This is a genomic window from Fibrella musci (genome assembly GCF_041321105.1).
Classification (GTDB): domain Bacteria; phylum Bacteroidota; class Bacteroidia; order Cytophagales; family Spirosomataceae; genus Fibrella; species Fibrella musci.
In genome coordinates this window covers 576,716-634,386 of the sequence record NZ_JBGGWD010000003.1, presented here as the reverse complement: position 1 = coordinate 634,386, position 57,671 = coordinate 576,716, and the positions used below count along the sequence as shown (strand labels likewise).

General features: G+C 52.6%; 54 protein-coding genes (2 of these 54 running past the window's edge). 20 read left to right on the top strand and 34 right to left on the bottom strand.

What is annotated here, in order from left to right; genetic code table 11:
- The 4 genes from ACAW74_RS12535 to ACAW74_RS12520 form a co-directional block, all read left to right on the top strand.
- Window positions 1–523 carry the 3' portion of a rod shape-determining protein gene (locus tag ACAW74_RS12535; RefSeq protein ID WP_015334093.1) on the top strand. Its footprint begins 503 nt before the window's first position, so only the last 523 of its 1,026 coding nucleotides appear in the window; its start codon lies off the left edge, out of view; the stop codon is at window positions 521–523.
- A 99-nt stretch (window positions 524–622) separates the two neighbouring features.
- A complete protein-coding gene (gene mreC, locus ACAW74_RS12530; RefSeq protein WP_370698545.1) occupies window positions 623–1,459 on the top strand; it encodes a rod shape-determining protein MreC in 837 nt (278 codons plus the stop codon).
- A gap of 72 nt (window positions 1,460–1,531) precedes the next feature.
- Entirely contained in the window at window positions 1,532–2,038 is a 507-nt protein-coding gene (locus tag ACAW74_RS12525) for a hypothetical protein (RefSeq protein WP_370698544.1), read from the top strand.
- Window positions 2,039–2,273: 235 nt separating this feature from the next.
- On the top strand, window positions 2,274–2,897 hold the full coding sequence (locus tag ACAW74_RS12520; RefSeq protein ID WP_015334090.1) for a sigma-70 family RNA polymerase sigma factor: 624 nt from the start codon (window positions 2,274–2,276) through the stop codon (window positions 2,895–2,897).
- A 453-nt stretch (window positions 2,898–3,350) separates the two neighbouring features.
- Here the strand turns inward: ACAW74_RS12520 and ACAW74_RS12515 are convergent, their stop codons facing one another.
- A complete protein-coding gene (locus ACAW74_RS12515) occupies window positions 3,351–3,653 on the bottom strand; it encodes a hypothetical protein (RefSeq protein ID WP_370698543.1) in 303 nt (100 codons plus the stop codon).
- A 335-nt stretch (window positions 3,654–3,988) separates the two neighbouring features.
- On the opposite strand from ACAW74_RS12515, the gene gmk reads away from it, so the two are divergent.
- Window positions 3,989–4,588: a guanylate kinase gene (gmk, locus tag ACAW74_RS12510; RefSeq protein WP_370698542.1), complete on the top strand. Its 600-nt coding sequence runs from the start codon at window positions 3,989–3,991 to the stop codon at window positions 4,586–4,588.
- A gap of 6 nt (window positions 4,589–4,594) precedes the next feature.
- Window positions 4,595–5,182: a nicotinate (nicotinamide) nucleotide adenylyltransferase gene (gene nadD / locus ACAW74_RS12505; RefSeq protein ID WP_370698541.1), complete on the top strand. Its 588-nt coding sequence runs from the start codon at window positions 4,595–4,597 to the stop codon at window positions 5,180–5,182.
- A gap of 107 nt (window positions 5,183–5,289) precedes the next feature.
- On the opposite strand, the gene ACAW74_RS12500 is transcribed toward nadD, so the two are convergent.
- The 3 genes from ACAW74_RS12500 to cysS all read right to left on the bottom strand — a co-directional run bounded on the left by ACAW74_RS12500 (window position 5,290) and on the right by cysS (window position 8,304).
- Window positions 5,290–5,685, bottom strand: coding sequence for a hypothetical protein (locus ACAW74_RS12500; RefSeq protein WP_370698540.1), 396 nt, complete (start codon window positions 5,683–5,685; stop codon window positions 5,290–5,292).
- Complete coding sequence (locus ACAW74_RS12495) at window positions 5,675–6,700, bottom strand: M28 family peptidase (protein ID WP_370698539.1); 1,026 nt, start codon at window positions 6,698–6,700, stop codon at window positions 5,675–5,677. The genes ACAW74_RS12500 and ACAW74_RS12495 overlap by 11 nt, the downstream gene beginning before the upstream one ends.
- Before the next feature lie 98 nt (window positions 6,701–6,798).
- Entirely contained in the window at window positions 6,799–8,304 is a 1,506-nt protein-coding gene (gene cysS, locus ACAW74_RS12490) for a cysteine--tRNA ligase (protein ID WP_370698538.1), read from the bottom strand.
- Window positions 8,305–8,426: 122 nt separating this feature from the next.
- Between cysS and ACAW74_RS12485 the strand changes: the two genes are divergently transcribed.
- Entirely contained in the window at window positions 8,427–9,635 is a 1,209-nt protein-coding gene (locus ACAW74_RS12485) for a hypothetical protein (RefSeq protein WP_370698537.1), read from the top strand.
- Between the two features lie 40 nt (window positions 9,636–9,675).
- The gene (locus ACAW74_RS12480; RefSeq protein ID WP_370698536.1) at window positions 9,676–10,353 is read left to right on the top strand and encodes a GNAT family N-acetyltransferase; all 678 of its coding nucleotides are present in this window, start codon (window positions 9,676–9,678) and stop codon (window positions 10,351–10,353) included.
- A gap of 36 nt (window positions 10,354–10,389) precedes the next feature.
- Here the strand turns inward: ACAW74_RS12480 and ACAW74_RS12475 are convergent, their stop codons facing one another.
- Window positions 10,390–11,583 carry a glycosyltransferase family 87 protein gene (locus tag ACAW74_RS12475; protein ID WP_370698535.1) on the bottom strand — a complete coding sequence of 398 codons (1,194 nt, stop codon included), beginning with the start codon at window positions 11,581–11,583 and terminating at the stop codon, window positions 10,390–10,392.
- Between the two features lie 91 nt (window positions 11,584–11,674).
- Window positions 11,675–12,259, bottom strand: coding sequence for a thioredoxin family protein (locus ACAW74_RS12470; protein ID WP_370698534.1), 585 nt, complete (start codon window positions 12,257–12,259; stop codon window positions 11,675–11,677).
- A 198-nt stretch (window positions 12,260–12,457) separates the two neighbouring features.
- Between ACAW74_RS12470 and ACAW74_RS12465 the strand changes: the two genes are divergently transcribed.
- On the top strand, window positions 12,458–14,428 hold the full coding sequence (locus ACAW74_RS12465) for a sensor histidine kinase (protein ID WP_370698533.1): 1,971 nt from the start codon (window positions 12,458–12,460) through the stop codon (window positions 14,426–14,428).
- Between the two features lie 80 nt (window positions 14,429–14,508).
- Here ACAW74_RS12465 and ACAW74_RS12460 read toward each other — a convergent pair whose 3' ends face one another.
- Window positions 14,509–15,303, bottom strand: a complete 795-nt coding sequence (locus tag ACAW74_RS12460) for a DUF547 domain-containing protein (RefSeq protein ID WP_370698532.1) — start codon at window positions 15,301–15,303, stop codon at window positions 14,509–14,511.
- 124 nt (window positions 15,304–15,427) lie between these two features.
- Here ACAW74_RS12460 and ACAW74_RS12455 point away from each other — a divergent pair, with 124 nt between their 5' ends.
- Window positions 15,428–17,746 carry a S8 family serine peptidase gene (locus tag ACAW74_RS12455; protein ID WP_370698531.1) on the top strand — a complete coding sequence of 773 codons (2,319 nt, stop codon included), beginning with the start codon at window positions 15,428–15,430 and terminating at the stop codon, window positions 17,744–17,746.
- 84 nt (window positions 17,747–17,830) lie between these two features.
- On the opposite strand, the gene ACAW74_RS12450 is transcribed toward ACAW74_RS12455, so the two are convergent.
- From ACAW74_RS12450 to ACAW74_RS12415, 8 genes are all read right to left on the bottom strand, one after another.
- Entirely contained in the window at window positions 17,831–18,649 is an 819-nt protein-coding gene (locus tag ACAW74_RS12450) for a M57 family metalloprotease (protein WP_370698530.1), read from the bottom strand.
- Between the two features lie 186 nt (window positions 18,650–18,835).
- Entirely contained in the window at window positions 18,836–19,657 is an 822-nt protein-coding gene (locus ACAW74_RS12445) for a M57 family metalloprotease (RefSeq protein ID WP_370698529.1), read from the bottom strand.
- Between the two features lie 318 nt (window positions 19,658–19,975).
- Window positions 19,976–20,893, bottom strand: coding sequence for an alpha/beta hydrolase (locus ACAW74_RS12440; protein WP_370698528.1), 918 nt, complete (start codon window positions 20,891–20,893; stop codon window positions 19,976–19,978).
- A gap of 36 nt (window positions 20,894–20,929) precedes the next feature.
- Complete coding sequence (locus ACAW74_RS12435) at window positions 20,930–22,183, bottom strand: serine hydrolase domain-containing protein (RefSeq protein ID WP_370698527.1); 1,254 nt, start codon at window positions 22,181–22,183, stop codon at window positions 20,930–20,932.
- Window positions 22,184–22,371: 188 nt separating this feature from the next.
- Complete coding sequence (locus tag ACAW74_RS12430) at window positions 22,372–23,751, bottom strand: sugar transferase (RefSeq protein WP_370698526.1); 1,380 nt, start codon at window positions 23,749–23,751, stop codon at window positions 22,372–22,374.
- A gap of 153 nt (window positions 23,752–23,904) precedes the next feature.
- Window positions 23,905–25,431, bottom strand: coding sequence for a capsule assembly Wzi family protein (locus ACAW74_RS12425; RefSeq protein WP_370698660.1), 1,527 nt, complete (start codon window positions 25,429–25,431; stop codon window positions 23,905–23,907).
- A 131-nt stretch (window positions 25,432–25,562) separates the two neighbouring features.
- Window positions 25,563–27,341 (bottom strand): beta strand repeat-containing protein, encoded by a 1,779-nt coding sequence (locus tag ACAW74_RS12420; RefSeq protein ID WP_370698525.1) that lies wholly within the window; start codon window positions 27,339–27,341, stop codon window positions 25,563–25,565.
- 205 nt (window positions 27,342–27,546) lie between these two features.
- Window positions 27,547–28,578, bottom strand: coding sequence for a hypothetical protein (locus tag ACAW74_RS12415; RefSeq protein ID WP_370698524.1), 1,032 nt, complete (start codon window positions 28,576–28,578; stop codon window positions 27,547–27,549).
- A 232-nt stretch (window positions 28,579–28,810) separates the two neighbouring features.
- Here ACAW74_RS12415 and ACAW74_RS12410 point away from each other — a divergent pair, with 232 nt between their 5' ends.
- Window positions 28,811–30,436 carry a glycosyl hydrolase family 28-related protein gene (locus ACAW74_RS12410; RefSeq protein ID WP_370698523.1) on the top strand — a complete coding sequence of 542 codons (1,626 nt, stop codon included), beginning with the start codon at window positions 28,811–28,813 and terminating at the stop codon, window positions 30,434–30,436.
- 4 nt (window positions 30,437–30,440) lie between these two features.
- Here the strand turns inward: ACAW74_RS12410 and ACAW74_RS12405 are convergent, their stop codons facing one another.
- The 10 genes from ACAW74_RS12405 to ACAW74_RS12360 form a co-directional block, all read right to left on the bottom strand.
- Complete coding sequence (locus tag ACAW74_RS12405) at window positions 30,441–31,352, bottom strand: glycosyltransferase family 2 protein (RefSeq protein ID WP_370698522.1); 912 nt, start codon at window positions 31,350–31,352, stop codon at window positions 30,441–30,443.
- Between the two features lie 8 nt (window positions 31,353–31,360).
- A complete protein-coding gene (locus tag ACAW74_RS12400) occupies window positions 31,361–32,065 on the bottom strand; it encodes a glycosyltransferase family 2 protein (protein ID WP_370698521.1) in 705 nt (234 codons plus the stop codon).
- Entirely contained in the window at window positions 32,052–33,353 is a 1,302-nt protein-coding gene (locus tag ACAW74_RS12395) for an oligosaccharide repeat unit polymerase (protein ID WP_370698520.1), read from the bottom strand. Before ACAW74_RS12395 ends, ACAW74_RS12400 begins: the two co-directional genes overlap by 14 nt.
- Window positions 33,331–34,104 (bottom strand): glycosyltransferase family 2 protein, encoded by a 774-nt coding sequence (locus ACAW74_RS12390; RefSeq protein ID WP_370698519.1) that lies wholly within the window; start codon window positions 34,102–34,104, stop codon window positions 33,331–33,333. Before ACAW74_RS12390 ends, ACAW74_RS12395 begins: the two co-directional genes overlap by 23 nt.
- A 122-nt stretch (window positions 34,105–34,226) precedes the next feature.
- Window positions 34,227–35,339 carry a glycosyltransferase family 4 protein gene (locus ACAW74_RS12385; protein ID WP_370698518.1) on the bottom strand — a complete coding sequence of 371 codons (1,113 nt, stop codon included), beginning with the start codon at window positions 35,337–35,339 and terminating at the stop codon, window positions 34,227–34,229.
- A 5-nt stretch (window positions 35,340–35,344) separates the two neighbouring features.
- The gene (locus ACAW74_RS12380) at window positions 35,345–36,139 is read right to left on the bottom strand and encodes a class I SAM-dependent methyltransferase (RefSeq protein ID WP_370698517.1); all 795 of its coding nucleotides are present in this window, start codon (window positions 36,137–36,139) and stop codon (window positions 35,345–35,347) included.
- Window positions 36,140–36,145: 6 nt separating this feature from the next.
- Window positions 36,146–37,534 carry a lipopolysaccharide biosynthesis protein gene (locus tag ACAW74_RS12375; RefSeq protein WP_370698516.1) on the bottom strand — a complete coding sequence of 463 codons (1,389 nt, stop codon included), beginning with the start codon at window positions 37,532–37,534 and terminating at the stop codon, window positions 36,146–36,148.
- Window positions 37,509–38,573, bottom strand: coding sequence for a GNVR domain-containing protein (locus ACAW74_RS12370; RefSeq protein WP_370698515.1), 1,065 nt, complete (start codon window positions 38,571–38,573; stop codon window positions 37,509–37,511). The genes ACAW74_RS12375 and ACAW74_RS12370 overlap by 26 nt, the downstream gene beginning before the upstream one ends.
- A gap of 4 nt (window positions 38,574–38,577) precedes the next feature.
- Window positions 38,578–40,968, bottom strand: coding sequence for an SLBB domain-containing protein (locus ACAW74_RS12365; protein WP_370698514.1), 2,391 nt, complete (start codon window positions 40,966–40,968; stop codon window positions 38,578–38,580).
- A gap of 72 nt (window positions 40,969–41,040) precedes the next feature.
- On the bottom strand, window positions 41,041–42,015 hold the full coding sequence (locus ACAW74_RS12360) for a GDP-mannose 4,6-dehydratase (RefSeq protein ID WP_370698513.1): 975 nt from the start codon (window positions 42,013–42,015) through the stop codon (window positions 41,041–41,043).
- Window positions 42,016–42,298: 283 nt separating this feature from the next.
- Between ACAW74_RS12360 and hisH the strand changes: the two genes are divergently transcribed.
- From hisH to ACAW74_RS12330, 6 genes are all read left to right on the top strand, one after another.
- The gene (hisH, locus tag ACAW74_RS12355; RefSeq protein WP_370698512.1) at window positions 42,299–42,883 is read left to right on the top strand and encodes an imidazole glycerol phosphate synthase subunit HisH; all 585 of its coding nucleotides are present in this window, start codon (window positions 42,299–42,301) and stop codon (window positions 42,881–42,883) included.
- Window positions 42,884–42,991: 108 nt separating this feature from the next.
- Entirely contained in the window at window positions 42,992–43,723 is a 732-nt protein-coding gene (locus ACAW74_RS12350; RefSeq protein ID WP_370698511.1) for a 1-(5-phosphoribosyl)-5-[(5-phosphoribosylamino)methylideneamino]imidazole-4-carboxamide isomerase, read from the top strand.
- A gap of 2 nt (window positions 43,724–43,725) precedes the next feature.
- Window positions 43,726–44,145, top strand: a complete 420-nt coding sequence (locus ACAW74_RS12345; protein ID WP_370698510.1) for a GNAT family N-acetyltransferase — start codon at window positions 43,726–43,728, stop codon at window positions 44,143–44,145.
- A complete protein-coding gene (gene hisF, locus ACAW74_RS12340; protein ID WP_370698509.1) occupies window positions 44,145–44,906 on the top strand; it encodes an imidazole glycerol phosphate synthase subunit HisF in 762 nt (253 codons plus the stop codon). The genes ACAW74_RS12345 and hisF overlap by 1 nt, the downstream gene beginning before the upstream one ends.
- Window positions 44,907–44,971: 65 nt before the next feature.
- Window positions 44,972–45,571: a bifunctional phosphoribosyl-AMP cyclohydrolase/phosphoribosyl-ATP diphosphatase HisIE gene (gene hisIE / locus ACAW74_RS12335; RefSeq protein ID WP_370698508.1), complete on the top strand. Its 600-nt coding sequence runs from the start codon at window positions 44,972–44,974 to the stop codon at window positions 45,569–45,571.
- A gap of 83 nt (window positions 45,572–45,654) precedes the next feature.
- Window positions 45,655–45,990, top strand: a complete 336-nt coding sequence (locus ACAW74_RS12330; protein WP_370698507.1) for a phage holin family protein — start codon at window positions 45,655–45,657, stop codon at window positions 45,988–45,990.
- Window positions 45,991–46,049: 59 nt separating this feature from the next.
- On the opposite strand, the gene ACAW74_RS12325 is transcribed toward ACAW74_RS12330, so the two are convergent.
- The 4 genes from ACAW74_RS12325 to ACAW74_RS12310 form a co-directional block, all read right to left on the bottom strand.
- Window positions 46,050–47,399 carry a dihydroorotase gene (locus ACAW74_RS12325; RefSeq protein ID WP_370698506.1) on the bottom strand — a complete coding sequence of 450 codons (1,350 nt, stop codon included), beginning with the start codon at window positions 47,397–47,399 and terminating at the stop codon, window positions 46,050–46,052.
- A gap of 85 nt (window positions 47,400–47,484) precedes the next feature.
- Window positions 47,485–48,474, bottom strand: coding sequence for a porphobilinogen synthase (gene hemB, locus ACAW74_RS12320; RefSeq protein ID WP_370698505.1), 990 nt, complete (start codon window positions 48,472–48,474; stop codon window positions 47,485–47,487).
- 133 nt (window positions 48,475–48,607) lie between these two features.
- The gene (locus ACAW74_RS12315) at window positions 48,608–49,294 is read right to left on the bottom strand and encodes a response regulator transcription factor (protein WP_370698504.1); all 687 of its coding nucleotides are present in this window, start codon (window positions 49,292–49,294) and stop codon (window positions 48,608–48,610) included.
- Between the two features lie 127 nt (window positions 49,295–49,421).
- Window positions 49,422–51,389: a sensor histidine kinase gene (locus ACAW74_RS12310; protein WP_370698503.1), complete on the bottom strand. Its 1,968-nt coding sequence runs from the start codon at window positions 51,387–51,389 to the stop codon at window positions 49,422–49,424.
- Window positions 51,390–51,705: 316 nt separating this feature from the next.
- Between ACAW74_RS12310 and ACAW74_RS12305 the strand changes: the two genes are divergently transcribed.
- Window positions 51,706–52,692: a T9SS type A sorting domain-containing protein gene (locus ACAW74_RS12305; protein ID WP_370698502.1), complete on the top strand. Its 987-nt coding sequence runs from the start codon at window positions 51,706–51,708 to the stop codon at window positions 52,690–52,692.
- Window positions 52,693–52,751: 59 nt separating this feature from the next.
- Here ACAW74_RS12305 and ACAW74_RS12300 read toward each other — a convergent pair whose 3' ends face one another.
- Genes ACAW74_RS12300 through ACAW74_RS12285 form a run of 4 tightly spaced genes read right to left on the bottom strand, consistent with a single transcriptional unit; the run spans window position 52,752 to window position 55,354 of the window.
- A complete protein-coding gene (locus tag ACAW74_RS12300; protein ID WP_370698501.1) occupies window positions 52,752–53,432 on the bottom strand; it encodes a response regulator in 681 nt (226 codons plus the stop codon).
- 36 nt (window positions 53,433–53,468) lie between these two features.
- Window positions 53,469–54,260 (bottom strand): sensor histidine kinase, encoded by a 792-nt coding sequence (locus ACAW74_RS12295; RefSeq protein WP_370698500.1) that lies wholly within the window; start codon window positions 54,258–54,260, stop codon window positions 53,469–53,471.
- A complete protein-coding gene (locus tag ACAW74_RS12290) occupies window positions 54,221–54,889 on the bottom strand; it encodes a hypothetical protein (RefSeq protein WP_370698499.1) in 669 nt (222 codons plus the stop codon). Before ACAW74_RS12290 ends, ACAW74_RS12295 begins: the two co-directional genes overlap by 40 nt.
- A gap of 12 nt (window positions 54,890–54,901) precedes the next feature.
- Window positions 54,902–55,354 (bottom strand): hypothetical protein, encoded by a 453-nt coding sequence (locus ACAW74_RS12285; RefSeq protein ID WP_370698498.1) that lies wholly within the window; start codon window positions 55,352–55,354, stop codon window positions 54,902–54,904.
- A 264-nt stretch (window positions 55,355–55,618) separates the two neighbouring features.
- On the opposite strand from ACAW74_RS12285, the gene ACAW74_RS12280 reads away from it, so the two are divergent.
- Both ACAW74_RS12280 and ACAW74_RS12275 read left to right on the top strand, forming a co-directional pair.
- Window positions 55,619–56,491, top strand: a complete 873-nt coding sequence (locus tag ACAW74_RS12280) for an ETX/MTX2 family pore-forming toxin (RefSeq protein WP_370698497.1) — start codon at window positions 55,619–55,621, stop codon at window positions 56,489–56,491.
- Window positions 56,492–56,567: 76 nt separating this feature from the next.
- On the top strand, window positions 56,568–56,786 hold the full coding sequence (locus tag ACAW74_RS12275) for a hypothetical protein (protein WP_370698496.1): 219 nt from the start codon (window positions 56,568–56,570) through the stop codon (window positions 56,784–56,786).
- A gap of 3 nt (window positions 56,787–56,789) precedes the next feature.
- Here ACAW74_RS12275 and ACAW74_RS12270 read toward each other — a convergent pair whose 3' ends face one another.
- Window positions 56,790–57,671, bottom strand: partial view of a hypothetical protein gene (locus tag ACAW74_RS12270; RefSeq protein ID WP_370698495.1) — the end only. 1,599 nt of this gene lie beyond the right edge of the window; only the last 882 of its 2,481 coding nucleotides appear in the window; the start codon falls outside the window, past its right edge; it ends in the stop codon at window positions 56,790–56,792.

Genomic DNA, 57,671 nt, shown 5'->3' with positions numbered 1-57,671 from the left:
GGTTATCGCCCTGTCGGGTATCGTTTGTGAGCAGTCGATCCGGATTGCCGGTGACGTGTTTACCCGCGACATTGTCGATTACATGCGCCGCGAGCACAACCTGCTCATCGGTGAACGGTCGGCTGAGCAGATCAAGATGGAAGTTGGCTCGGCCCTGCCCGAACTCGACAACCCGCCCACCGATTACGAAATCCGGGGTCGTGACTTGATGACGGGTATTCCTAAAGAGATTAAAGTAACCTACAGCGAGATCGCTTACGCGCTCGACAAGTCGATTTCGAAGATTGAAGAGGCCGTAATGAAAGCCCTGGAGGTATCGCCGCCCGAGCTATCGGCCGATATCTACACCAACGGTATTCACCTGACGGGTGGCGGGGCACTGCTGCACGGTCTCGACAAGCGTCTGGCAACGAAAACTAAACTGCCGATCCACGTGGCCGATGATCCGCTTAAGGCCGTTGTGAAAGGCACGGGTGAGGTGATCAAAAACCTCGACATGTACAAGTCGGTGCTGATCTCATAAGTAGCCCACACACGTAGAGACCGGTCCCGTTCGGGCGCAGCGGCAATCCGTCGCGCCCGAACGGGACCGGTCTCTACAGGTATACCCACCTTCCGCCGCGTGGAACAACTCTTTGCCTTTATTGCCCAGAGCCGCAACTTCATTCTGTTTGTGTTGCTCGAAGTACTGTGCTTTTACTTCGTGGTAAACACGAATAATTACTGGAGCGCGAGCTTTTTCAATACATCCAACCGGTACGCGGCGCAAATGTTGGCGTGGTCAAACTCGGCTCGTGAATACACCAACCTGCGGCAGGTAAACGCGGATCTGGCAGCTGAAAACAAGCAACTGTTAACTCAACTGACACAACGTCAGCAAGGCAGCCCGGTGGCCCCGACAGCTTATAAAGCCGACTCATTGTTTGCCAACCGGTTTCAGTTTACGGTGGCCAAAGTGATCAATAACACCACCACGCTGGCTAACAATACGCTAACCATAGACAAAGGCACAGCCGACGGCATTCGGCCCGGTATGGGCGTTATTTCGCCAACGGGGATTGTGGGCCGGGTACGATTCTGCAACGAACATTACTCCGTTGTTACCTCAATTCTGCATTCCGAATTTAGAGTGTCGGCCAGACTGGTGAAGGCCGAAGAAATTGGCACTGCCCGTTGGCCTGGTATCGATCCAACCCGCATGACGCTGGTCGATATCTCGCGAAACAAGACTGTCAGTAAAGGTGATTCGGTGATGACATCGGAATACAACTCCGTGTTTCCGCCGGGTATCCTGATTGGTCGGATCAGCGAGGTACGTACCCAGGCCACGCAGCCTTTCCACGACCTCAGCGTGGCGCTGTCCACGAATTTCAGCAGCCTGCTCTATGTCTATGTCGTTGATAATAAACAGGCCGAGCAGCAGTCGCAGGTTGAAAAACAAATCGATAGCGAGAAGTAACGATAAAATAGCTATTGGCTGTCTGCGTTACCTTCGCGGATAACTGCCAGCTCCGCCTACTGCCATTCTCTCATGACGCTCCGCGAAATCATCACGATCAGCCTCTTATTTCTGCTTTACCTTACGCTTCAGATTCTGATTGTCCGGAACCTGGTTATCTTCGACTATGGCTTCTGTTTTCTGTATGTGGCCTGTATCTTATTGCTGCCCAATGAAATAAGTCAGACAGTACTATTGCTGCTGGCTTTCGCAATTGGCATCATCGTAGATACATTTTATAATACACTGGGCATGCACGCCGCCGCTACGGTGCTGATGGCCTACCTGCGGCCACTGATTGTGCGCGTACAAATGGGGCAACGAATGCTCGAATCGAGGGTCGTATTTACGTTGCAGGAACTGGGTTTTACCGACTTTTTCAAGTATGTCATTGTGCTGGTGCTGATTCACCACAGCGTGCTGTTCCTGATCGAGGCAGGCAGCATTTCGCTGCTGCTACCCAGCCTGTTACGCACGCTGGCGAGCGCGCTGTTCACCACGCTGAGCATCGTGTTGATTCAGTTCTTCACCCGGAATTAACGGCATGTCGGGCAAGCAGAAGCTATGCCAACACACGTACCTGACACCAAAGGCGGAAGTAAACACAACAGAAAATCGTTTAGTTCTGCCATTTTGACCGATAAAGCTTTTTCTTGAACAAAGGTTTGGTTTTTGCAGTACACTAGTACTGGCAACTGCCAGTGTAGCTCGCTCCCCAAGGTATAGTTAATTTACTGGCGGCAGTTGAGGCTAACCGACTTTAACGCCTACATTTATGTCGACAATGCCCGAAACTATGTCAGACTCGACACCTTCGCCTACTCGCGGATACACTGAAGAGCAGAAGTACCAAATTTTCAACAAGGAGTTCATGCCCCACATCGACTCCATGTACAATTTTGCCTTCCGCCTGACAACAGACGAGGACGATGCCAACGACCTCGTGCAGGACACGTATCTAAAGGCGTTCCGGTTCATCTCTTCATTTGAGCAGGGAACCAACGCCAAAGCATGGCTGTTCAGAATCCTGAAGAATAGCTTCATCAACGATTATCGGAAGAAAAGTAAGGAACCCGCCAAAGTCGACTACCACGACGTTGAGACGACCTACAATTCGGAAGACTCGGAAACCGAACACACAGTCGACCTGCGGGCCGAGACAGTGTCGGACCTGATTGGTGATGAAGTAGCTACAGCCCTAAACTCATTACCCGTCGATTTTCGGACGGTCATTATTCTCTGCGACATCGAAGGATTCACGTATGAGGAGATGGCCAAGATTTTAGACATTCCCATTGGTACGGTTCGGTCGCGCTTGCACCGGGCTCGTAACCTATTGAAAGAGAAACTGCGCGATTATGCGGCTTCAATGGGATATAACGAAAATCTTGACGACTGATAAGAACTTTTTCGATACATAGTTTGGTTAGACTAACAACGACAATATAACTAATCTTGGAATAAATAAAATTTTTCCAATGCAAACGTCTTTGCCCAAATCACCGTCGGAGGCCCCGAGGAGTATGAAGCATGAGTGCGAGCACCAGGCCGACTGTTTGAAATTCATTCAAATGGTACTTGATGGAGCGGGAAACGAACAGGACCTCGACCGTCTGCAGCGTAACTTAGAATCGTGCCAGCCTTGCATTCAGATGTATCATCTCGAACAAGAGGTAAAGGCACTCTTACAAAACCGGATGGAAAAGCGGTGCTGTCCAGAGAAGATTATCGAAAATATCCGCACCCGTATCGCTGCGTTCAGCTAAGTCGGGAGAAAGACATTACCAAAACGGGGTACGTTAAACGCATTTGTTTAACGTACCCCGTTTCTTTTTCGAACGTACCCAACTCGTTATTGGCAGTTTTTAGCCAGATCGGCCCGGGCTTGCTGAATAGCAGTAACGCTGGCCTGAGTTACGAATGAGCAGTTCTGGGCAACAGCCAAATAATTGTCATACGCAGCGACCACCGCTTTGCAGTTCGCGTTGGTTTGGGCGGTAACGTATGCCTGCACAGCCGCCGAATAAGCATTGGCCTTTTCGGTAACGTTGGCTTGTGTACAAGAGGTATTGGCGGCGGGATCACTCGATTTCTTGCAACCAAAAATCAGGCTCAACAAAAGAGCCGTCGATAAGAGAAGGGGTCGGGCATTCATGACATAACAGCGTTTAACGGTGAAGGATGGATTGACGCTCAACTGGTTGCGTGATCAACTTTATACGAATCGACCAGTTTGGCTTAGCAACAACATTACGACGATGCATAGGGCAAGCGAATGCCTTTCGCTCAAAAGTGGCCTCAATGGACCTGAGTTTTGATTTACCGTATTCGTCAGGCAACAAAAAGGTGCTTTTAACGAAACAGATAGTTAGGTTGTGTTACAACGTACCTGGCATCGAGGGAAGGCTAAGCCCGGCTGACCGGATTTTTGTACTTTTGTCTGACTGACCACCTTGAGTAAATCAGTGATCACGCAAAACAGCAATCCCTTTGGAAGGCAAACTCATCATTTTTTCGGCGCCATCCGGCTCCGGTAAGACGACTATCGTCCGGCATCTGCTCAATACCAATGATAATTTAGGATTCTCGATTTCGGCCTGTACGCGCGACCGCCGTGGTCGTGCCGAACAAAACGGGAAAGACTATTACTTCCTGACGCCCGACGAGTTTAAAGAGAAGATCGACAACAGTGAGTTTGTCGAATGGGAAGAGGTTTACGTTGGCGCGTTTTACGGTACGCTTAAATCGGAGATCGAACGTGTATGGGCTAGCGGTAAGCATGTTCTGTTCGATGTAGACGTGCAGGGGGGGCTCAAGCTGAAGAACTATTACGGCGACCGGGCGTTGGCTGTTTTCGTGAAAGTGCCCAACGAAGAAACACTTCGGCAGCGCCTCATCGGGCGTGGCACCGAAACCGAAGACAGCCTCTCGAAACGGCTCTTTAAAGTGCACTTCGAGATGTCGTTTCAGAATCAGTTCGATGTGGTGCTGGTCAATGACACCCTTGACGACTCGTTTGCCAAAGCGCAGAAACTGGTCGACGATTTTCTGCAAAATAACGTAGTGCCCGCTAAAGGGGCCGAAATCTGATTCCGTATGCAGATTGGTCTTTTCTTCGGCTCGTTTAACCCCATTCACGTTGGCCACATGATTATCGCCAACACAATGGCCCACACGACCGATCTGGAACAGGTATGGTTTGTGGTGTCGCCGCAAAACCCGTTTAAGAAGACGAAAAGCCTGCTACACGAGTTCGACCGGCTCGATATGGTAGAACGGGCCATCGCCGATAACAATAGGCTGAAGGCGACCGACATTGAGTTTTCAATGCCCAAACCCAGCTATACGATCGATACGCTGGATCGGCTGCGCGAGAAATTCCCGCAGCACACCTTTCGGCTGATTATGGGCGAAGACAACCTCGACCAATTTGCCAACTGGAAAGCCTACGAACGACTACTAGACGAGTTTGGGCTGTATGTGTACCCTCGCCCCCTGCGCAACGGAGTGGTGGCTACGGCTAGCCCCTTCCGGGAGCATCCTAACGTGCGCCTGGTGACGGCTCCGTTACTCGATATTTCGGCCACGTTTATCCGCGAGGCTGTGCGAGCCAACCGGCCTATCCGCTATATGGTGCCCGAGGTGGTAGAGGAGATGATCGTTCGGAAGAAGTTTTACCTCTAGCTCTGGATTACTGAAGCAAAAGCAAAAGAGCCCACAGCTTGGCGTGTTGTCCGCAAACGACACGTCAAACTGTGGGCTCTTTTAATTAGGAGCAAGCCTGCCTTTGCTCAGGGTATCCCGTTCTGGACGGTTACTTCCGAAACCAACCCAACCGCGTTGACGCGCAAGGCGACGCTTTTGGCGTTTGATTTGGCCCCAACGTTGCCGTCGCACTGCGGGCCTTTCTCGACGTAATAAATGTACAGTTTCTGGTTACGGTCGGTAATCTGGTTGATGTCGGGCCGGCCGAGCATTTTGCCCAAGTCGTTGGAGTGAATGCCCTTGATCTGATCGCGTACCGCCATAAAGTCGCTGAGCAGACCGGGACGTACCCCGTTGCAGGCGCCCCGGTCGTTGCGCCAAGCTTTCAGGTTGAGCTTGCCAAGGCTGTCGGGCCCTGCGCAACTCAGGCAAACCGCCAAAAGGGCGATGGCAGAGGCGATCCGGTTCATGTTAGGCAGCATTAGGCTGTTCGTTATAAGCAACCTGAATGAGCGTTTGCCCAACCGCTTTGAGCGTACCCCGGTCGATGTTGCGCATATCGTCTTCAGTAGTGTGCCAATCGGGGAAGAAACCTCCTACCTGACTGGTATGAATAATATCGATCATCGGAATTTTCGCGATCAAGTTCGGAGCCATGTGGTCATCGGTAATGGCGCCTCCATTGGCATCGACAAAATATTGGCCAAAACCTAGCTGACTGGCTGTATTCCAGACGGTTTGTACTACGCTAGGCGCATATTGCATGGAATAGCCTTCCTTCATAAAGGTAGCGCCTTTAGCCCCAACCATGTCGAGCAATACGCCATAATAGGCCGTGTAACCCGGTTTGTGCGGGTTTTTAGCCCAATGCCGCGATCCTAGGCAGAAACCGATGTAGTCGAAGTCGCCGCTCGCCGCTTCGCGGTCTCCGGTAACTTCATCGCCATCACCCCAGTCTTCGGCGTCGAAGAAAACCAGGTCGATGCCTACAGTTGGTTTGGTTTTCGCCTGTTGGATGGTGCGGGCCATTTCGAGCAGAACGGCTACGCCACTGGCGCCGTCGTTGGCGGCGGCCACGGGCTTCGTGTGGTTAGCGGCGAGGCTATCGTTATCGGCGCGGGGGCGGCTATCCCAATGCGACGAAAACAGAATGCGCTTTGCTGCGGCCGGGTTGATACTACCGATGATATTCCGACCCTTGATGATGGTACCATCCCAGGCTTTCGCCGTAAACGGCTGCTCGGTTACCTCGCAACCATACGCTTTCAGCTTTGCCGCGATGTAGTCGCCGCCGCGCACGTGGGCAGGGGTGTTGGGCACACGCGGCCCGAACGCCAGTTGTTGCTCAATGAAGGCATAGGCTGAGTCACCTGAAAAGGCAGGAGCGGCTACCATGGTTGATCCTGATTCGGTCGCTTCCGACGACTGGTTTTTCTTATCGTCGCAGGCGGCAACGAACAACGCACAGGCCATGATGGCCAGAAAGGCTTTTTTCATAAGAACAAAAGTAGCCAACCGGCTGCTGGCTGATTACTTAACGCTTACACCTACATCAACTGTGCAGGTTTGCTCAATATAAGGTGACACAAGTCAGGCTACTCTTCGTAGGCCCAGTCGATGCGGTGTTTCATGTCGCGGATCACCAGTCCCTGCGCTTTGAAGTAGGTACGTACCTGATCCACTTTGTCGTAAAGGCGTTGGGTTTTGTATTCGCGGTACAGATCGAGCATGCCCGTAATCATCGCGGCGGGTGTGGGCCGGTGCGGCGACCCAATGGGTTCTTCCTGCAAGCCCAACACGTCTTCGATAAACTGCACAAACGTGTCCTTGAGTTGATTGAAGGCCTCTTCACCCAACTGCCCCATCGTGAGCTGATGGGTGTCGAGCTGATTGATTTTCTTCAGCAGGCTGAACAGGTGCCCAATGGCGACAGCCGTGTTCAGGTCGTCGTTGAGTGCATCGTACAGCGACTGCCGGTAACCGGCAATTTCGTCGCCTTGTTTTGGGTCAATGGCCACGTCGGCTTCGGCCTCAAATGTCATGGCTTTCAGCAAGCGCAGGCCGTTGATCAGTCGCCGGTATCCTTTCTGCGCTGCTTTCAGGGCGTCGTTCGAGAAGTCGAGCGTACTGCGGTAATGCGATTGCAGCATGAAAAACCGGACTGTCATCGGGCTATAGCCTTGGTCGAGCAGCGGGTGATTGCCCGAAATCAACTCCGACGGCAAAAACGAGTTGCCCAGCGACTTACTCATCTTCTGCCCATTGACGGTCAGCATGTTGGAGTGCATCCAGTAACGTACCGGGTCGTGGTCGTTGAGGCCATGCCCCTGCGCAATTTCGCACTCGTGGTGCGGGAATTTAAGGTCCATGCCGCCCCCGTGAATGTCGAACTGCGTACCCAGGTACTTCGTGCTCATGCAGGTGCACTCCAGGTGCCAGCCGGGGAACCCCATGCCCCAGGGCGAGGGCCAGCGCATCAGGTGCTCCGGCGCGGCGTTTTTCCAGATAGCAAAGTCGAGCGGGTTGCGCTTTTCGCTTTGGCCGTCGAGTTCGCGGGTTTCGTTTAGCAGATCGTCCAGAATCCGGCCCGACAATTTCCCGTATTGGCCCCCATTCCGATTGTAAGCTTCAATGTCGAAATACACCGACCCGTTCGATTCGTAAGCCAGCCCTTTATCGATCAGGTCTTTAACGGCTTCGATCTGCTCGATCATGTGACCCGTCGCGGTCGGCTCGATGCTTGGCGGCAGCAGGTTGAACTGAAGCAGTACGTCGTGGAAATTGTTGGTATACCGCTGCACAATTTCCATCGGCTCCACTTTTTCCAGCTTAGCCATGCGCCCGATTTTATCTTCGCCTTCGTCGCCGTCGCCCACCAAGTGCCCCACGTCGGTGATGTTCCGAACGTACCTGACCTTGTAGCCGATGAACGTCAGGTAGCGGAAAAGCGTGTCGAACGTCAGAAACGTCCGAAGGTTACCGAGGTGCACGTAGTTGTAAACGGTAGGCCCACACACATACAAACCGACGTGTGGAGCGCTGATGGGTTCAAACCGTTCTTTCTGGCGGGAGAGTGTATTGTAAAGCGATAGGGGTTGCATGAAGCAAAAATAGTCTTCAGTCCTTAGTTTTCTGTCTTCTGTTTTCTCGCCATCCCTTAATTCTGTAGTGTAGCAGCATAACTGAGAACGGAAGACTGAGAACTGAGAACTATTTTTACAGGATGCAACTGATAGAAGTGGGCCAGGATGCGGCTCTTCATACCGAATTTCTTCAATTGCCGGTTCGGCTCTATAAAAACGACCCCTGCTGGATCAGGCCTCTGGATGATGACATCGAGATCGTATTTGATCCTAAACGGAATAAACTGTTCGATGCCGGCGGTGAGTGTGTACGTTGGCTCTTGAAAGACGCCGCCGGACAGACCATCGGCCGGGTGGCGGCGTTTGTCAACCAGAAAATGGTGCAGTCGGAGCGGGACCAGCCCACGGGCGGCATGGGCTTTTTTGAATGTATCGATGACGAGGCGGCGGCTTTCCGGCTGTTCGACGCCTGCCGCGACTGGCTGGCGCAGCGGGGTATGGAGGCGATGGAAGGCCCCATCAATTTCGGCGATCGCGACCGCTGGTGGGGGCTTTTGGTCGAAGGGTTCGACAAAGAACCGAACTATGGCATGCCCTACACGAAGCCGTATTACGTGCCATTCTTCGAAAATTACGGTTTTGGGGATTACTTTCAGCAGCATACGTTTTCGCTGGCGATTCACTACGATGAATTGATGGCCAACGGCATGCAGCAGAAAGTGCTCGACCGGGCACAGGCCATCCTCGACAACCCGGAATACACCTTCGAGTATATTCAGAAAAACAAGCTGCCCCAGTACGCTGCCGATTTCGCTGAGATCTACACGAAGGCTTGGGCGAAAATTCTGGGTACGCCCGACATGACGGCCGAAAAAGCCCTGTCGCTCATGAACAAGATGAAACCGGTCATGGAAGAAAACCTGATCTGGTTTGGCTACCACGGCGAGGGGGCATCGCGTCAGCCGGTCGCGTTTTTCGTGATGTTGCCCGAACTGAACCAGTATTTCAAGCACGTAAATGGCAAAATGGACCTGCGCGGCAAGCTCACGTTCCTGTACCATAAACTGTTCAAGCCTACTAATAAGGCGTTTGGCCTGATCTTCGGTGTTGTGCCTGATTTTCAGGGGAAAGGCATCGAGTCGGCTATTGCCATTGCTTACCCGTCGCGCGAGGTGTGGGGCGGTAAAAAGCACCAGTTCAGCGCGCTGGAACTGAACTGGATCGGCGACTTCAACGTCAGGATGATCCGGTTTTCTAAAATGCTGGGTGGTAAAATCAGTAAACGTCACATCACGTATCGTTATCTGTTCGACCGCTCGAAGGAATTTAAGCGTCACCGGGTTCTTTAACAGGTTTGGGCCACAAGCACCTAGCCGACCACACCGCAACATGAAGGGGCAGGATCTCGATCTGTTTCTAAGTATGGGTTATTTTCGGATGCACCAGAATGTGTTTACCTGCAACTTTCTGGTCTTCGAGGAGAAACTGTACCCGGTGCACTGGTTGCGGGTCGATCTGGAACGGGTGGCGTTCGGCAAAACCCAGCGACAGCTACTGAACCGAACGGCGCGATTCAGCTTCGAGGCCAAACCGTTTCAGTTAACCGACGAGATAAAAGCCCTGCATGCCCGCTACCGGCAGCATATCGATTTCGACGCGCCCGTTAGCATCGAAGAAAGCCTTTACAGCGGCCCGCTTTTCACGGAGTTCGATACCTGGGGGCTCGAAATTCGGGATCAGGAACGCCTCATCGCGGTAGGCATTTTCGACCGGGGAAATCACACCATTGCGGGCATTATGAACGTTTACGATCCCGAATACCGGCGCTACAGTCTGGGCAAGGTGCTGATGTTGAAGAAGATCGAATTTGCGCAACAGCAGGGCCTGACCTACTATTACCCCGGTTACATCGTCAGCGGAATGCCGAAGTTCGATTATAAGGTGACGGCGGCGGAATCGGCTACCGAACTGCTCGATGCCGCCTACGACGACTGGATTCCGTTTTCGTGGGAAACGACTAAAAACATTGCCGACGAGATGTTACGCAATAGCGGGCAGGCACGCTGACAACGTACCCAGCAACGTACCTGAAGCCGTAGAAACTCAGCCCAACTGCGGCGATGCCGACAGGGGCTGTTCGTCGTCGTTGTAGGTAGGAACGGCCGCTTTGCCCAGGGCATAGCGGTGCATGAGGTAGATTAGCCGGAACCAGATTAGCACGCAGGGAAGGCCTTTCAGCACGTAGGGCTTCACAAACTCGTCGCGCCACACCTTCGGAAACAGGTCGGAGGGCGACATCACCGTGAAGATGAAGCACCCGATCAGCATGGCACGATCATACCAGGTTTTGGGGCTATAAAACCACCAGATCATCACGCCCGTAACGGCCACGATAAACACTGGCGACTCGGCAATGGGGTTGAAAATGACCTGGAAAATCAGGATCGAGGCCAGCAACATCATCCGGAACCAAAGCTCTTTGTAACGCTGTACGTAGACCAGCACCGAGCAGAACACCACAACCCCCATCCCGATAATGGCCGAGTTCGAAATATCAGGCGAAATGGTCTGGTGGATGAGTCGGTGAATCGAGAGGTTGAGCCACTTGTCCCCGTCCGATTTATTGAGCAACTCCGTCAGCCAATTCTGGTATTGCCAGAGCAGGCTATCGGGCGTGGTAAACAGCAGTGGAAACAGGGCCATCGCGACGCCCCAGCCAATCATGCTCAGCAGGAATTTGCCCTTCTGCGGGTATAGCAAAAACAGCGCCCCGCCAACCAGACTGTAGATCTTGATGTTGAAGCCCAGCAGCAGAAAAAATGCTGCCCAAACGGGTTGCCGCTTTTCAAAAGCCAGAAATGTGAAGATCGGGATGGCCGTGATGAGCGGATTGGTTTGGCTATTAGCTACCGCCGTAAACAACTCCTGCATGCAAAACCAATACATCACCACCTTCTGCCGGTGGGTGAGGGGCAGGCGATAGACGGCATAGATCCAGATACCCGTAAACAGGAAATGCCATAGAAACAGCCCTACCGAATAGGGTAGCAGGAAAATCGGCGAAAACAGGGCTCCAAAACTCGGTGCGTAGTGGTTACGATCTTCATACTCGGCCGGGTACTTGGCATACAGGTCGGTCCCTTCGATGAGGTGATCGAGCGTATGGTAGAAAATCAGGTAGTTGTTCGACTGGGTAACGAATACTGTACGGATACTGACCAACAACGCCAGAACGGCAAATACACCGAAGATGAAGCGGAAGTCGCTGAAGATTGGCTTCCTGAAAAACGATAGCATAGGGCAAAGGTAAATCCCGTAGAGACGCAATCCCTTGCGTCTCCCCCGCGACAGCAACCATTTTGTCGATAAAAGGCGTGCGTATAAGGGGTTACCGCCCTGCTACCGGCATGGCTGCCTGATGCTCTTTCACGTACGTACCTGCCTTGTAGGCGTCAAACTGTTCTTTCTGCTGGTAATTACCGCCGAAATACGTAATGATCTGGTGGAAGGTGCGTGGTTCCAGATAGCCCGCAATCGGCTGGATCATCTCCATTTTCTCGTTCAGGAACACGGTAGTCGGGTAACCCATTTTGCCCTGCAACAGGCTGATAGCCAGCTCATGTGCCTGCCCCTGATTCTTGAAGGTTTTGTCGCCGATGGTAACGTCTTCTTTCATCTCGGCGTCGAGTTTCACGGCATAGTAGTGCTCGTTGACATAGTCGATGATCGCCGCCTGACTGAACGTACGCTGATCCATCACCTTACACCAGCCACACCAGCCCGTGTATACGTCGATGACTATTTTGCGAGGGGCTTTCTGGTTGAGTTCATACGCTTGTTTGAAACTCATCCAGTTGATTTTTTTTCCTTCAGCGGTGGTTGTAGCCGCCGGTGTGGGTACGTTCATCGCCGGGCGAAAGGCAAACCCCAGTAAGGCCGTGATGAAGAGCAGAATAGGCAGTCGATAGCGCATAAGTCAGGGCCGCAAAGCCGATAAACGTAAACACAAAAATAACGGCAAAAAGCAGGCCGTAGTCAACGTAACATAAACGCTTACCAACCAACTTTTATTCCGGCAAGCCAACCCCCCTCTTCCGCTGACTCAGTAAGCACTTGATTGGCACGTACGGCTACTTATTTTTGGTAAATCCCCACTATACCATTCCTCATAATGCGTCTCTGCTGGTTTATTGGCTGGGTTTTGCTGACTATGCTTTGGGCCCCGCAATTGCAGGCGCAGGCACCGGCCGCTGTCGTGCTAACCAGCAGCGACGACCCAAGGGAGCCACTACCCATCGATGGCGCGCTGAGCCTGTATATCGACACGACCCGCCGGCAGGCCCTGCCCGACGTGCAGCTTATGCCGTTTCAGCCGGTGGGGGGCGGCGTGCCCAACATTGGCTACACGGGTAATCAGCAGGGAGTGGTGCCGTTCTGGCTGCGATTTCAGGTGCAAAATGCCACCCAACGCCCGGCCCGGCTATATGCCGCCGTCAATTTCTGGTGTTATGAGTCGTTGCAACTGTTTGTTGTTGACCGCAAAAGCGATTCGCTGTTGACTAGCTCCATCCCGATGGGCTGGCGTACGGCCGTGTCGGTGCGGCCCGTTCATAACCGGTATTACTATTTTCCGTTTTCGGTGCCGCCGGGCGGCGATTACATGGTTTACCTGCGCGTCAACAAGGCACGCGGTACGCAACTCGTCCCCATCACCCTTATCCGGCAGCAGGCCTACGAAGAGCGCATGCAACGCGACTATCTCTTTTGGGGCGGGGTGTTGCTGTCGTTGCTGTGCGTATCGGTGATGAGCCTGTTTTTCTACATCACTGCTGGCGACGGCATCTACCTCAACTACATGCTGTGCGTCTGGTGCCTGATTGGGTTCTTTGTCATCAACGACGGCTTTCTCAATCAGTATGCCTTCGACGTTCAGTTTTGGTTGCCCCGGCAGAATATCTATTTCCTGTTTCCGCTGCTCTTGTTCTACTCCCAACTCGTGTTTGTGAGAACGTTTCTGCCTATGTGGCAGACGCCCAGCCGGTGGCTGCACAAGCTGAGTTCGTGGGCGCTGATCGCCGGTTTGGTTTGCGTACTGATGCTGCTGCTCGAAGCTGTCGTAACGTACCCAGTATGGCTGGAAGTGGCTTTACTAAAGCTCTTCACCGTGCTTTACTGGCTGCCCATTCCCATCATCGTCGCGTTTGTGGCTACCAGTTTTTACCGGCGTTACTACATCCGGGCTACCTGGCTTTATCTGGTCGCCGTTGCGCCGTTTTACGTCCTGAACTTCGGACAAGTACTGGCTAACTTTGACCTAATTCCTACGTACCGAGCTTTAGTCAATTTCGATTATTACGCTGTCTCGGCCTTGCTGGAGGTGCTGGTGCTGGCGTTTGGGCTGGCGTTTCGGTACAAGCTCATGCGCGACCATAACGACCGCCTGCTGAGCAGTCAGCGCGAGCAGGAACGCATTACGTACACCACGGAGGTGGAATCGCTGGCACTCCGAAACGCCATGCTCGAAGAAAAAGAGCGCATTGCCCGCGACCTGCACGACAACGTGGGCGCTCAGTTGGCGTTCATGATCACTAGTCTATTGCACATCAGCCGACAGGTCGAGCAGCAGCCCGTAATCGACGGAAAACAGCAGGCCAATGAACTCCGGGCGGTCGTCGGCTACGCGCGCGACGCCATCCGGACCCTACGCGAAACGATCTGGGCGATCCACCAGGAGCGCTTTACCCTGACGGAGTTTGAAGACCGGCTGAACCAATATGTGAACCGCTACGTGCAGCAAACCAATGGCCTGGAGGTCGACGTGCAGATCGATGGCGACGTGAATCAGCCCCTAACGTCGGTACAGGTGCTGAATCTGTTTCGGATTGTGCAGGAGGCGTTGAGCAACGTAGTGAAGCATGCGCAGGCAACCCGGGCGAGTGTCTTTCTGGTTACCCGCGCCAACGGTACGTTCCACCTGACGATTCACGATAACGGGCGTGGGTTGAGTCTCCCCGGCAGCGACGAAAGTCTGGAGCGGCACTACGGAATCCGTAACATGAAACGCCGGGCCGAAGAACTGGGCGGGCAGTTCAGGATTTATTCGCACGAAGGCACCGTGGTCGAAGCCGTGCGGGGGAACTGACCACCAAAACGGTTCGACCCCACCGATTTGATCCTATACAGGGCAAATTGGTAGGGTCGAACCGTTTGTAATGGCCTGGTTTACTGTTCGTTGAGGCCCCAGTCGTACGTCTGATACGAAATCTTGGTATCGTCGGTGATCTTGGTTTTCGAGTATTTATTGATGACCTGCAGAACCGTCATGTTTTTCATCTTCTTGAAATCGCCACCGTACCAGTCGAAGATTTTCGACAGGCTGGCCTGCTTGGCCGTGATCGAATTCTTGCCGGGATTGTTGATGAAATCAGACGCCTGATCGTCGAGTTGGGCATCCAGTCGGCTGGGTTCGTAGGCTTCGTTGCGGAGCCGGGGGCACGATTTGGCCGCGCACACCAGCGCAAAGTGAATCCGGGGCTCATCAAACTGCTTGCGAATAATGCCGTGCTCGATGTTGTTCAGATCGTAGGTTTCGCCACCAATTTTGATGAATTTAACATCCCAGGGCGTGTTTACGAACGGAATCTTGATCTTGGCTCCGATGTCTTTAATACTCTTAACCGGGTAATGATCGAGAATCAGCTGGATCGTGTAAGCGTTGTAGGCGTTGATCCAGTACGTCAGCTTTTCGTCTTTGCTCCAGTTACCGGCCGGTGCGTTTTTGCTCAGCAAATCCAGGTATGATTTGAGTTGCGCCTTGTCTTTGGCGAAGCCTTTGTAATCGACCATACCCGTGCTGTTGACGTGTTCTTTCAGCAGTTTGTCGAAGATGGCGTGGCTGGGGGCCGCCGTAGGGGCTGCCACAGTCGGAAGCGTTACTGCCGAGTGGTGAGCCAGATAGCTACCCGACAGGCTTATCAATAAGCAGATGGCTGCGCTGGTTGAAAATAGTAGTTTCATGGTGCTCTATGTTTCTAAGATATACGGCGAAGCACCCCAAAAGGTTTGAAAACGAATTGGTAGCTTTGAGGAAGGTGTTACTGGCAGACGGTGTATGTGGCGACGGCTATTGGTTATTTTTTGTGTGAATGCAGTGCTGGGTGCGTGGGCCGCAACAGCGCAGCCAACTGCCCGGAAAGCCGTCAGCGACTATGATTTTGGCCTGCACGGGCTGCGGGCAACGTACCTGCGCTACCCCGGTCTCACGGGCGCCGGCCTGACGATCTCCATCAAAGAACAATCGTTCGATACGTCGGATATTGATTTCCGGGGACGTGTTGTGCTGACCCCGGCCACTACTAGTCGGTTTTCCGACCATGCCACCACCATGACCACCCTGCTGGGCGGCGCGGGGAACCTCATAAGCACGGGGCGGGGTGTGGCAACGGGGGCCCGGCTGGCGGCCTCGTCGTTTGAGCGCCTCCTGCCCGACACGCTGCCCGATCTGCGTCGGTTGGGCGTTTCGGTGCAGAACCATTCCTATGGCGTCGGGATCGAATCGTTTTACGGCCCCGAAGCACTGGCCTACGACCGACAGGTGCAACAGGAACCTACGCTGCTGCACGTATTTTCAGCGGGTAACAGCGGTACCGAGTCGACAACCGCCGTGCTCCCCAGCCCATTTATGACCCTGACAGGCGAGTTTAAACAGGCAAAAAATGTGCTTGTCGTGGGCGGAATCGGCAGCCGGGGCGCACTGGAAGCCCGAAGCTCACGAGGACCCACTGCCGACGGACGAATTCGCCCCGAATTGGTCGCCTATGGTAATAATGGTACGTCGGAATCGGCGGCGCTGGTATCGGGGGTGGGGACCTTGTTGCAGCAAACCTACCGCAATCAGCATGGGCAATTGCCGTCGGTAGCCTGGGTGAGAGCCTGCCTGCTGGCTTCCTGCCAGGACATTGGCCTGCCGGGTCCCGACCATGAAGCGGGATTTGGGAGCCTCAATGCGCTGGACGCTGTGACGTTAGCCCAAAAACGCCAATACCAGACCGGCACCCTTTCCACAACGGCGGTTGCTCAATCATTTACGTTGACGGTGCCACCGGGCATGGCTCGTCTGGCCGTAGCGCTGGCCTGGAACGATACCCCCGTAGCGGGGCGGGGTGCGCTGCGGCAGGACCTCGATCTCTGGCTTGAGCCCATTGGCACGAGTGGCGGTCAGGTACGTCCCTGGGTGTTGTCGCCGACGCTGCATCCCGATTCGGTGCGCTTACCCGCCCGACGCGGCATTGACCGAGTCAATAACGTGGAGCAGGTGTCGGTAACGCAGCCAACGCCAGGTACGTATCGGGTTTGGGTAGGCGCCAACCGCTTGCCCGACGGCCCCCAGCCCTATGCCGTGGCGTATAGCATCGATTCGGCCTTTACCTGGTTTAATCCTGTGGCGGGAGCGACGTTGATGGCGGGCGAACTCCAGCCGATTCGGTGGCTCTGGCAGGGCGATGCTGGGCAACGGGGTACGGTATCGGTGCAGCTAACTGGTGAAACCACCTGGCAACCGCTGGCCGACAGCGTCCGGCTGGCCGATCAGGCCGTGTGGTGGACAACTCCCGACCGAAATCAAACGGCCCGGTTGCGGATCGTGACACGTACCCGGACGTACCTGTCAGACGAATTCACGCTGGTGCGCTCGATGCGCCCGCAAGTGCTGCTCAACTGCCCTGAACGGGCCGCCATCACCTGGGTACGTCAGCCGGGCGTCGGCACATATCAACTATACAAGCTGGGTAATCAATACCTGGAGTCTACGCGTCAGACTACCGATACGATTGCTTTCTTGAGCCCGTCGGATGGTGCGTATGTGGCGGTTTGGCCAGTAATTGGGGGCAAACCCGCGCAGGCGGGGTACACCATCAACTATCAGCAGCAGGGCGTGGGTTGCTACATAAGCAGCTGGCTGGCCGACCGGCTGGTGGCCGACACCGCCCGACTGAACTTGAGCCTGAGTACCACCTGGAACCTGCGCGCACTAACCCTGGAGCGAGCTACGACGACAGATGCGTTTACGCCCTTGCAGACCTTGCCAATTCAGCCGAACCAACGGGAGTACGTATTCCTGGATCGCCCGCCAGTAGTTGGCGCAGCTCGTTACCGCGTGAAGCTGACGACCCAAACTGGCGAAACTGTGTTGACGGGCGAAGAAACGGTTTATGGCGTTCAAACTAACGCCCCGCTTGTCTTTCCAAATCCCGTACTGGCCGGGCAGCCCTTGTCTGTGGCCCTGCTCGACGAAGAGGTAACCGGCACCTGGGTTTCTCTGGATGGACGTACGCTGCAACCTGTGTCCCGGTCGGGTAGTTTGAAAGAAGTACCGACAGAGGGTCTACCTCCCGGCCTGCATCTGTTACGGCTCGATGGTGCAAAGACTGGTCGGCATGTGATTCCGGTGCTGGTTCGTTAATAACAGAAACCCCCGACACACAATCGTGCGTCGGGGGTTTACTGAATCAACGGATGTTACTGCCGCAGTTGATAAAGCTAAAGACTAGGGGTAGAGGGCCTTAAGGGCAATTTTGTCATTGGCGTTGAACGGCCGGTTCACGTTGTTGCCGATACAGGCCAGCATCCATGAGTTAGGATCGGCCGTTGCCGGTGTTCCGGGAATCTGGATAGCGCCAATCGTGCTGGCTCCTTCATTGGCAAAAGCGCCGCCGCAGCTAAACTGACGGTTCATATAATCGGTGTGGCGGAACCCAATGCAGTGGCCCATTTCGTGGGCGCAAATCGATCCAATGTAGGCCACACGCGTCGCATTGTTAACGTCACCCAGGAAGGTGTTGTTGATACGGACGAAGTTGTGAGGTTGCCCGCCGCTGGGGAAACCGGCCGAAGCCAGATATTCGGCATTGGCCGGTGATGCCAGGAAGTGGATCATCCCGCCTGAGTTTACTTTCTGGAACCGAATCGACAGGTTTTCGGCATTATACCGATTAACAGCCTCCTGAACGGCATCATCGTAGACGTCGGCCAAATTGCTTGCTACACTTACCGTGATAACCCGGGGCAGGTTGTTCACAATCTGAGTTGTCCGGTACTGCTCTTCACCACCAATCCGCATCAGTTGTTGCTGCGAACCGCGGTCGAGGTCCTTGTCGCCCAGGAAGATGTCGTTTTCAACTACATAGCCATCATCGACACGCTGAATGTTGTACGTACTGAAGCCCATGGCTCTAACCTTAGCGGTTACGGCCTCGGGTACGTCCTTGTTGTTGGCTGGTTTAGCGGTTTCGGGTGCAGCCGGCTGGCAGGCATATAATACACCACCTGCTACCAGCGCGGAGAGGTAGAACGATAAGCGTTTCATAGAGTAAGGGAGAAAAGTGTTGTTTGTTCATGCAGTAACATAACAAAGCAACACTTTTTAATGGGTTCTTCATAATCGTTAAGTGACTATTTACTGAGTGCGACATTTAGACTAAAAATTGACTAAAAAACCCCGGCCGTTTGGCCGGGGTAATGGTGTCTTGTTCAGCAGAAGGGTATGTCAATGTTAATAGAGGTAATTCAGCGCGGTGCGGTCGTTGGTGCTGAACGGTCGGTTTTGTCCATTTGCCACGCAGGCCAGCATCCACGAACTCAGGTCAGCTGATGACGGCGTGCCCGGAATCAGGATAGCGCCTACACTGCTAGCTCCTTCGTTTGAATAAGCGCCACCACAACTGATCGAACGGTCGTAGTAGTCGGTGTGCCGGAACCCGATGCAGTGCCCTACCTCGTGTGCAAACACGGTAGCATAGTAATTGACCCGCGAGGTGCCCGTTGTGGTGCCCAGCGCACTCACATTGACCAATATTTGATTATATGGGTTGCCGCCGCTGGGAAAGCCAGCCGAAGCCAGGTAACCTGAACCGGCAGGGGCTGCCGTAAGCCGTATGGCACCACCTGACGACACCCGCGTGAACGCAACCCGTAACCCTTCGGCATTATAACGGCGGATCAGTTCATCGACCGCGGTTACATATACAGAAGGTAAGCTGCTCGATACGCTAATGGTGATTGTGCGGGGTAAACTGCCTACCAGAGCAGTTGTCCGGTACTGCTCTTCGTCGCCCACGCGCAACAGACTGGCTTGTTTGCCATGACCTTGCTCCAGGGCGTGGTCATCCAGAATGATATCACCTTCGACCAGATAGCCCTCAGGGATACGCTTCATGTTCTGGGTACTAAATCCCAATTCTTTTACTTTAGCAACTACAGCCGCCGGAATCTCCTCGGCTTTGCTGGCGGCGAGATCATTTTGGGCGGTGGGCTGGCACGCAAAAGCAAATGCGCCCAGTATGATTGATGAAATGTAAATAGTTGATCTGGTCATAAAATGGGGTCGTTAGTAGTAAAAGATTAGCTGAACAATGACCCCAACAAGTAATACATTCAACATATGTTGTCAAAATCATTTTTAACAAATTTTTAATGGTACTTATAGGTTGAACGAAAATTATATATTGTGTAAAGAGGTAGTTACAAATAGTATAATATGTTAATGTAGTAATCTAATAGGGCGAAGGATGAGCTTATAGGTACAGGTAGCGCTGAACCGACATGCCCAGCTACAACATAGTCGCAGCTGGGCATGTCGGTTTGTAATCTGAATGTGTGGTGAATCCGAAGTCCTGACGAGAGCAATGATCGGTTAACGCTTACTGCCAATTGTCTTCAACCAGTTTTCAAGGGCAGCAGGCCAACCCGAAACCGATTCGCTGGGTTTCGTGCGGAGGGCGTATCCGTGGCCACCGGTAGGGTAAAGGTGCATCTCAGCAGGTACGTTCTGTTTCAGGCAGGCCATATAATAGCTGATGCTATTTTCTACGGGCACGCCTTTATCGTCCATCGAGTGAACCAGAAACGTGGGTGGCGTTTGAGCCGACACCTGCTTCTCGTTGGAATACAACTCGATCATGGCAGGATCGGCTTTCAACGTACCCAGCAGCTTATCCCGCGAGCCACCGTGGGCTTTCTCCCCAAACGTAATGACCGGGTACATCAGAATGGCAAAATTTGGTTTGGCGTCTGCTGCCGCATGAGGCCCCTGAACAGTATGGGTTGCCAGCGTCGATGCCAGATGTCCACCCGCCGAAAACCCCATAACGCCCACTTGGCCGGGATCGATGCCATATTGCGCGGCCCGTTGTCGAATCAGACGCATCGCCTGAACGGCATCGTTCAGAGGAACTTCGTGTGGGTTGGTCTGGGTACGTTCGTCGGGGAGGCGATATTTTAGAAGAAACGCAGTAATACCCCGGTCGGTAAACCAGCGGGCGATGTCAGCCCCTTCGTGGCTAGCCGCCAAGATGGAATACCCACCGCCCGGGCAGATCAACACGGAAAGCGGCGATGTCTGTTTCGCCGGCCGGTAGATGGCCAAGGTGGGGATCGTTACGTTGCTGATCCGTAGAATACCGCCTTCCGTGGTGCTGGTTTCGGTAAGGGTAATCGAAGGCTTATTGTTTGGAATGGCATTGGCGGGCCATAGAGGAAGTACTTCCTGCGCCATCGTAGTTAAAGGGAAAAGGCAGCCGATTAAGGCTCGGCGAAGCAACGATGATACCATAAAAAAGGGCTTTGTTGAACAACAAAGCCCCTGCTCTTAAATCTCTACCTCACCGCTAACGTCCTCAGTAACGGGTTTATCGTTGTCATGGAGTACGTTAATCAGATCTTTGATACCGTAAACGGTACGGTTAAATCGGTTGCCCAGAATGATAATGACGTACTCGTCTTTTGGGCTGAACCAGAACATCGTATTATAGCCTTTCCACCAACCGGTATGGTAAATAAATTCGGGCTGATTGAGCGCGTTTAGCTGCATCCGGAAACCGTAGCCATAATTTTTGGCTCCTTTCTTCTCGAAGCTTCTCGGGACAAACGCCTCCGCCAATGTCTTGCGTGAGAGCAGGCAGTCGCCGTTTAAGGCCCGGTACCAGCGGAATAGGTCATCGATGGTGGAATAGACGCCTTTGTCGCCCACTACATCATCGAAATAATCCTTCGGAATACGTCGGTTCCATTGATAGCCTGCCGTTCGATACTGGTTGATCGAGTCATTTTTGGTGGTTGCTACGTAGGTATTGTGCATACCGAGCGGCAGAAAAATGCTTCGGCGCAGGTATTCTTCGAAAGGTTGCTTTGTGACCTTCTCAACAATAGCGGCCAGCACCATGTAGTTGGTGTTATTGTAGGAAAAACCACGACCAGGTACGTTGTATCGTTTCGGCGTTGGCTTTACCGTCGCAAACCAATGCATGATATCGGCGTTGGTCGGGATTTTTGGGTTTTTCCGGTAATAGTTCACCTTCATACTATCATCGAAGGAATAAACATAGTTCGGTAGACCGCTCCGATGGCTAAGCAAGTCACGTACAGTAATGCCGTGATACGGGAAATCTGGATAGAACTGCTGAATGGAATCTGTGAAATTAATTTTGCCCAGTTCCTGCAGTTTAAGCACGGCCACGGCCGTAAACGTCTTCGAAAGCGACGCCAACTGAAACTTGGACTGCTCGACGAGAGAATCGCGGGCGTTCTTTTCAAAATGAGAAAAACCGAAGCAGTGTTTGTAAAGCACGATGCCTTTTTGGGCAATGAGCACGTTGCCGTTCAGCCCTTCGCGCACTTTTTGCTGCATAATGGCCTCAATGCGCTGCCGTTTTTCATCGGCCCGGATGGCTCGTCTCAGGTCCGCTTCCTCTTTAGGTGAGACCACCTGGTCTTCGGCGCAATTACGAACCTCGGCTGCCGATCGGTTTAGTTGATTCTGTGTAGACTGGCCACAGGAGATGCCAACTGTAATAAGTAATGATACCCAGGCAAACGGAACCCAGCGACGGAACAACACAATCATCAGCACAAACGCGGTCGCTTAATCAGTAGTTGTGATAAAATAAAACCAGTAGGCCATACTAGCATAGCAGGCCGATGGTGTAAAAATAGAAGTTACCCCACAGCCAGTCAACGACCAAAGTGTCAAAAATGTGTAAAGGATTCGTAATTGCTTACCAAGTATCTACGCAAAGTAGGGAAGGAGGTTCGCTATCGACCACGCCCTTGCACCATGACGCGCAGGGTCTGGGCAATAATCCAGAGGTCAAGAAGCAGTGATCGACGCTCAGGATAAAGTAAGTCGAACCGCAGGCGCTGTACCATCTCATCGACACTGGCTGCATAACCAAAGCGGACTTGGCCAATAGATGTAATACCCGGTTTTACTTTCAGAAGATTGGTGTATTCAGGGGCAATCTCGGTAATCTTATCGATGAAATACTGCCGTTCGGGGCGGGGCCCTACAACCGACATATCGCCCCGTAATACATTGAAGAATTGTGGAAGTTCGTCAATACGAGTCTGGCGCATAAACCGGCCCCAAGGGGTAATGCGATTATCTGCCGACCCCTGCGAGAGCGAAGGCCCGGCTTTCTCGGCATCGACATACATGCTACGAAATTTGTAGATCATGAACGGATGTCCCCGATGACCTACACGTTCCTGCGCATAAAAAATTGGCCCCCTCGAGGAGAAGCGGGTAATCGCTGCCACTAATAGAAAGAAAGGAGAACCAAGCAGTAAGACTAGCAAGGAGAAGCTGACGTCGAAGCAACGCTTAAAGAACGCAACCCGGAAATTGTCGATTTCCTGGGTGGACAGATTAAGGACGGGTAGAAAATCGTGGTATTCTACTGACGCTCCTTTTGTCAGAAACCCTCTAAAATCAACCAATAGTTTGACCTGTATGTCAAGGATTTCAGATTTATCGACCAAGTGCTTGAGTTGCGTATTATCGACATACGGCAGGCAGCAGTACACGCAATCGATCTGCTCGCGCTTGACAAAATCGACAATATCGTTGTATGAACCTGTTAGTTGAGCCTCATTATCACCAGTGTACCAGTCAAAGTAACCCTGAAAACGGAAGCCCATTTCGGGGTGTACTTCATAAAAACGTGTGATCGTATGAGCGAGTTTACCATACCCAACCACAATGAATCGGCGATTATTATATCCTCTGGCCCGGTATTCCTGCAGAAAAAGCAGACCACCAAGACGAAACACCCCCCCGCTCAACAGGAAGAGCAGGTAAGTATAAACGAGTTGCCCCCTAGAAAAATAAACCCCCTGTACAAATACCCAGAATAGGGAGATAACGGCGGCATGCAAGACGACCAGATAAAGCAACTTGCCAAGAAGTGGCCCTGCTTTAAATAGCTGCCTGGGGAAAATGTAAGGCTGTGTAATAGCAACAATAACAGCCCAACATACATTGAACGCTATCCAAAGCCACTGATAAGGTGGCTGGGCAATGGCATCGATGGTACCAAACTTTAACCAATAGGCACCAACAAACGACGCGTTCAAACACGCGAAGTCGAAGAAAACGTGCAGTGGAAAAAGTAAGATAGAATAACGATGTCTCATAGCAACTTGTAAAAGGAGCAGACCCTGCAAGGTAGCTCAGAACGAACTAACCTCGTGACAGGTATTAGGCAATGGCAAAAATCGGGCCTCCGCAAAGGTAAAAAAATAGACTTGAACGTTATCAGGAGCCTGCGAAGTACAGCCGTTTATCGATTATTGCCCCCATGTTTTACGCACGCCAAGGTATACACCTAAGTTCTTAGAGTATATACTACCGACATCAAAAGCGATTCGTCCTATAAATTCAGTGCCATTAAATGTTCGTGCATTACTACGGAACTGTATAGGAAAACCCACTTGACCAAATGCACTAAACTGAGTTAACGGTAAAGTATATGGGGTGTCGTACGTACCCAGATTACGGCTCAATGTCAATTTGGCTTGGTAAGAAGGACTGCGCATTAGCCACTTCGCTGTTATGGGTAACGTACCTGACGCTGCCAAATGCCAAGCGAAAATTCGGTTATTATCCGTAAAGACGCCATAGGTTGACGTACCGTCAGGATTGTATCTAGGCGTAATGAATGGCGTACCCAACCCCAATCGCTGATACGACCAGCCATCTCTAAACTGGGCATTGTTGAAATAGTTTACTTTACCCCGGCGTTGTGGATCTTCGATGACAAATTCGGGACCACCTTGATTTGTTGTATTCAAAAATTCAAATAGTAACGTCTGAAAGATCGCTTTTGAGTTATGACTACGAAGTCGGATTCCGTTTAGACCATCTGCTACGCTGGTTAAATAAAAGAGGGCACCCGAGTCGAACGGATTTTGTCGATATAGATAAAGGGAATGCCGCCGCAGATCAACCTCAAAAGCTAGGTCAACTGACCCCAGATGGTTACCGATGCGATTAGTCAAGTCAAAATCGGTAAGATTGTTACCGAACGGAATCAGTGACTGGTCTCCAGTGCGTAGTCCAGTCACAACTAGCATATAATCGGTAAAACTGGCTGGAAGACGCTCTGAAGTCACCAACCCTGTTCCCACTAAATCTGGGCTGACACCTCCCCACACAACGGCGTGGTTGAGACCGCCGTAAGCCCGAAACGTGCTCTGTGGCTTGCCTATCCTGAAAAACAGAGACTTTTGATGGAGAAAGGTATGCCGAACGTAACGCCCGCCCAACCAGCCATGCGCAAACGTACCCATCACAGAAAGCCAGCCTTTGGTGAAACCGATAGGCGTATAATTAGGTATGCCAATCTGGATTTTGGGTACGGGTAGCGCATTGCCCGACCAAGTGTATGAGCCTGAAGTCAGGAGGGTATCAACCAACCCAAACACCTCGCGTCGTCGGCCCACATACGCTTCAAAAATGCCAAGCCGGGCCTTCACGTAAGCCTGTTGCAGGATGAGAGGCTGGTTGGGTGGAAGGTTAGTAGCTCCGGCGGCATTCGCGACAACATCAACGCCGTAGCCAATGTCAAGCCCTCTTCGACTCGTATCATACTCCGTGGCAAAACCGATTCTAGCTGTACCCGCTGGTGTATTATAAGGTACTGACCCGTATTGATTGGCGCGTAACCAAAATGGGTTTTCGCCTGTACCCGATAGATATGCACCTACTTCAACCTGGTAGCGAGACGGCAGCCGGAGGGCGGTTGATTGAGCACTAAGCCGGCCCGTACTGAACAGGATAGAGAGCAGGAATAAACAGGAGCAGCAGTGTTTCACTAGACGCAAGGAGGTTGGTACGTATTGAGAAGAGCTTCAAAGATAGGCAGGGTTACAAAAACAAAGGCCACCTTGCTGAGAAGGTGGCCTTTGTTGGTCAACGGTTAGTAAACCAGATTCGTATGAGCAACTTAGCGACGGGTCGTGCGGCGCAACTGCTGTTTGATGCGGGCATTTTCTGCTTTTAGTGCCTGGGTTTCTTTCTTCAACTCGATCATATAGAGGGTTAACTCTTCGATTTTTTCCAAGAGTTTGGCGTCCATCTTACCAACGTCAATGCCTTCTCTCACTACCTCACTGGCTGAGGGAACACCCGGCAGGTGACCATGTTGCTTGATGTGCTGCTCTACCTCAGGCAGCGAGCGCAGGGTATACCCCGCCTCGAACACCTTGTCTGACCACTCGTTGGTGTTGGCAACGGCTACTTTGACCTTCTCGGTCAGAATACCATCTTTAACAAACAGCCGGTAGCCAGCCGGGGTTTGGCTAATGCCTGAACCGATGATAACCGCGCCCGTATTGGCGTTGATCAGGTTGGCGCCATCAGCCGTCCAGTTGGCCTCCTCGGCTCCCACGCGGGCACCCGTGGTGCTGCCCAACACCACATCGCCTTGTGCATTGACCGTTAGAAAGCGCGTGGCCGTGGCGATGGTGCCAGGAGTCGATGTGGTCAGATTCGTCAGCCGCAGCCCGCTGCTGCCCGCTGTGCCCGAGACGACTTCCAGCTTGCGGGCCGGAGCCGATGTGCCGATACCCACGTTGGCATTGTTACCAAGGATGACTGAGTTAGAAGCGGTCACGACTGCATTGGAACCGATAGCCGTTGAGTTCTGAACAACTACCTGGTTGTTGGGAACGCCCGCTTGATGACCAATAAACGTGTTGTTGCTGCCGTCGAGGTTTTTCTGACCAGCAAAGCCACCGATCGATACGTTGTTGCCACCCCGTTGGTTATCACCGCCCGATAGAGAGCCAATAGACACATTGAAACTACCTTCCAAGTTACCTAATCCTGCACCGTTACCAATTGATACGTTGTTAGCACCAACGGTATTGGCTTCGCCTGAAGAGCTACCAATGAATGTGTTGTAAGCGCCACTGGTGTTACCAAAGCCTGCCCGTTGGCCAAGGAAGAGGTTGGCAAAGCCCGATGTGTTGCTAAAGCCAGAGGTCAAGCCAATAAACACGTTAAAGCCGCCCGTGGTACTGTTGCGGCCAGCCTGATAGCCGAAGAAGGTGTTACCCTGACCTGTATTTGTGTAGCCTGACTCGAAGCCCACATACGTATTTTGCGGAGTCGTGGTGTTGGCTGCGCCGGCTTTACTGCCAATAAATGTATTAGAGGCTCCCGACTGGTTAGCCGAGCCAGCTAGTGCGCCAACAAAAACGTTATCACCGCCAACCTGGTTGTTCGAGCCAGCATCTGAGCCGAGAAAGGTGTTATTAGCGCCATTCGTGTTGGCATAGCCAGATCCTGTTCCGAAAAAGGCATTATTACTACCAGCATTATTAAAATAACCGGAACGTTGCCCAAAGAATGCATTGTTAAAGCCAGCATTGTTTGTGTAGCCAGCTCCTGCTCCCATGAAGGTATTATTATTACCACCTATATTGCTGTAACCTGATTGATAGCCGACAAACGAGTTGCCTTGTCCGCCAGTGTTCAGGCTTCCAGACGCTGCGCCCAAAAAGACGTTCTGCGTGCCAGCCATATTCTGGGCCCCTGTACCGCGCCCAATAAAGAGATTACTGGCGCCACTCATGTTCAGATTCCCTGCACCTACACCTACTAGGGTGTTGTCAGCGCCAGGAGAAGCGGCCGCTGGAGACGTAACGACGATGTTTGTCTGAGCCATCAGGGGAGCAGAAGCACCGATGAATGGTATGACTAGGTAGAGGATTCTTTTCACAGTAAAGCTAATTAGAAGGTAAAGATGATGACTAAATTAGTTGAAGAAAAGCAACATTGAATGCCGAGTATATACTTAAAGGCAAAATGCATTGATGAATTAAAATCAGCAACGTTTTTGCTTCTGCAGTCTAGACCTAGAGTAGCAGTAAGTATACCAGTCTTTATTAAAAACGCACTATAGACGAAAATTTAATCTTGTTCATTTATCGGGACCTGCTACCTAAAGGTAAGGCTTTGAGTTGAGTAATAAACGCTGTTGGAATGAGGCCTGCGTCTGAGATAGGTACGTCCCAGGTCATCACTCCCCCCTGATCGTTTACATAGCGGGTGTAGGCACTTATCAGGTATGTAGGAAAGCGCGGCTTGCCCCGTCCCCACCATTCGCCCAGAAAGCTTAGATAATGAAGCTGTTCGCCCTTCAGTCCCTCTGCAGTGTTGATGGCAAGGTTGTTGTTATAGGGTAGGCGGCCAGGAAGTGGCAGGTAAAAATCAACCTCTCCGGCCGTAAAATCTTCATGCTCAGTCATTGGTTTCAAGACAGTGTTGATACCAGGATTAAAGGCAACCAGGGCATCGGGGTTGCCCGCTCGTAGCGCTGCTGCGAATGACTGAAAGTTGGGCGGTTCTGGCTGACGGTACATGGCATCCGCGAAAAAGGCCCCGTCAACCCACCAGGCAAAGATGTTTTTACCCCATCGAAGCGACCAGTCTTTAATAACGCTTTCCCAACGGCGCTGAAATTCGGCATTTCTATGGTCGCCACGCATCCAGCCTAGTTTATCGACGGCCTGTTTATCATTTTCCGGGGCATTAGCCGGAATATAAACTCCCAACTTTATTCCTTTAGACGCTAAAGCTTTGGCCAGGTCAGTAATCAGGTCTCGTTGTGAACAATGGCTGACCGGATGACCAACTAATTTATCGTACGTACTGTTCGGCGCGCAGTAATAGCCCGAATTTTGCCCAATCGTTATGAAATAATAGGACGCATGAGCGGCAGCCAGCTGATTTGCCAGAGCAGTTACATTAAACCGATTAATGCGTTGATTCCAGTTGCCGGGGGTAGGAGTAGGTGAGCCAGGTGTATCTGCCAAGTAATGCGTGAAAACACCCCATTTGCCACGTTTAAGAATCTCCCGGTTCGCCTTTCGAGCCGTCTTGACATCCTTAGGTTGCCCGTTTGCAAAGCTGGCACACACTAGTACTAAAATGAAGATAAGGTAAGGGCGTATCATGTAGTAAGAAGTCTAACAGTTGGTTATAACATCGGATGGGTGCAGAAGACTTAAAAAATGAACGATTGGTTTCAGGGGAAGGGCTCAACTCCAGAATAAGGTATTACAGACCGAGTAAACAAGCTGATAGTGGATGAGTTAACTCCATAATCAACCAGATACTCACAGGGAATACTACACAAAGGCAGCTGCCTCAATCTATCTTCTCACTGAATCTACGCGAATACAGTCAATGGCTATAAATGTAAAAGACCCCCAGTTTGGTGCGGCTGGAGACGGCTCAAGAGACGATGCACCGGCAATTCAGGCAGCAATCAATTACGCAAAATCGTTACAGGCAAATCCATTTGCTCAATACAAAGCAACTGTCTATTTCCCGGCGGGCTATTATTTAATCAACTCCTCGATAAACCTAACCGGAGCAGGGGGCATCTGGCTGGTTGGCGATGGAGGGCCATATCTGAACACAATTATATTGGGAAACACGGGGAACAGGCCCATGTTTGATTTTACGGGTTCGTCGCAAAGTGGCTGTGAAAATTTTACGTTTCTGCCATCAAGTGCCAGTGCTCCCTCAACGTTGGGTGTACAGTTTGCCCTGTCGAGCACAGGCGGGCTTAACTGTGGTATCAAGCGGTGTTATTTTCAAATGACCGACGTGCCTACGGCTAATGGAGGCTTTGGATCAATCGGTTTACTGAACGTACGCAGTGAGGAGTTCTACATCCATGAATGCCTGATTCGGGCCAACGTACCGCTCGTCATGAGTTATGCGGCCAACATTACCTACACAGGCGTTAACTACACCGCCACAAGTAATTTTCAGACGGTAACGGCTGGTTCTGGTTCAATGGGGGTTACCAGCATCAATGGAACGTCGCTGCAGACTTTAGAAAAGCGGCAACCAGCAGTGGTGTTGAATGGTACTAACAGCTTCAATTTCCAAGGGTATATGAGTCGGCTATCGACAGCGAACGGTACCAATGAAACAGCTATCTTGTGCCTCAACAGTACCATCAACCTGAAAATACACGCTACAATCGAGTCTTTCTCCCGACTGCTTCAGGTACGTGATACCGGGTTTGCCTATAACCAACTGGATATTATTTCAGCCAATTCGACAGCCCCCACTACCGAGCTTATCGATGTTACTAACTGCATTGTTACCAGCTTGCGGGCACGCATTGGCCTCCCAAATGCTTCAGAGCGCGCCAACCGAACGGTTCTTTATCACGCACCTGCCAGCAACGGGACGCAGCAGGTGGCTGGTATTGTCCAGAACAGCGAGATAGACTGTTACGATATTACCAACAATAATCAGATCATTACGCAGGCATTGCTGAAGAAATCGGCGAATATGGTATTCAATACCGGACGCCCTTTTGAGAAGAAGGGCGGGAAAATCCGCCAACTCACCAATAACCGTGTATCAGCAGGTACGTTGGGCGCACTGACGACCGCTACCATTTTTCAGTTTCAGGAAGCCCGCCTAACCAGCACAACTGCCAACAATAGTGGCTATTACCGGATTAATATTGACGGTGTTCTAAAGGCTGGTGGCTATGGTTCAGGGGCGGCAGCGACGCTATGCTTTGAAGCCCAGATTGTTGTCAATCAAAAATTCGACGGTACGCTCGACCCTATATCGATCACAACCGTCATTCTGGACCAGAGCGTAACTAACCCGTCGTATCTCAACGTGAATGGCATGGTGCTCGATCTGACCTTTAGTGGTGGAATAGGGCGCGTGACCCTGGTCCCACGAGTGTCGGGCAGTGGCACAGGGGAGGCTGTCTACTATGAGGGATCCGCCGAAATCCAGAGCGATTTCTTCGTGAATGACCCGGTGCCCCTGTAAACGCTTATTGATGCTGCCAGAACGAGCGGTGCATACTCATCGCTCGTTTTACACTAACCGGAAGGCCCTGGTGCCATTGCCCGGCCCGATACCCTATATATTTGGCTACGGTTCGCATTAATTGTACGGGTATCAGCGAGGTGCGCTTCTGCTGGCTCAGGTACGTCCACTCGGCCAGCACATATTTCACCCCTTCAGCTTCGGCCTGCGTGAAGGGTTTGAGCACTGTCTGTTGCTGTCGGTGAAAAACACCGATATCAAAATAGCGCTTAAACTCTTCGGTGATTGTGTAATTGTGAGAGTGAAAGACAGTAGCCTCGGCACAATACGCCAGGGTTTTGCCCTCAAGGATGAGCCGCGCTGCCACCGAAACGTCTTCGCCCAGAATTGTATCGGTCGGAAAACCACCCACCGAAAGGAGTGCTGATTTTTTGTAGGCGGCAAAGGAATTGGAACAGTGACACGTTTTTATCCCCATCTGCGGAATGTCTTTCAGCGATTTCATGACACTCGTTGCCGGATAATTGGTCTGCCGGGCAAACTGGCTCAGCAGATCGGCGCTGGGGTAAGGTAGCTGGCGGCCATAAGCCATGGCGATGTGGTCCTGGCTAGCCATGGTTTCAACTAACCGTTCAAGGGCGGTAGCATCAGCTGGCAAAGCATCCTGCGTAAGAAACACCAGGTTTTCATGGTTTGCCAACTGAACGCCTAAGTTACGTGTCGCTCCATGGTTAAACGAAGCCGTCGGGATGCTGGTAAAGTCGATCCCATGATCGCGTAGGATCGCTGGTGTTTCGTCTGTGGATGTCGAGTCAATAACAATCAACTCATAGGCCATCGTCTGCTGGCTTAATCGGTTTAACAGAGCCGGCAGATGGGCGGATGCGTTGTACGTGGGAATAATGACAGATACCATACAGAGAATTAATGCGCCATACGCCGGATAAGATTCGTAAGTAATCCAGCCCGATTAGTTACCTTCTGCTGCCAATCCAGTGAGCCCTCGCCGGTTGGCGAAGCGTTGTTGCCGTGGCGGACATACAGAATAAGCGGCTTTTTGTAAAAATAAACTTTCCCGTTTAGCTCCGCCAGTAAGCCGATCCACCAGTCATGCATGTAGACTGTAGCTGGGATTGGTAATGCGAGAATCAGGATGTCACGCCGAAAAGCCATGCAACATCCCATGTACGAGTTTTTTAGCAAATTGTGCACAAAACCCGATCGACTCCCTCGCATAGCAAAGAAAGAAGGATGGAGGGTATTCAGCTGTTCATCGACAATCGTGCAGTCACTTACAACCAGATCATGGGTGTCTAACAGCCTTACCGTATCGGTCAGCTTATCCGGCAGCCATACATCGTCTTGGTCGCTCAGGAAGATAAGATCGCCCGTTGCCAGACTGAGAGCATGCTGAAAGTTGCCTACGGGGCCATGCGTACCTGTATTAGTATAGAACTTAATTCGACTGTCGTTGAAAGACGCTACGATCTGGTGGGTAGCGTCAGTTGAGGCATCGTCGGATACGATTACTTCATCGTCGGGCCCAAGCTGGTTTACGATCGAGGCTAACTGACGTCCTATATGCTTCTCGCCGTTATAAGCGGCAAGGCAAACACTAACCTTTTTCATAAGTGGAAACCTGTTTGGTAAGGTTTAGCGTGTAACGCCAATCAGCGACAAAGCGAAAACGACGAACGGGTAGCAGGATAACAAAATAGACAAACAGGCAACCACTCAGCGTTAGAATAAATAATTCAAGATCAAGGGCGGGCTCGAAGCTGAGTAACCCCAGAATGAAGATGAGTGGTCGACTGCTGATGAACCGACGGCTGAAAGCATTGCCCCGAAGGAAAGCCACCCAAAAGCTAATAAACAGCGCGTAGGGTATTGCCAGGTATTTTTCCAATACGAAAGCCTGCAGGGGCAGGATGTAGTTGGGACCCACGGCAAAGGGAACTTCTATTCCATTTTCTAATTCATAGAGTCGCCAGCCAATACTTTGTGTCTGAACATCGACAACGCGTTTGATGAAGATGCCAAAAACCGATTTCACGTACTCGTTCAGGCCCGTGGGAATGTAGGCCGACGCATTGTTGGCCAGATACATCTCAAGGCCGTCGCCTGCCGCCAACAGACGGTTGGCAATGCTTAGGATGCCTTCTTCAAAGGAACTATCAGGCCGATAGTAGGAAGTAACCGTAGCACCGACTGTGAGCGCCAGACCGACGGCCACCGCACCGTATATGTTTAATCGTTTAAGAGTCTGTTGCGGAAACAGGGGACTAAACCGGTAGACAAAAAAGCCGTAGGCCAACAGTAAACTTATTACGGACGATCGACCACCCGCAACGATATCCAGAAAAACGTTGACCAACAGCACGGCAATGAGATAAACACGCCACTTGCGCTGGGTCTTCAACAGCATGAAGAGGTAATACAGGAAGAAAGGACGGGCTCCTAATTGCAGAATATATTGTGGAATAGACCGCCCTTCAATTTGCTTGAAACGATACAAAAACCATTCGACGAGCGATGGGCTGGTTATTGCATAAGTGATGAACTCATAACGGCTCACGACGTTCAAAGCGAGGCACACCAGAAACAGTTTGGTGTTCCGGGGATCATCAAGTTCACGTTGCAGGCCAGTTACATCGTTGTCAGGCTTTCCCAGAAAAAGAGACAGGCCCACGATGTAAGCGATGTAAACCACCACAAAAAGGAAGCCGTCTACATTGATACCTACAGACCAGAAATAGCCAGTAAGCAATGCCAGACCACTTGCGCACCAAAGGATATGGAAATTGAGGGGATCAATAAGCGAGCTTATCCGTTTCCGAACTAAAAAAATGGCTGCGATTGTGAACACCGCTATGGCCAGCAGCATAACTGTTGGGTTATACTTTTCGTAGTAGTACATAGCTGACGAAGTATTTGGCTGCCAATAGTTGGTTCAATAACAGATTCACGACACCCTTGACATGTTTGCCACGTACCTGATTGGTTTCGTGGAGGGATAGCTGAACGTCATAACTGCTGCCGCCACCCGCGCAGATGGCCACTACCTGGTTTAGGTACTGGTGGGGGAGTTTATTCAGATAAACGATGAGATTCAACTCATAATCAGCGATGATCTTCAGGGACGCGTCGTAGCTGAATTGATCGAACAAGGTGTTTCGGTAAAAGGTCGCCTGATGGTGGATGGTGTTGTGCAGGTAGGTCTTGGGACCAAACGCAGACCGGAAGTATTTTCCATAGTCGTACTGAACATCGCCGTAGAGCAGGACGGCCGAACTGGCAAGTAGCGTAGGCTGCAGCGTAGCCAGAATCCCAGGGGCTAGTTGGTCATCGGCTCCTAGAAAGTAGATCCAGCAGCCACTAGCTTGCCGAACGCCTTTATTCATCGCATCGTAGATACCCTTATCGGGCTCACTGACCCAGTACGAAATGGAGTTTTCCCATTTCTGGATGATGCTTACCGTATCATCGGTACTGCCTCCATCAATAACGATCAGTTCATAAACCGGCTCTTGTACCACCACACTCTGGATTGCCTGATCAAGTGTCTGGGCTGCTTGGTAGGTAACCGTGATGATGCTGATGAGTGGCCTTTTTTCGGACATGCAGAGAAGAAAGCTGTACGTCAGACAAAGGTACAGCGATTGAAGCATGAATTGGGTAAGTAGCGAAGCGACTGGCTCGATTCCAAAACCAATCCGACCAATTAAGGCCGTCCAGTGCGATTTTGATAAAGTGCGTGTTTTTTTCGTAGCTGGTTTGGGGTGTTTCCCTGTTACTGAACCAGCTTTTCGTATAAAGCGGTTGTTTCAACTACGGTGCGCTGCCACGAAAAGCCAGCTACGCGTTGTCGCCCTTTTTCTATAAGTTTCAGTCGTAAAGTGCTGTCGCTAAGCAATTGGTTTACACCAGCGCGTATCGAGTCGGCATCATTGGGATTAAAATAGAGAACGGCATCACCACCAACTTCAGGCAGCGAACTCTGATCACTAATGAGGCAGGGGCAATCGCAGGAAAATGCCTCCAGAACCGGTATGCCGAAGCCCTCATACAGAGAAGGAAAAACAAAGGCAACTGCGTCGCTGTAGAGCTGCCGGAGCAGTTGATCATTGATAGGCTGCTGAGTTACCAATCCAGCGAGACCAAGTGCGTGTATATGCGCTAATTCGGTTTTGGAAAAATTGCCTCCACCTGCGCACACTACACGTAAACCGTTCTGTTTAAGCAAAGGAGCTACAGCGTCTAGGAAAGGGTCGAAATTTTTGTAATAGCCCCGATGGCCAACGAACAGCAGATATGGGGCTGTTGTATTAGTCGTTTTGAGAGACAGCGGCGTTGTGCTGACCTCGAAAGAACTCCCCAGATAAATCACGCTAATTTTAGCCGGATCAGTGCCAAACAAATCAACTATATCAGCTTTGGTACTTTCTGAAATGGCAACGATGTGAGACGCCCGTTTGGCCACTTCGCGTTTCCTGCTGGTAATGACCCGGTCGGCAGATAACTCCGCAAATTGGTCGCTAAACCGTTCGTGAATCATGTCCAGGAAGGTGACTACCGTGGGGCGCTGTCTGGCAAACTGAAGGAAATAAGGATCGTAATAAGTCGCATGAATCAGGTCATACGATTGGGTCAGCAGGTCATAAGTCGAGAGTGCTTTGTTGAGTCTGTACAGTAAGGGTATTTTTTTAGGAAGGGCCGTATTCGGGAAAAACCAACGCCGGGCCAACTGTAGATCATGGGCATAGGCATTATTGGTGTAATGGGCCGACAGATAGGCACTATGCTGGGTACGTTGATTAATACCGTTGATTAGCTCGCTGAAGTACCGGGAAATACCGCCAAACTCCTGCAAAGAGAACGTCTGGTGGTCAAAGAAAATAGTCATGTCAATTAGTCACGCGCGTTTTTTTTCGTAAGTAAGGTGTAATCCTTATCAAGTAAGCTTTTAGGGCGATTCGGCATAACTGCGTTGACTAGTTTGGCAACCTTGGGCCGCGATAATTGTTGAAACCAAGCCATGCTAACAGGCTTCTTTGTCATTAAATGTAGGTTATGGCCGTTGGAGTAAAGACGCAAACCAAATTGTTCTGCTAATCGACGAAGCGACGCCTCGGTATACAGGCTCACATGCTGCCCCGTTTCGGGGATAAAATACCACCAGTTTTCGGGAGTTACGTGGTCATTGGGCTGTAATTCGGTGGAAAACAGAATGCTTTCTCCGTAGCTGAGCATATCTTTAACGGTGCCGACAGGGTCTGGCAAGTGTTCAAAGACCTCAAAAGCTGTGATCAGCTCGTAGGGTTGGCGGTTCGAGTGCTGGGTAACGTCAAACTGTTTGGCAAACAGGTTTTCGCAGTAGGTATCCTGTCTGTAGAAGTCAAAACCCTGATCCCGCATAAGCCGAACAAACAGGCCGTATCCTCCTCCATAGTCAAGAAATGAAGCACTGGGGTTGAACCATTTACGAATCACTGCTTCGACAACGGGCATCCAGTGCAGGTTGCGGCGAGGTAACCCGATGTCCAGTGACGTAATGGCATTGCCGTAGGCTTCATCGAGCCAGTAAGGTGGTTCTGTATAAATAAGGCCACAACCTGAGCACCGCAGATATTGTACTGAATACTTATTCAGAATGGTCAGCTCAAGATACGGTGTAGCGGGCGATCGACAGATTTGACAAGTCATATAGTGTTATTGGTTCCAGATACCAGCTGCCGTACGGTTTAATAGTCGGCGTGCCTGAAGGAAGCCAATAACTGAACCACTTAACAAAGACAACGTAGTAGCTAAAATTACCCCCGCGCTACCTAACCCAAGATATTGGCCAAAAAGTATAGACAATGGAAGGTTGATAGCTGCAGAGAAGAGTGCCGAGAATAATTGCAGTTTTATTTTACCTAAGCCATTGATAACAACTACTGTTATATTGTTTAGGCACATGACGATTATACTAAGCCCCATACAAAGAGTCAACAAAAACGGAATTTGTACGCGTTTTCCTACCCAAAGGGCATAAATAGTCGGAGCGAGAATGATCCAAACTAGTACCAAGCCTACAATACCTAGCCAAAGCCACCATAAACGCTTGTAACTAGCTCGCATCCAATCATACTCTCCTTTTACATGGGCTTCAGTAAACGCTGACCAGAAAGGAGTGAGCATGATAGCAAAGAAGGTGTTAATGATATTGAAATATCGGTAGGATATATTATAAGGCGTAACGTACTCAGGGCCAAATAGTTGAGTGATAATCAAGTTGTCGCTGTAAAAAATGATGACAACAGCCAGTTGAATAATAAAGAACTTGGATCCTAAACCGAGCAGGCCGCGTATGTGCACCCTGCGAAAAAAACGGGGCACAGGCTTCAAGAAGCTAAGAGACCCATTATACAGCCAAAAGGAGGTAATAAGTAATACAACCAACGGGCAAACGGCATTTAGAATCGCCAGATTGATAAGGTTGCCTTGACCTGTATAGACCAGATAGAGCAGGCCCGTCAAGGTCGTTATATTGATCACCAAGAGCATCAACCCCGCTTTTGCCGGCTCTTGGCGGGCATAGAAAACAAAGGTTATCAGGTCGAAAACAAGCTTCGCACTAACACCGATAAACAGAATAAGCGATAGTTGACCTAATAGATGCCTGGGAATAGTTGTATTAAGCAATCTGGCCCAAGGGATGAAATTGTTGACCACTACAAAAAGTAGAAGTAGGATCAACTGCGTACCAGCAAACAACAGATAGGCTGTACTCACGTAGGAGCGTGCCAGCAAAGGATCGTTGTTCGACAGGGCTTCGGTTAAGCGATTGCGAAGACCATTACCCAGACCAATGTCGAAGAAAGCGAGCAGAGTTAGTAATGAACTGAGTGTCGTCCAGACGCCAAACGTAGTGTTATCCAGGCATTTCAGGGTCAGGGGAACCATGAGTAGGGAAATCCCGAGGCTACCTCCTTTGATGATTACTCCCCAGAAACTGTTGATAAGGGCGCTCAGCGTTCGTGGATGTAAGCCTTTAACGCGGGCCGACACCTTGGTCATCTGGTTACGAAGCCTACCAACCACGACGGATAAAGGCATAAACTAAACTGACGATTGCCCCTAACATGCCTGCTACCAGTATAATCATACTACGCTTGGGACCACTCTTCTTCAATGGAACGCGGGCTGGTTCCAGCACTTTAAAGACAGGTGTATCCTCCTGTACTTTGATTTTAGCCATCTCCGATTGTTTGGAAAGCGTATTGTACAGGTCCTGGGCCAGCAGAAACTCGGCCTGAATGCGCTGCTCCTCAATCTTGGCTGTGTTCAGAAATACACTCCGATTCTGATCGCGGTAGGCAGAAAGGGCATACTCTGCTGCCTGATAGCGTTGTTTGGCGGATGAAACCTGCCGACCCAGAAAGTCGACCTCGCGGCGGGCTTTCTCTGTGCGATAGGTCGTAATGTAATCAGTTAAGTAAGCCAGTGAATGACGCACGACATCGGCTGCCACGACCGGGTCGGTCATGGTCGACGTGATAGTTAATACGCCTGACTTCTTTTCATACGTACCCGTAATTCGTTCGTGCAAAGCTTTTACCAGCAATTCCTGCTCTTTGGTCATGCGTAACGCTTGATTCGTATCGCCCGGCGTGGCGAAGTCGTCGTTTGTCTCGGAACCGCCAAAGGATAGCAGATCAGTTAGGCGAGACTTTGTTTTCTCGACCAGATACGTCTCTAAAGGTTGGGTACGTTTGTATTCCTTAACGTAAACAGGCTTCTTGAATAAATTCAGTGCGAAAGGGACACTCTGTAAAACATTGGGATACAGCTCCGGCCGAATGGCATCCGTACCAGACGCCATGCTGCCAATATCGATGCCTGCCAAACCGGCCAGCGAACCCAAATTACCTAAATTGGAAGAATTTTTAGTCTGAATTTCTGGTAGAACCGTTATCTGGGAAGAGTATTCGTTTGGTTTCGAGAACGCGTAAATGCCCCCAATCAGCGCGCCTATCAGGGCACCTATGAGCATAACTCGTCGGCTCTTCTTCAGAAAAACCACCACATCGCTCAGGCGGATTTCAATCACCTCATCGTCACTGGAAATAGCCGTTCCTTTTTCTGTAACTGACATACGATTAAGGCCTGCTCAGGTTAATAATGATGGTTGTTGCCGTTGCTGCCAGCGTACCAATCAGGGAGAAAATGCCAATCCGCTCTGTCGGTGAAAGCCGATTGTTGTCGAGTGGCTTAAACGGAATCACTACCACCGAGCCCGGCTGAATTTTGGGGTATGATTTGATCCCAAAAAAACGCTTTGTCCGGTCTTTACGGCCGTTTGGATACATCACGTACGAACGGCCCACTCGCGCATTCTCCGTATAGCCGCCCGCCTGAGTGACATAGTCGCGCAGGGTTAGTTGCTGACCATAACTGACTGTTGACGGATTAAGCACAGCTCCCTGAATTTCTACAAGATCTGAGCGGCGTGGTATGTATAGGGTATCTTGGTGTTGAAGCAGCAGATTCCCATCTGCTGCTGGATCATCGAGAATTGCGCGGATGTCCGTCCCAATCAATTTTCGACTTCGATAGAATTGAGAACCCGCCAAGTAGGCGTCTGGCTTAAGGCCACCGGCTCGTTGAATAAGATCCGATATTCGTTCGGTCCGATTTAAAATTGCATATACTCCCGGATGTAGTACTTCGCCATTAACGTATACTTGTTGTTGCGTTTCGTAGTAGGGTTGGGTACGTACATACACAATATCAAATGGCTGTAACAAGAAGCCCGCATCGTCGTTGGTAAGCCGTAGCGAACGATCCAGATTAAATCGGTAAATCTCTGTGTTGGTTTGACTATTCGCCGAGTCGCTACGGATTCGGCGGGCAATCTCAATCCGGTTTGCTGTTGCGCCTTCCTGAAAACCACCTGCCAAGGTGATCAGATCCGCCACCGTCATGTTACTCACGTAACTGAACGTACTGGGCTTGTTTACTGCGCCTTCGATCGAGACATTATATACCTCCCGAAGATTACGAATCGACTGAATGACCACGCTATCTTGCCGCTGAAGGGGAATATCAGCAACGTCACCTTTCAGTAATCGACTCACGTCGAAGGTGATGTTTTGCACATCCATGTTGTCGCTCTCCCGGAAGATGTTGGCCCGGGTAGTCGAAGCGTCTTTCCGAAGGCCATCTGCCCGGCGGATAAGGTCACCCACGGTAACTAATCCGTTTTCAAGGGCATAGTCACCTGGCCGCATCACGGCTCCGACGATCTGTACGCGGTTTTCATACCGGTTCAGAATGCGACCGATGGTGAAACGATCACCACGTTGTGGCACAAAAGAGCCAAACTCATCTGGCGTCAGTGTAATTACTTTTCGCTCGCGCGGGGTGTTACGACGAACGGAGATAGAAGCGGTATAAGCCTCTTCGTTGAATCCGCCAGCAAAAGCTAGTAACGTCTGGAAATTCTCGCCCGGTAGCAGTTCAAATAAATAAGGCCGCCGCACCTCGCCTTGTACATCAACACGAGTCTGGTATTCGGCTACCCGGATAACATCCTGATCCTGTAGCCGGATGTTGTCACGCTGATCGGCGCGCAGCAGGAAATCATACAAGTCAATTGTCCGCACGACTCGATTGCCCCGAATAACCTGTATTCGTCGAAACGAACCCGTTTCTGGATTAGGGCCACCCGCCAGATACAGGGCGTTGAAGGCTGAGCCCAGCGAGGAGATAGTATACGTACCCGGGCGTACCACTTCGCCAACCAACGTAACTCGGATGCTACGGATTTTCCCCAGCGAAGCCGACGCATACGTACCGCTTCCCGCCGTACCTAGACCCTGAAAGCCGCCCTGTCTTAGCCGGGCGATAATGCGTTGTTCGGCTTGCTCAACCGTCAGGCCACTCACCAGCACCGGGGCCAGATTAGGAATTTTTACAGTACCCTCAGGCGTAACACGTAGCCTGAAGTTGTCGGATGACGCACCGTATATATCCAGCAAAATCTCGTCGTCTGGTCCAACGATGTAATTCTTTGGCGTCGCAATCCGAATATCCGGCTCAAACGAAAGCCCAGCATTCTGGAAAAGGGAAGCGCCAAAAACCCGGCTACGTAGACTTGCCGAATCAGTTCGTGGTAAGCCCAGCGAGTCGGCACGGCGACGCGATAACCCTGACGGTAGGGTCCGGGCAATGCTGGTATCCGCTTCGCCACTGCCCCGGTAACTGCGGGGCGACTTGCCTCGAATCTCCGTTATGCGGCGACGCATTTTAGCAATGTCATCGAGTGTATACCCTTGTGACATAGCCGCCTGTTCAATCTGAAGTTCGCTCAAGCCACTCGACTGTGCCCGGCGATAGAAATCTTGAACCTGCTCATCGGAGAGTTGATCAACTCTAGATTGGCCGATAACTGTAAAGGCTGAGAACAAGCAAACTAACAACCCTAGCAGGCGATAGTGGAACACGCTTTGTCGAAGAAGAGTAGTCGGTAATAAATGAGTTACGGTCATAAAACGTGGCCCGTAAGCCGTCAATAAGTCGGCAAAGCTACAACGGTTTGCCTAAATGTTATGTCCCGTTGGTTAAGCCAGTTGCGGCCGGGATCGTATCAAAGCCGCATCGACCATCATGCGGGCTACCGTATTCATTGACTGACGGGCTTCCCAGCCAAGAAGCCGTTTGGCTTTGGCTGGGTTGGCGTGTCCTTCGGCAATGTCGGTAGGCCGGAACAACTGAGGGTCTGACACTACGTGTTCTTCGTAATTTAAGCCAGCCTGTTCAAACACAACGGCGATGAACTCTTTCAGCGTCCGTGTTTGACCAGTAGCGATGACGAAATCATCGGCCTGCTCTTGTTGCAACATCTGCCACATCGCCTCCACATAGTCGGGAGCCCAACCCCAGTCGCGGGCGATGTCAATATTACCTAGCGACAGTTTTTCTTTGCTGCCATTTGCAATACGGCAGGCTGTCGATACGATTTTCTGGGTAACGAAGCGCTCGGGCCGTAGTGGCGACTCGTGGTTGAACAGAATACCCGTACTGGCGTGGAGCTGATAAGCTTCCCGGTAGTTAGCCACTTGCCAGAAAGCTGCTGCCTTGGCTACGCCATAGGGGCTACGGGGCCGAAAAGGGGTCTCTTCATCAGCCGCCAACGTACCTGTATCTCCGAAGCATTCGCTGGAACCGGCATTATAGAACCGGATGGGGCGATTCGTAAACCGGATGGACTCTAATAGGTTTAGCGTACCGATGCTGATGCTTTCCAGCGTCTCGACAGGCTGCTCGAAGGATAGCCCGACCGAACTTTGCCCGGCCAGATTGTACACTTCGTCGGGTTGTACTTTCTGCAACGTTTGCAGTACGCTACGGAAGTCGTTGATGCTGACCGAAACGACCTGAACCGCCTCGCGAATACCCAGGCGCTCAAGGTTTCGGAAAGAGGACATCTGAGCATCGCGTGATCCACCATAAACCTGATAGCCTTTCTCAAGCAACAGCTTTGCTAAATAAGCGCCATCCTGTCCCGAAATGCCACAAATCAACGCTGTCTTCATATACGTTAGTTACGAGTGGGCACAAAAGTAAGCGACAAAATGGGGTTGTGAGCTACCATTTCGTCAAAAGCACACGTCAAGCGGCTGGTTACATTGCACTTCCCGACAGGCTGTCGTAATTTTGCGGCATGAATCGCTGCTCAGTAACCCACATTGCTCATTATGCTGTCCATCATCGGCTCGCCTGCTGATGCAGACCGCTGTATGGCTTTGTGACTGACCTGTCTGATTCACGAAACTACGTAGCCCGGTTCTGCCCAGAGCCGGGTTTTTTATTGGCTATATGAAAACCGTCATTATAAAATACAACGCTGGGAACGTCCAATCAGTGATGTACGCGCTGGACCGGATTGGGTCCATCTATGAACTAACCGACGATGAGGCGACGATCCGATCGGCCGACAAGGTGATTTTCCCCGGTGTAGGCGAGGCTAGTACAGCCATGACGTACCTGCGCGAGCGGGGCCTCGACCAGCTTATTCCGAGTCTGAAACAGCCCGTGCTGGGTACGTGTGTGGGTATGCAACTAATGTGCCGCTATTCCGAAGAAAACGATACGACCTGTATGGGCATTTTCGATATCGATGTCCGGCGCTTTCCGGCGAGTGCCGGAAAGGTGCCCCATACAGGCTGGAATAGCATCCATAGCCTGCAAGGGCCACTGACAGAAGGCCTGCCGCCGGAAGCCTATGTCTATTTCGTGCATAGCTATGCAGCCGACGTATGCCCTCAGACTACGGCGGTCTGTGACTACGGCCGGCCATTTAGTGCCATGCTTCAGCGCGATAATTTTTATGCCGCCCAATTCCACGCCGAAATCAGCGGCAACGTCGGCCAGCGCATCCTCGGAAACTTTCTAAAAATTTGATGGAACGCGAAGACGCTAAGTACGCAAAGCAGTGCGGACCTGTTCAGCTGTAATTTGTACTTCGCGCCCTTTGCGTTGTTCTTAGCGTCTTCGCGTTCGATAGTAACCATGCATATCATTCCAGCCATTGACCTGATTGAAGGGAAAGCCGTCCGGCTGACGCAGGGCGATTATGCCCAAAAGACCGAATACAACGCCCGCCCGCTCGACGTGGCCATGCAGTTTGAAGATGCCGGGCTCAGTCGGCTGCATCTGGTTGACCTCGACGGGGCTAAAGCCAAACGGGTCATCAATTACAAAGTGCTCGAACTGATTGCCACCAAAACCAAACTGCACATCGATTTCGGTGGTGGCATTCAGTCGGACGACGACCTGCGGATTGCGCTCGAATGTGGGGCCAAACAGATCACGGCCGGTAGCATCGCCGTGCGGGAACCCGATCTGGTGGAGCGGTGGCTGTCGCGGCATGGAGCCGACGTGGTAATTTTGGGGGCTGATGCCAAAAACGAAAAAATTGCCGTTGGCGGCTGGGAAGAGTCGACGACCCTCTGGGTGTATGATTTCATCGCCGAATGGGTTGAAAAGGGTATTTCGCACGTGATCAGCACCGACGTCGCCAAAGACGGCCTCTTGCAAGGGCCTTCGTTTGACCTATACCGAAACATTCAGGAACGTACCCAGCAGAATAATCAGTCGCTGAACATCATCGCCAGCGGAGGCGTCAGCAACATGGACGACCTTGAGAAGCTGGCCGACATGAAGCTGTTCGGCGTAATCGTTGGGAAGGCGATTTATGAAGGCCGCGTGACGTTAAAGCAACTTTCTGCCATCAATTCATAAGGATGGAAAACATCGAAATCAGCACAGACAAGCGCCGGTTGGATATCGACCTGATCCACCAGTTTCTGCAACAGGAAGCCTATTGGTGCCAGAATATCCCGCTTGATGTAGTACAGCGGTCAATTGAGCATTCGCTTTGCTTCGGCGTTTATCTCGACGGGCAGCAGATCGGTTTTGCTCGTGTGGTTACCGATTACGCCACGTTCGGGTATCTGGCCGATGTATTCATCATCCCGGCGCAACGCGGCAACGGTTTTTCCAAACAGCTCATGCAGACGATCATGAACCACGATGCGTTGCAGGGTATCCGGCGACTAATGCTGGTGACGCAGGATGCCCACGGGCTCTACCGCCAATTTGGATTCACACCCATCGACAGCCCAGAAAATACGATGGCTATCAAATTCTTTACCGCTTACTGATGCTGACCAAACGAATCATTCCCTGTCTCGACATCAAAGACGGGCGCACGGTGAAAGGCACCAACTTCGTGAACCTGCGTGATGCCGGCGATCCGGTCGAGCTGGGGGCTATCTACGCTCAGCAGGGGGCCGATGAACTGGTTTTCCTGGACATCACGGCCACCGTCGACGAGCGCAAAACACTGATCGAACTGGTGCGGCGTGTGGCCCATGCCGTCAATATTCCGTTTACCGTTGGGGGCGGTATCTCGTCGGTAGCCGACGTGTCGGCGTTACTCAATGCGGGGGCCGATAAAGTGTCGATCAACTCATCGGCGGTGCGGCGGCCTGAGTTAATCAATGAACTGGCGCTTGAGTTCGGTAGTCAGTGTATTGTCGTGGCCATCGATACCCGGTACGTTGGCAATGAACACATTGTGCACACGCATGGCGGGCGGCGACCAACCGAGTTGCGAACCCTGACCTGGGCTAACGAAGTAGAGAATCGGGGTGCTGGCGAACTCCTGCTAACGTCGATGGATACCGACGGTACTAAAGCCGGTTTTGCCCTCGACCTGACAGCGGCTGTATCCGGTGCTGCCAACATCCCGGTCATCGCGTCGGGTGGGGCGGGCACGATGGACCATTTTGCCGACGTCTTCACCACGGGTAAAGCCGATGCCGGCCTAGCCGCCAGCATTTTTCACTTTAAAGAAATTGGCATTCCCGATCTGAAGACGTACCTGGCGGCTCAAGGAATCCCGATGCGTTTAACGAATTAAACTTACCTCACCCCCTGCCCCTCTCTTTATTTCAAGGAGAGGGGCAGGGGGTGAGGTCACACGCTATGACTATTCATTTTGACAAATCGCCCGATGGGCTGGTGCCCGCCGTTATTCAGGACGATCAGACCGGGAAGGTACTGATGCTGGGCTATATGAACCAGGAAGCCTACGAGAAAACACAGGCTGAAGGAGTTGTTACGTTTTTTAGCCGGAGCAAACAACGCCTCTGGACCAAAGGCGAAACATCCAGCAACTTCCTGCACGTCAGGCAGATCCTGGTAGACTGTGATGGTGATACGCTCCTGATCAAAGCCAGCCCCGACGGCCCCACCTGCCATACCGGAGCCGATACCTGTTTCGAGGAAGTAAACCAGGGGCGCGGGCAGTTTCTGAACTACCTACAGGGTATTATCCACGACCGCAAGGTAAACCCCTCCGACAAGTCGTACACGACGAGCCTGTTCAATAAAGGCGTGAACAAGATTGCCCAGAAAGTGGGGGAGGAGGCCGTTGAACTGGTGATCGAAGCCAAAGACAGCAACGATGACCTTTTTAAAGGCGAAGCCGCCGATCTACTGTTCCATTATCTGGTATTGCTCGAACAGCGAAACCTGTCGCTCGACGATATTATTGCCGTTCTACAGAAGCGACACGCAAACTAAGTGCAACATTCGCGGTTTAAGGTTCAATCGGTTCGCCGCGAGGGGCCGGTCAAACCTTAAACATTGAACATAAACTTGCTTCTATGGGTCTCATCATTCGCATCTTAATCAACGCGGTGGCCGTTTTCGTGGCTAGCCGCATCATCACGGGCGTATCAGTCGATAGCTTCACTACCGCCCTGATCGTGTCCATCGTGTTGGGCTTGCTCAACGCCTTCGTCAAGCCTGTATTGACGTTCCTGACCATCCCCATCACCATCCTGACGCTCGGGTTGTTCCTGATCGTGATCAACGTATTGATGGTGTATCTGGCCGATTACCTCATCGCGGGCTTTGGCGTCAGTGGCTTTATTTCAGCCTTGCTGTTCAGTCTGGTTGTGGCTATCGTTAGCTGGCTGATCGATACGATCGTGAATTAATTACGAGTGGTAGACCTTATAGGTTTCTAAAAACCTATAAGGTCTGATGATCAATATGATCAGCGGTCAAAACTGACTCGTTGTCCGGCGCGTTCTACCAGGAATGCGCTTCCAGAATCTGCGTTTTTGTAAGCCAGTTCGCCCGATACAAACGTGTGCGTGATGCGGTGCCCGAATGTCTGTCCCGTCAGTGGCGACCAACCGCACTGATACAGAATCGATTCCGGCGTTACTTCGGTTGGCTGTCCCGGATCGACCAGTACCAGATCGGCCCAATAGCCTTCCCGAACGTACCCACGGCGATCGATTTGAAAACAGTCGGCGGGGGCGTGGGCCATTTTTTGCACCACTTTGTCAATCGAAATTGTCCCCTGTAAGCTGGCTTCCAGCATCAGCAGCAGCGGGTGCTGCACCAGCGGGAGGCCCGATGGCGCCTGCCAGTAAGGCTGTTGCTTCTCATCCCAGGTGTGTGGCGCGTGGTCGGTGGCGATGATGTCGAGCCGATCGTCGAGCAGGGCCTCCCAAAGGGCAGCGCGGTGATGCGGCGCTTTGATGGCCGGATTACACTTGATCTGGTTGCCCAGCGTCTCATACTCATCAGCCGAAAACCATAGGTGATGCACGCACACTTCTGCCGTAATGCGTTTCTGCGCCAGCGGAATATCGTTTCTGAACAGACTCAGTTCATCGGCGGTCGTTAGGTGCAGAATATGCAAACGGGTGTTGTGCTGCTTCGCCAGATCAACCGCCAGGCTCGACGACCGCAGGCAGGCCTGTTCATCTCGCACGAGCGGGTGAATGCGGGCGGGTGCATCATTGGGGTACTCGGCGCGGTAGCGGGCCGTGTTCGCCCGAACGGTCGCTTCGTCTTCGCAGTGCGTGGCAATGAGCATAGGGCATTGCGAAAACAGGGCGTTCAGCGTCTGCTCACTATCGACCAGCATGTTACCTGTCGACGAACCCATGAACGCTTTTACACCACATACTGACCGGGGATCGGTGCGGAGTACCTCGTCGATGTTGTCGTTGGAGGCACCCATGAAAAACGAGTAATTGGCAAAAGCCGTACGGGCCGCTATGTCGTACTTGTCCTGCAACAGCGATTGGGTCAGCGCGTTGGGCACGGTATTGGGCATTTCCATGAACGTGGTGACGCCCCCAGCTACGCCCGCCCGCGACTCGCTGCGGATGGTGGCTTTGTGGGTCAGGCCCGGCTCGCGGAAATGCACCTGATCGTCGATCACACCGGGCAGCAGGTATTGACCCGCCGCATCGATCACTTCATCGCCCACCCGCGCGTTGACCGACGTACCCAGCTCAGCAATAAAACCGTCTTCAATCCGAACGTCGCGTTCCTGAATCTGCCCCTCATTCACGACGCGGGCATTCCGAATTACATAAGTTGCCATACAAGTTGGCCCCGCAGCGGCGGACCGTGCCCAGCGCAACGGTCGGGCGGGCCAGCAAAGGTACGGTTGGGAACGTACCTGACAGTTATGCGTTGGCCAGCAACTGAGCGGCTTCTTTGGCAAAATAGGTCAGAATGACGTCGGTACCGGCGCGTTTGATGGCCATCAGCGACTCCATCATGGCACGTTCGCCGTCGAGCCAGCCGTTTTGGGCAGCGGCTTTGATCATAGCATATTCGCCGCTGACGTTGTAGGCGGCAATGGGCAACTGGCTGTTCTGGCGCAATAGACTGATGATGTCCAGGTACGCTAGCGCGGGCTTCACCATCAGGATATCGGCCCCCTCGGCGGTGTCGAGTTCGGCTTCGATGAGCGCTTCGCGGCGGTTGGCCGGGTTCATCTGGTACGTTTTCTTGTCGCCGAATTTGGGGGCCGAGTCGAGTGCATCGCGGAAGGGGCCGTAGAAGGCACTAGCGTATTTGGCGGTGTACGACATGATCGCCACATTCGTATAACCCGCGTTGTCGAGTGCCTGACGCATGTAGCCCACGCGCCCGTCCATCATGTCGGATGGGCCGAGAATGTTGGCACCGGCCTGCGCCTGCGCCACGGCCATTTTGCCCAGAATCTCCAAGGTTTCGTCGTTCAAAATCTGGCCGTTTTCCACCAGCCCGTCGTGTCCGTCGGAGCTATAGGGGTCCATGGCCACGTCGGTCATGAGGCAGGCTTCCGGGTATTTGGCTTTGATCTGGGCAATGGTTTGCAGATACAGGCCTTCGGTGTTCTGGCTCTCGGTGGCGTACTTGTCTTTCTTCGACTCAGGCAGGTTCGGAAACAGATCGAAGGTGGTAATGCCGAGGTCGAGGCAGCGACCGATTTCGTCGAGCAGCAGGTCCGGCGAGTAGCGAAAAATGCCGGGCATCGACGCTACTTCGGTCTGCTGCCCAGCACCTTCCATGACGAAAACGGGAAAGATAAAATCAGAGACGTGCAGGCGGGTTTCCTGCACCATCTCGCGAATAGCAGCCGATTGCCGATTCCGGCGCGGCCGACGAGGTTGAAAAGAAGTAGTCATTTGCTTCGCGTCATTGGTAGTCATTAGCCTTCGGCGTCATTCATCGTGAGCGCCCCGCAGCGGCTTATCGCATCAATGATGCCGAAGGCTAATGACTACCAATGACAACCAATGACCAGGAATGACAATTCCCTTATACCACTAATTTAAATCCCTCGCCGTGTACGTTTACAAGCTGCACCTGCTCGTCGTCTTTGAGGTATTTGCGCAGTTTCGTGATGTACACATCCATGCTGCGGGCGTTGAAATAGGAGTCGTCGCCCCAGACCATCTTCAGGGCGAAACTGCGCCCCAGTGGCTGATTGAGGTTTTGGGCCAGCAATTTCAGCAGTTCTGATTCCTTGCTCGTCAGGCGTTGGCCGGCGCCGTCGCCGTTGCGCGTGAGGGTCTGGCGCGGATAGTCAAACTGGAACGTGCCGATCTGGTAAATACCTGTTTCAGGTACGTTCTCGGTGCGCTGATACCGCCGCAAAATGGCCTGAATCCGCAGCAACAATTCCTCCATGCTGAACGGCTTCGTGATGTAGTCATCGGCACCGAGGCGCAGACCCTGAATGGCATCGTCCTGCATCGACTTGGCCGTCAGGAAAATGATGGGTACGTCGCGGTTGGCCATCCTGAGCTCTTTTGCCAGGGTGAACCCGTCCTTTTTCGGCATCATCACGTCGAGAATGCACAGGTCATACGTATTGGCCATGAACTGTTGCAGGCCCGCGTTGCCGTCGGTGGCGCGGTCGGTCGGGTACCCTTTCAGCGTCAGGTATTCCTGCGTGAGTTGGCCCAGATTAGGGTCGTCTTCAACAAGTAAGATTGAGGGCATAGTGTTGATTGATAGGGGCGGTCCAACGTGGCTACCCGCGACGCGTCAGCCATTGTATTTGCTTATTTGAGGGGTACGACTAGTACAAACAAGCCTATTGTACCCGAAAGCGGGCGCCCCTACATGTTTATGTAGTTGGTATGACAATTTCAAATTCACTTCCCTGGCCGGGCGTGCTGCTCACCGTAACCTGACCGTGGTGCTCTTCAGCCATCTTTTTCACGTAGCTGAGGCCCAGTCCGAAGCCTTTCACGTCGTGGCGGTTGCCCGTCGGGACGCGGTAAAACGTGTCGAAGATGCGGCTTTGTTGCTCTTTGGTCAGCCCCAGACCCTGATCGGCCACCGAAATGGCTACCGACGGGCGCGGGGCACCGGTTTTGGGGTCGGGCAGGGTGGTGTTGCGGGTACGTATCCGGATCGCCACCCGCTCAGGCGAATACTTGATGGCGTTGTCGATGAGGTTGTAGAGCATGTTGGTAAGGTGTACCTCATCGGCCTGCACAATCTCGTCGGTGGCGTCGAATTCCAGTTCAATGTCGCCCTGCCGCTGTTCAATCGACAGGCTCATCGTGTTCAGCACTTTCTCGATTACGTCGTGTACATTGACCGAGCTGAGCTTGAGTTTGACTTCGCCCTTGTCGAGCAGCGCCATCTGAAGTACCTTCTCTACGTGTGAACCCAGTCGCTGATTTTCGTCGCGGATAATGCCCATGTAGCGGCCCAGTCGTTCCGGTAGTTCGGTAGACGGAGCAGTGTTGCCAGCAGCGCCCACCAGCGCGGGCATCTGCGCCGACCGGAGTTGCTCGCGGGCCATATCCACCGCCAGCGAAATGGTCGAGATGGGCGTTTTGAACTCGTGGGTCATGTTATTGATGAAGTCGTTCTTAATGTCGGCCATCTTTTTCTGCCGAAGAATGGTCGTGATGGCGACGTAGAAACAACCCATAATCACCAGAATGAGCAGTGCCGACCCCGCCAGCGTGGCGGTCATGCGGCTTAGGATAAACGAACGCTGATCGGGGAAGAAGAGGTAGACGTAGTTGCCCGTTTCGAGAATATTGTTCGGAAACAGGGCCGCCTTGTAGCCGTAATCGTCGAACTGCCGGTTCATCGACGCCTGACTGGCCAGCATCGACGCAAACAGAAACCGCGACTGTCCTTTGTTCCGTACGGCGAAGTTGTAGGGAATGGTGATGCCGCGTTCCTGCAACGCCTGCCGCAACAGCGTATCGAGCGTAAACCGGTCGACGCGCTCTTCCAGCGGCCGATCCGACATGAGCAGACCTTTCAGTACATCCTTTATCATCTGCGCCTGCTCGGCGTGGGTCATGGAATTGACAGCCGTGATGCCCTGTTCCTGTGCCGGTTTGGGTACGTTGGTGGGCGCGGTTTTGGCGAGTGGCGCGGCTTTGTAGGTACGTGTTTTGCGCTGCCGGGTGGGGCGGGCGCGGTGCGTACCCGAGTCGGGCATGACCAGCGTAAGCTCACCGTCGTGAAACTGGTTCAGCGGGTTGGCAGCAATCTCGTTGATCCAGCGCTCAAAACGTTGTTGCTGGGCGAGTTGGGTTTGCCAGTCGCCCATGGCCATCAGCTCTTCCTGCTGCCGGAAGAACGCTTCGACCACCTGCGCCTGCTCGAGGGTCAGGGTTTGGGTGCGCGGATGCAGGGCATCGGATTGCACCACAATCGGGCCGGGCATATCGCGACCGGCAACCGACGTACCTGTCTGAGCCTGGCTGGTGCGTTGGGTACGTTGCCGACTCGGCATTGGCGTAGCCGCCACACGGTCCTGAGCAGCGGCTGAAGGGGTGGGGCGAGCCGTAGCTTGAGTGGCGGCGGCTTTCCCGTTTTTACGCCCGATGGCCATTAGCTGTTGTTGCTGATGCTGAAGCTGCAACTGCTGCCGGGCCTGATACTGAATCTCTTGCCGCTCCAGGCTACGGACCACCTCTTGCAGGGCATCGGTGACTTTATAATCGAACTGTTCTTTCTGTAAATGCAGGGCCGTACTGATCCAGTATAGCTGAAACCCAACTAAACCCAGCAGCCCGAGGGCCATCGAAAGAACAATCCAGCGGATGCGTTTCGTTGACATTTATTTTTTTGGCGTTCGATGCAACGGAGCGAACGAGTTATCTATCTGTTTGATTACCTCACCCCCGGCCCCTCTCCTTAAACAAAGAGAGGGGAGGCTTACCAGCCAGGCTTCTGATTGTCATACACAGCCAAACAGAAGTAAGGAAGACGTTAAGGTCCCCCCTCTCCTTGTTTTAAGGAGAGGGGCCGGGGGTGAGGTAAGGTACACAAACAACCATCCAGACGAAAAAGACATTGCCTGCTTAACAACTTTTAACGTGTGCCAACGGGCCGTTGTCCGTTACTGACTTACGATGAATTCCTGACTGACTCCTATGAAAAAAACAACCACCACCGTCCTCCGGTTCGCCCTCTGCCTTGGCTTGCTGGGCGGCCTCTCATCGGTTACGATGGCGCAGCGTGAACTCGATGAACCGGGTCAGATGCGCGTAAAAATTACTGAACGTAGCGGAAAAGACACGCGCACCATCGAACGTACCTACCGTAGCGACGGCATGACCGATGAAAAGCGGGACGCGCTGGTTAACCGGCTAATCGACTCGCTACGGGCCGCCCGGAAAGGCAAAGGCGACAGCAATATTTCTGTCATTATCGAGGATTCATACCGCGGACCGGCCGCAAGCGGTAGTCGCACCAGCCGCCGGAACCGGGTGGTCGAAGACCGTTTCCTGGACGGGGATGCCCTGGCTATGGCCCCCATGCCACCGATGCCCCCTGCTGCGCCGAATGTAGTGATTGCCCCCATGGCGCCGGGCGATTCTGATTTTGATCTGCACTTCCGGTACGACTCGGATGATGACACCGCTCGCAACGGCCGCCGCACGCGGGAGTTTCGGTTCCAGCGGCGACAGCTGGATTCGCTGTCGCGCAACATGCGCCGGTTGGGTCGTGATATGGACATTACCCTGCGCCGTCAATTGGCCCCGATGGCCGACCGGATGAACCGGGCTTTCCAGAACCGCGACTGGCAGCGGGAGTTTGCGCGGCCGTTCAACGTCTGGGTTGACGGGGGCGGGCAGCCCTCAACCGTGCGTGGGCTCGACGTGTACCCCAACAACCCCGACCGCAACCTGCTCAATGTGCGCTTCAACGCTCCGAAGAAAGGCGACGTGCAAGTTGTGGTGACTAACACCAAGGGTAAAGAAGTGGCCCGTCGTGAGTTAAAAGACTTCAGCGGTGAGTTCGTCGGGCAGGTCGATATTGGCCGGAAAGCGGAGGGTGTCTTTTTCGTTACGGTCACCCAAAACGACGATGGCGCTGTGCGCCGGGTAGTTCTGAAAAATGAAGAAATTATAAAGTGAGGTTAATGTGCAGAAAAAGGGGTGGCGATCTGATCCACCCCTTTTTTGTGCGCTGTAGGCTAGCTCAACAGTTCAGAGGGGTCGATCAGGCTGTTTTTGATGGCATACAGAACCAGCCCGGCGGTGTTGCGCGAGCCGGTTTTTTCGAGCAGGTTAGCCCGGTGTCCATCCACAGTCCGGATGCTTAAGCACAACTGATCGGCGATTTCGGGGGCCGTCAGCTGCTTACAAATCAGGCTCAGCACGTCGATTTCGCGCGGGGTCAGGGTAGCCGGGGCGGCTTCGGTCAGCACGCGGCGCGGCTTGCGGGTGGCCATCCGGTTTTTCATGGCGCGCAGAAACGCCTCGTTGAAGTAAAACTCTTTCTCGACTACGTCGCGGATGGCGCGCTCTACCTCCTCGGGTTCTACATTCTTGAATAGGTAGGCATTCACGCCCAGGTCCATCAGGTGAGTTACAAACCGATCTTCACTGTACACCGACAGGATAATGATTTTAACGCCCGGATACTGTTTGTGGATCAGCTTGGTGGTTTCAACGCCATTCAACTCGGGCATCGAGAGGTCGAGCAGCACCACGTCGGGTAGGGGCGAGGCCGTGGCAAGGCCATCGAGCAGGTTGCGGCCGTTATCGGCTTCAAGGCTGATGTTCATGCCATCGAAGCTATCGACAATCCCGATCATGCCCTTTCGGAATAAAACCTGATCGTCGGCAATGGCTACGTGGATAGGGCTGGACATGGCAGCGTTCGGCAATAAAGAAGTGGGAGATCGTAACTAGGGGTGGAATTTAACGTCTACCCGAAGCCCTTCGCCGGGGCTGGTGTCGAACGCAACCAGGCCGTCGAGCATCTGCGCGCGGGTTTCAATGTTTTTTAGTCCGAAACTGCGTTGCTGATAGGCCTGCTCAAAATTAAACCCTTTGCCATCGTCGGCATAACGAAGCACCAGCATGTCGGCTTCGCGAAGCAGCGATAGCCGGATGTCGGTAGCGTCGGCGTGTTTCAGGGCATTGTTGAGCAGCTCCTGCACCAGCCGGTAGACGATAAGATTAGCGCGCGTGGGCAGGTTCAGGTCGGGCACAACCGTCAGTTCTACGTTCACATCGGCCAGCGCCATCACACTTTCGCAGAGGCCTTCAAGCGCGTAGGTTAGGCCAAGTTCGTCGAGCCCCTGCGGCAGAAGATCGTTCGAAATCCGCCGTACGTTGTCGATGGTGCTGTCGATGACGTATTTAAACTGACTGGTGAGGTGGCGCGACTCGTCTGAAGGCGGTGCAGCCTGTGTCAGCTGCGCCAGCAGCAGGCGCATGGCCGATAAAGCCGCCCCCACCTCGTCGTGGAGATCGCGGGCCACGCGCTTGCGTTCATCCTCGACGGCGTCGAGCGTGCGGTAGATGACCTCCTGTTGATAGCTCAGTTCCATCTGTTTCACCCGTAATTCCTGGGCGGCTATTCGTTTCTGATACACAAGCAGAAAGACCACAATACCGATCACCAGCATAATAAACGCCAGCGAACCACCGAAAATCAGTATGTAGATGTCGCCCGAAGGCTGGGACTGAACCATAACCCGATGCTGATCAGCACGTGCATCATGACAATGAGCAACACATGAAGTGCGAATACGGCGAATTTAAGCGTTTGGTTCGAGTCGTATAAAACAGCGTTACTGAATAAAAGGAAGAATAAACTACCCGCGAAGTAGAGCAGAAAGCCGGTATTGATCCAGAAGACAGGCTGTTTGTCGAGCCGACGGGCCGAGAGCTCGCTCAGCATCTTGTAGAAAGCCAGCAGCGCCAGCGCGATAATCAGGATGGCTTCAAGCCCGCGGGCGTAGGCATTACCCCCGGTGGGGGGCTGTATGAACGCACTATTCAGCAGGGCCAACGCCGTGAAGCCGACCATCAGCCAGAGAACAAAAGAACGGGTGTAGAAATAGCCGAAAAAGCTACCGTAGAACAGGGCAATGATGTTGAATTCCAGAATGGTATAGCCGTGCAGGATGTACGTGTTCGGAATGTGCAGGACGTGGGCGGTTAGGTGCGAAATGAGCTCGCCGGCAAGGGCCAGCCCCACAAACCACCCCACAAACCGGAGATAACCGATCAGGTAGCGAAACCGGAACAGGACCATACTGGTCGAGAGCAGTACGCAGTAAGACCCATACCGGCTAAACCAAATCAGGAAGTCTTGCATAGACGAGGCGGCTTACTGACAACGGGCGTCGGGCTCACCAATGAACAGGGGGCTGTTGACGTCGCACATGGGCGGGCATATCTGCGAGAAGTCAAATACTTGATAATTAGCTTCCTGCGCCTTGTCTCCGTTCAGAACTGTCACTTGCCCCACCAGGTCGACAATTAGATCGGGGTCCGGGGATTTGGGGTCGATTGTGCCCTGACGTGTAGCCGACACCATCAGCAGGCAGGCTCTTAACTGATTATCTGAGTTGGGGTCTTCGCGACGCCCCATGTACAGACGCACATACTCGGTGTCGTACTGCCTGAGCAGTTCAATAAAATCTTCGCGGTGAACCAGAAACGCCCGCATGTCGGTGGGGTCGAGGGTTTTGCCGTCGGTGTTGGCATCGACCCAATTGGTGACCCATTTTTCGGCGTCTTCAATGGGTACGGCGTAGGTAGGCGTTTTGTCGGTTTGCATGAGAAGGAAAAGGATTAAGGCGCAAAACAACACATTCTGATAGGATCATACCCCCGTAGAAACACCCGTTTTCAAAAACAGTCAGAAATGGCGGGCATCTCCGTCTGGAAATACCCGCTTTGCTGTTTGGGTGCTTCTGCGCCTGCGCCGAGGGGGAGCAAGCGGCCACCTTTGTTACCGTCAAACAATCGCCGATTGAGCCTCCAGTCGTCCTCTTTTTTGACGAAATGACTATCATATTTTCACCTTAACACACATTAAATCATGGCAACTTCTTTGCAAGACATTACCAATGCCTGGGGCAACTGGATGAACAAACAGTACAATGGAGGCGGTGTAAAGTTTACGGCCAGCACCAATTACAGCCAGCACAGCGAACTCGATGATTATCGCCAGTACGAGGTGCAGGCCAATCAGCAACCCATCGTTTACGACCCCAACGCACCAGCGCCGCAACCCGGCACGGTGTCGTCGGTACACTCGCAGTTCCGTAACAGCAGTTCAATTCCCCAAACCTATACCTACAAGCAGGAGGAAACCACGGAGCAGTCGTTTACGTGGTCGGTAACCGAAGACCTCTCAATCGGGATTGAGGTAAGTGCTTCGGTCGAAGTGCCGACGGTCGCTGAACTGGGCACCAAAGTGACGACCACCGTTTCGTTTTCGGCTTCGCAGCAGTTCAGCACTAACCATTCACAGACCTGGAGCGTTGAGCAGCCCGTAACGGCACCGCCCATGACGATCCTCGACACCACGATGGTGATTGGCACGCAGAGCTATAACATCAACTGGAGTGCCAACTGCCTGCTCACTGGGTACGTTGCCATCTGGTTCAACGACAAGATCAAGCTCAGCGGCTCCAACGACACGCACCACCTGTATTTCGTGAAAATCGAGAAGGTTTTCAACGATTGTAAGCAGAACAATCTCATCAGCATCAAGTCGTCGGAATACGCCATCAACAACAGCTCGGTGTCGGCTTTCTCGAGCGGTACGTTCTACGGCGGTCAGGGTGTTGGGGTGCAAATCCAGGTCGATGAGCAGTCAATCGGAGGCCCGAGCGCGAGCCTGGCAGCCACGTCGAACACCTACATGATTCCGGTTGAGGAAGATGCCGTATTGGGCGTAGAAGCGTAAACCTAACCTACAGTGGCGACCGGCTGACCCATCCTGTGATGGCGGCAGCCGGTCGCCTGCCTTTCTGTTGACGACTATGCCCTTTCGTCTGAACGTATGGCTGCTGCTATGCCTGAGCTGGCCTGCCACTACCCTAGCTAGTGCACCACCCGGTGTCGGTTTCAAGAAACTGGTCGGGGCTAGGTACGTTAGTCGCCGACCAACGTACCTAGCCCCGACGGCAAGCCCGCGAACGCCTGCATCAATCCGGGGCAACCGGCTGTCGCTGCTACGGCCCCTCAGGTTGCTGCGCTGACCGTTATTCGTAGTTGAGCAACGTAGTCGCCTCGCAGGCTTTGTCGGTTTTGAAGCGAATCCAGCGCGCCTGGAATTCGGCCGGGAACGTAAACGTACTGACCTGGCCGGGTGCTACCGTGATGGTTTTGTAGGGCATCCAGACCCCCGTACCTACGGGATCAGCTTCGAGCGTGAACGTAACGGGTGAGCCGGCTTTGTGCGACAGTTGCAGGCTCCGCTGGTCGTAGAACCCGATCAGGTAGGGATCAGAGGCTTCGTTGGCTTTCACCGACGCATTGGTCCAGGGGCCACCGTGGCCGGTTGGCTTGCCCAATTTCCAGAGGTCATCAATGGCTCCCGCCCAGATGGCCGCCTTTTTATCGTCCGAAACGATGATGTGTTCGTTGGAACGGGCGGCCTGTAGGTCGATGCCCGTCATCACCAGCAACCCCCGATACGAGGCGTAGTCGTTGATGCGCAGGTTGTGCGACGCAACGGGCCTGACTTTGGCGTAGCCGTCGGCATTTTCGGCGGGGAGTTCATAAAAGGTGCCGTGGCAGTTGAACAGATCGCGTTCGGTGGCCACTTCCCGGCAAATCCGCAGGGCGGCCTGATTGGTCAGGTTGGTGTAGGCGTTGTTGCCCAACGGAAACCGCCACCGCCGACCTTTGTCATCCACAACCAGTACGCTGCCCCCGTCGACCGTGACGACCCGCTCGGGAATGGCAAATTTGCTTTTGATAAACGACTGCGTCTGGGCGTCGGCTTTCCGGGTCAGGCGCATGTCGGCATCGAGTTCGTAGTAACCAACGTCGGTTGCCTGCCCCCCTTTATACGACAAGGCATGTAGTCCCAGCGCCCGCCGGTTGTCGCTCAGGCCGTAGAGCAGACCGCCCGTCGTGTT

Bases quoted from the DNA above. Each gene is read 5' to 3' on its own strand.
- ACAW74_RS12525 (WP_370698544.1), top strand. From the start codon at position 1,532: ATGACGCTCCGCGAAATCATCACGATCAGCCTCTTATTTCTGCTTTAC.
- ACAW74_RS12520 (WP_015334090.1), top strand. From the start codon at position 2,274: ATGTCGACAATGCCCGAAACTATGTCAGACTCGACACCTTCGCCTACT.
- ACAW74_RS12515 (WP_370698543.1), bottom strand. From the start codon at position 3,653: ATGAATGCCCGACCCCTTCTCTTATCGACGGCTCTTTTGTTGAGCCTG.
- nadD (WP_370698541.1), top strand. From the start codon at position 4,595: ATGCAGATTGGTCTTTTCTTCGGCTCGTTTAACCCCATTCACGTTGGC.
- ACAW74_RS12500 (WP_370698540.1), bottom strand. From the start codon at position 5,685: ATGCTGCCTAACATGAACCGGATCGCCTCTGCCATCGCCCTTTTGGCG.
- ACAW74_RS12495 (WP_370698539.1), bottom strand. From the start codon at position 6,700: ATGAAAAAAGCCTTTCTGGCCATCATGGCCTGTGCGTTGTTCGTTGCC.
- cysS (WP_370698538.1), bottom strand. From the start codon at position 8,304: ATGCAACCCCTATCGCTTTACAATACACTCTCCCGCCAGAAAGAACGG.
- ACAW74_RS12485 (WP_370698537.1), top strand. From the start codon at position 8,427: ATGCAACTGATAGAAGTGGGCCAGGATGCGGCTCTTCATACCGAATTT.
- ACAW74_RS12480 (WP_370698536.1), top strand. From the start codon at position 9,676: ATGAAGGGGCAGGATCTCGATCTGTTTCTAAGTATGGGTTATTTTCGG.
- ACAW74_RS12475 (WP_370698535.1), bottom strand. From the start codon at position 11,583: ATGCTATCGTTTTTCAGGAAGCCAATCTTCAGCGACTTCCGCTTCATC.
- ACAW74_RS12470 (WP_370698534.1), bottom strand. From the start codon at position 12,259: ATGCGCTATCGACTGCCTATTCTGCTCTTCATCACGGCCTTACTGGGG.
- ACAW74_RS12465 (WP_370698533.1), top strand. From the start codon at position 12,458: ATGCGTCTCTGCTGGTTTATTGGCTGGGTTTTGCTGACTATGCTTTGG.
- ACAW74_RS12460 (WP_370698532.1), bottom strand. From the start codon at position 15,303: ATGAAACTACTATTTTCAACCAGCGCAGCCATCTGCTTATTGATAAGC.
- ACAW74_RS12450 (WP_370698530.1), bottom strand. From the start codon at position 18,649: ATGAAACGCTTATCGTTCTACCTCTCCGCGCTGGTAGCAGGTGGTGTA.
- ACAW74_RS12445 (WP_370698529.1), bottom strand. From the start codon at position 19,657: ATGACCAGATCAACTATTTACATTTCATCAATCATACTGGGCGCATTT.
- ACAW74_RS12440 (WP_370698528.1), bottom strand. From the start codon at position 20,893: ATGGTATCATCGTTGCTTCGCCGAGCCTTAATCGGCTGCCTTTTCCCT.
- ACAW74_RS12435 (WP_370698527.1), bottom strand. From the start codon at position 22,183: ATGATTGTGTTGTTCCGTCGCTGGGTTCCGTTTGCCTGGGTATCATTA.
- ACAW74_RS12430 (WP_370698526.1), bottom strand. From the start codon at position 23,751: ATGAGACATCGTTATTCTATCTTACTTTTTCCACTGCACGTTTTCTTC.
- ACAW74_RS12415 (WP_370698524.1), bottom strand. From the start codon at position 28,578: ATGATACGCCCTTACCTTATCTTCATTTTAGTACTAGTGTGTGCCAGC.
- ACAW74_RS12410 (WP_370698523.1), top strand. From the start codon at position 28,811: ATGGCTATAAATGTAAAAGACCCCCAGTTTGGTGCGGCTGGAGACGGC.
- ACAW74_RS12405 (WP_370698522.1), bottom strand. From the start codon at position 31,352: ATGGTATCTGTCATTATTCCCACGTACAACGCATCCGCCCATCTGCCG.
- ACAW74_RS12400 (WP_370698521.1), bottom strand. From the start codon at position 32,065: ATGAAAAAGGTTAGTGTTTGCCTTGCCGCTTATAACGGCGAGAAGCAT.
- ACAW74_RS12395 (WP_370698520.1), bottom strand. From the start codon at position 33,353: ATGTACTACTACGAAAAGTATAACCCAACAGTTATGCTGCTGGCCATA.
- ACAW74_RS12390 (WP_370698519.1), bottom strand. From the start codon at position 34,104: ATGCTTCAATCGCTGTACCTTTGTCTGACGTACAGCTTTCTTCTCTGC.
- ACAW74_RS12385 (WP_370698518.1), bottom strand. From the start codon at position 35,339: ATGACTATTTTCTTTGACCACCAGACGTTCTCTTTGCAGGAGTTTGGC.
- ACAW74_RS12380 (WP_370698517.1), bottom strand. From the start codon at position 36,139: ATGACTTGTCAAATCTGTCGATCGCCCGCTACACCGTATCTTGAGCTG.
- ACAW74_RS12375 (WP_370698516.1), bottom strand. From the start codon at position 37,534: ATGCCTTTATCCGTCGTGGTTGGTAGGCTTCGTAACCAGATGACCAAG.
- ACAW74_RS12370 (WP_370698515.1), bottom strand. From the start codon at position 38,573: ATGTCAGTTACAGAAAAAGGAACGGCTATTTCCAGTGACGATGAGGTG.
- ACAW74_RS12365 (WP_370698514.1), bottom strand. From the start codon at position 40,968: ATGACCGTAACTCATTTATTACCGACTACTCTTCTTCGACAAAGCGTG.
- ACAW74_RS12360 (WP_370698513.1), bottom strand. From the start codon at position 42,015: ATGAAGACAGCGTTGATTTGTGGCATTTCGGGACAGGATGGCGCTTAT.
- hisH (WP_370698512.1), top strand. From the start codon at position 42,299: ATGAAAACCGTCATTATAAAATACAACGCTGGGAACGTCCAATCAGTG.
- ACAW74_RS12350 (WP_370698511.1), top strand. From the start codon at position 42,992: ATGCATATCATTCCAGCCATTGACCTGATTGAAGGGAAAGCCGTCCGG.
- ACAW74_RS12345 (WP_370698510.1), top strand. From the start codon at position 43,726: ATGGAAAACATCGAAATCAGCACAGACAAGCGCCGGTTGGATATCGAC.
- hisF (WP_370698509.1), top strand. From the start codon at position 44,145: ATGCTGACCAAACGAATCATTCCCTGTCTCGACATCAAAGACGGGCGC.
- hisIE (WP_370698508.1), top strand. From the start codon at position 44,972: ATGACTATTCATTTTGACAAATCGCCCGATGGGCTGGTGCCCGCCGTT.
- ACAW74_RS12330 (WP_370698507.1), top strand. From the start codon at position 45,655: ATGGGTCTCATCATTCGCATCTTAATCAACGCGGTGGCCGTTTTCGTG.
- ACAW74_RS12325 (WP_370698506.1), bottom strand. From the start codon at position 47,399: ATGGCAACTTATGTAATTCGGAATGCCCGCGTCGTGAATGAGGGGCAG.
- hemB (WP_370698505.1), bottom strand. From the start codon at position 48,474: ATGACTACTTCTTTTCAACCTCGTCGGCCGCGCCGGAATCGGCAATCG.
- ACAW74_RS12315 (WP_370698504.1), bottom strand. From the start codon at position 49,294: ATGCCCTCAATCTTACTTGTTGAAGACGACCCTAATCTGGGCCAACTC.
- ACAW74_RS12310 (WP_370698503.1), bottom strand. From the start codon at position 51,389: ATGTCAACGAAACGCATCCGCTGGATTGTTCTTTCGATGGCCCTCGGG.
- ACAW74_RS12305 (WP_370698502.1), top strand. From the start codon at position 51,706: ATGAAAAAAACAACCACCACCGTCCTCCGGTTCGCCCTCTGCCTTGGC.
- ACAW74_RS12300 (WP_370698501.1), bottom strand. From the start codon at position 53,432: ATGTCCAGCCCTATCCACGTAGCCATTGCCGACGATCAGGTTTTATTC.
- ACAW74_RS12295 (WP_370698500.1), bottom strand. From the start codon at position 54,260: ATGGTTCAGTCCCAGCCTTCGGGCGACATCTACATACTGATTTTCGGT.
- ACAW74_RS12290 (WP_370698499.1), bottom strand. From the start codon at position 54,889: ATGCAAGACTTCCTGATTTGGTTTAGCCGGTATGGGTCTTACTGCGTA.
- ACAW74_RS12285 (WP_370698498.1), bottom strand. From the start codon at position 55,354: ATGCAAACCGACAAAACGCCTACCTACGCCGTACCCATTGAAGACGCC.
- ACAW74_RS12280 (WP_370698497.1), top strand. From the start codon at position 55,619: ATGGCAACTTCTTTGCAAGACATTACCAATGCCTGGGGCAACTGGATG.
- ACAW74_RS12275 (WP_370698496.1), top strand. From the start codon at position 56,568: ATGCCCTTTCGTCTGAACGTATGGCTGCTGCTATGCCTGAGCTGGCCT.